General features: G+C 41.1%; 57 protein-coding genes and 4 pseudogenes (1 of these 61 running past the window's edge). 37 read left to right on the top strand and 24 right to left on the bottom strand.

Features of this window, described 5'->3' with window-relative positions; all coding sequences use genetic code 11:
• The 3 genes in view from HWQ23_RS24735 to HWQ23_RS24725 are tightly spaced (at most 4 nt apart) and all read right to left on the bottom strand, a layout consistent with a single transcriptional unit that may run on beyond the window.
• Positions 1-296, bottom strand: partial view of an ACP S-malonyltransferase gene (locus HWQ23_RS24735; RefSeq protein WP_292834156.1) — the 5' portion only. Its footprint begins 100 nt before the window's first position; the window shows 296 of its 396 coding nt (coding positions 1-296); it begins with the start codon at positions 294-296; its stop codon lies beyond the left edge, outside the window.
• Positions 293-664 carry a DUF433 domain-containing protein gene (locus HWQ23_RS24730; protein ID WP_292834153.1) on the bottom strand — a complete coding sequence of 124 codons (372 nt, stop codon included), beginning with the start codon at positions 662-664 and terminating at the stop codon, positions 293-295. Before HWQ23_RS24730 ends, HWQ23_RS24735 begins: the two co-directional genes overlap by 4 nt.
• 4 nt (positions 665-668) lie before the next feature.
• Positions 669-1,025 (bottom strand): hypothetical protein, encoded by a 357-nt coding sequence (locus HWQ23_RS24725; protein ID WP_292834151.1) that lies wholly within the window; start codon positions 1,023-1,025, stop codon positions 669-671.
• 97 nt (positions 1,026-1,122) lie between these two features.
• Here HWQ23_RS24725 and HWQ23_RS24720 point away from each other — a divergent pair, with 97 nt between their 5' ends.
• Positions 1,123-1,782, top strand: coding sequence for a Uma2 family endonuclease (locus tag HWQ23_RS24720; RefSeq protein ID WP_292834149.1), 660 nt, complete (start codon positions 1,123-1,125; stop codon positions 1,780-1,782).
• Between the two features lie 10 nt (positions 1,783-1,792).
• Here HWQ23_RS24720 and HWQ23_RS24715 read toward each other — a convergent pair whose 3' ends face one another.
• From HWQ23_RS24715 to HWQ23_RS24690, 6 genes and pseudogenes are all read right to left on the bottom strand, one after another.
• The gene (locus HWQ23_RS24715; RefSeq protein WP_292834147.1) at positions 1,793-3,052 is read right to left on the bottom strand and encodes an FAD-dependent hydroxylase; all 1,260 of its coding nucleotides are present in this window, start codon (positions 3,050-3,052) and stop codon (positions 1,793-1,795) included.
• Between the two features lie 235 nt (positions 3,053-3,287).
• Positions 3,288-3,452 carry a hypothetical protein gene (locus HWQ23_RS24710; protein ID WP_292834144.1) on the bottom strand — a complete coding sequence of 55 codons (165 nt, stop codon included), beginning with the start codon at positions 3,450-3,452 and terminating at the stop codon, positions 3,288-3,290.
• A gap of 696 nt (positions 3,453-4,148) precedes the next feature.
• Positions 4,149-4,430, bottom strand: coding sequence for a hypothetical protein (locus tag HWQ23_RS24705; protein WP_292834141.1), 282 nt, complete (start codon positions 4,428-4,430; stop codon positions 4,149-4,151).
• A gap of 137 nt (positions 4,431-4,567) precedes the next feature.
• Complete coding sequence (locus HWQ23_RS24700; RefSeq protein ID WP_292834138.1) at positions 4,568-5,326, bottom strand: YebC/PmpR family DNA-binding transcriptional regulator; 759 nt, start codon at positions 5,324-5,326, stop codon at positions 4,568-4,570.
• A 91-nt stretch (positions 5,327-5,417) separates the two neighbouring features.
• Positions 5,418-5,669 (bottom strand): annotated as a pseudogene (locus HWQ23_RS24695) (hypothetical protein); the annotation flags it as partial.
• A 127-nt stretch (positions 5,670-5,796) separates the two neighbouring features.
• Positions 5,797-6,258 (bottom strand): BON domain-containing protein, encoded by a 462-nt coding sequence (locus HWQ23_RS24690; protein ID WP_292834135.1) that lies wholly within the window; start codon positions 6,256-6,258, stop codon positions 5,797-5,799.
• A gap of 472 nt (positions 6,259-6,730) precedes the next feature.
• On the opposite strand from HWQ23_RS24690, the gene HWQ23_RS24685 reads away from it, so the two are divergent.
• From HWQ23_RS24685 to HWQ23_RS24670, 4 genes are all read left to right on the top strand, one after another.
• Entirely contained in the window at positions 6,731-7,651 is a 921-nt protein-coding gene (locus HWQ23_RS24685) for a ribonuclease D (protein WP_292834132.1), read from the top strand.
• A gap of 226 nt (positions 7,652-7,877) precedes the next feature.
• Entirely contained in the window at positions 7,878-8,720 is an 843-nt protein-coding gene (locus HWQ23_RS24680; protein WP_292834129.1) for a tetratricopeptide repeat protein, read from the top strand.
• A 434-nt stretch (positions 8,721-9,154) separates the two neighbouring features.
• Positions 9,155-9,388 carry a hypothetical protein gene (locus HWQ23_RS24675; protein WP_292834126.1) on the top strand — a complete coding sequence of 78 codons (234 nt, stop codon included), beginning with the start codon at positions 9,155-9,157 and terminating at the stop codon, positions 9,386-9,388.
• A gap of 260 nt (positions 9,389-9,648) precedes the next feature.
• Entirely contained in the window at positions 9,649-10,434 is a 786-nt protein-coding gene (locus tag HWQ23_RS24670; protein WP_292834123.1) for a hypothetical protein, read from the top strand.
• A 90-nt stretch (positions 10,435-10,524) separates the two neighbouring features.
• Here the strand turns inward: HWQ23_RS24670 and HWQ23_RS24665 are convergent, their stop codons facing one another.
• From HWQ23_RS24665 to HWQ23_RS24640, 6 genes are all read right to left on the bottom strand, one after another.
• Entirely contained in the window at positions 10,525-12,093 is a 1,569-nt protein-coding gene (locus HWQ23_RS24665) for a sodium:solute symporter family transporter (protein ID WP_292834120.1), read from the bottom strand.
• A gap of 54 nt (positions 12,094-12,147) precedes the next feature.
• A complete protein-coding gene (locus HWQ23_RS24660) occupies positions 12,148-12,423 on the bottom strand; it encodes a DUF485 domain-containing protein (protein WP_292834117.1) in 276 nt (91 codons plus the stop codon).
• A 369-nt stretch (positions 12,424-12,792) separates the two neighbouring features.
• A complete protein-coding gene (locus HWQ23_RS24655) occupies positions 12,793-14,184 on the bottom strand; it encodes a hypothetical protein (RefSeq protein WP_292834114.1) in 1,392 nt (463 codons plus the stop codon).
• 478 nt (positions 14,185-14,662) lie between these two features.
• On the bottom strand, positions 14,663-16,333 hold the full coding sequence (locus tag HWQ23_RS24650; protein ID WP_292834111.1) for a phosphatidylglycerol lysyltransferase domain-containing protein: 1,671 nt from the start codon (positions 16,331-16,333) through the stop codon (positions 14,663-14,665).
• 132 nt (positions 16,334-16,465) lie between these two features.
• A complete protein-coding gene (locus HWQ23_RS24645) occupies positions 16,466-17,368 on the bottom strand; it encodes an alpha/beta hydrolase (RefSeq protein ID WP_292834108.1) in 903 nt (300 codons plus the stop codon).
• A gap of 106 nt (positions 17,369-17,474) precedes the next feature.
• Positions 17,475-18,446 carry an alpha/beta hydrolase gene (locus HWQ23_RS24640; protein WP_292834105.1) on the bottom strand — a complete coding sequence of 324 codons (972 nt, stop codon included), beginning with the start codon at positions 18,444-18,446 and terminating at the stop codon, positions 17,475-17,477.
• A 164-nt stretch (positions 18,447-18,610) separates the two neighbouring features.
• Here HWQ23_RS24640 and HWQ23_RS24635 point away from each other — a divergent pair, with 164 nt between their 5' ends.
• From HWQ23_RS24635 to HWQ23_RS24610, 6 genes are all read left to right on the top strand, one after another.
• Positions 18,611-19,543 carry a lysylphosphatidylglycerol synthase domain-containing protein gene (locus tag HWQ23_RS24635; protein WP_292834102.1) on the top strand — a complete coding sequence of 311 codons (933 nt, stop codon included), beginning with the start codon at positions 18,611-18,613 and terminating at the stop codon, positions 19,541-19,543.
• Positions 19,544-19,786: 243 nt separating this feature from the next.
• Complete coding sequence (locus HWQ23_RS24630) at positions 19,787-20,227, top strand: hypothetical protein (protein WP_292834099.1); 441 nt, start codon at positions 19,787-19,789, stop codon at positions 20,225-20,227.
• Between the two features lie 66 nt (positions 20,228-20,293).
• Positions 20,294-22,375: a tetratricopeptide repeat protein gene (locus HWQ23_RS24625; RefSeq protein ID WP_292834096.1), complete on the top strand. Its 2,082-nt coding sequence runs from the start codon at positions 20,294-20,296 to the stop codon at positions 22,373-22,375.
• Positions 22,376-22,828: 453 nt separating this feature from the next.
• Positions 22,829-23,122, top strand: coding sequence for a type II toxin-antitoxin system HicB family antitoxin (locus HWQ23_RS33485; RefSeq protein WP_334885839.1), 294 nt, complete (start codon positions 22,829-22,831; stop codon positions 23,120-23,122).
• A gap of 2 nt (positions 23,123-23,124) precedes the next feature.
• A complete protein-coding gene (locus tag HWQ23_RS24615) occupies positions 23,125-23,313 on the top strand; it encodes a type II toxin-antitoxin system HicA family toxin (protein ID WP_292750017.1) in 189 nt (62 codons plus the stop codon).
• On the top strand, positions 23,273-23,473 hold the full coding sequence (locus HWQ23_RS24610) for a hypothetical protein (RefSeq protein WP_292834090.1): 201 nt from the start codon (positions 23,273-23,275) through the stop codon (positions 23,471-23,473). The genes HWQ23_RS24615 and HWQ23_RS24610 overlap by 41 nt, the downstream gene beginning before the upstream one ends.
• Before the next feature lie 166 nt (positions 23,474-23,639).
• Here the strand turns inward: HWQ23_RS24610 and HWQ23_RS24605 are convergent.
• Together HWQ23_RS24605 and HWQ23_RS24600 are read right to left on the bottom strand one after the other, a co-directional pair.
• Positions 23,640-24,050 (bottom strand): annotated as a pseudogene (locus tag HWQ23_RS24605) (PIN domain-containing protein).
• On the bottom strand, positions 24,037-24,282 hold the full coding sequence (locus HWQ23_RS24600; RefSeq protein WP_289794873.1) for an AbrB/MazE/SpoVT family DNA-binding domain-containing protein: 246 nt from the start codon (positions 24,280-24,282) through the stop codon (positions 24,037-24,039). The pseudogene HWQ23_RS24605 and the gene HWQ23_RS24600 overlap by 14 nt, the downstream one beginning before the upstream one ends.
• Positions 24,283-24,380: 98 nt before the next feature.
• Here HWQ23_RS24600 and HWQ23_RS24595 point away from each other — a divergent pair, with 98 nt between their 5' ends.
• The 6 genes and pseudogenes from HWQ23_RS24595 (at position 24,381) to HWQ23_RS24575 (ending at position 31,074) form a co-directional block, all read left to right on the top strand.
• The gene (locus HWQ23_RS24595; RefSeq protein ID WP_292834087.1) at positions 24,381-24,950 is read left to right on the top strand and encodes a Uma2 family endonuclease; all 570 of its coding nucleotides are present in this window, start codon (positions 24,381-24,383) and stop codon (positions 24,948-24,950) included.
• A gap of 120 nt (positions 24,951-25,070) precedes the next feature.
• On the top strand, positions 25,071-26,948 hold the full coding sequence (locus HWQ23_RS24590) for an aspartate kinase (RefSeq protein ID WP_292834084.1): 1,878 nt from the start codon (positions 25,071-25,073) through the stop codon (positions 26,946-26,948).
• Between the two features lie 348 nt (positions 26,949-27,296).
• Positions 27,297-29,348 (top strand): serine/threonine-protein kinase, encoded by a 2,052-nt coding sequence (locus HWQ23_RS24585; RefSeq protein WP_292834082.1) that lies wholly within the window; start codon positions 27,297-27,299, stop codon positions 29,346-29,348.
• A 152-nt stretch (positions 29,349-29,500) separates the two neighbouring features.
• Entirely contained in the window at positions 29,501-30,481 is a 981-nt protein-coding gene (locus HWQ23_RS24580) for a magnesium transporter CorA family protein (RefSeq protein ID WP_292834079.1), read from the top strand.
• Positions 30,482-30,547: 66 nt separating this feature from the next.
• Positions 30,548-30,880, top strand: a pseudogene (locus tag HWQ23_RS33735) (type II toxin-antitoxin system VapC family toxin); the annotation flags it as partial.
• A gap of 2 nt (positions 30,881-30,882) precedes the next feature.
• Positions 30,883-31,074 (top strand): hypothetical protein, encoded by a 192-nt coding sequence (locus tag HWQ23_RS24575; protein ID WP_292834076.1) that lies wholly within the window; start codon positions 30,883-30,885, stop codon positions 31,072-31,074.
• A 127-nt stretch (positions 31,075-31,201) separates the two neighbouring features.
• Here the strand turns inward: HWQ23_RS24575 and acsF are convergent, their stop codons facing one another.
• Positions 31,202-32,278: a magnesium-protoporphyrin IX monomethyl ester (oxidative) cyclase gene (gene acsF, locus HWQ23_RS24570; RefSeq protein WP_292834073.1), complete on the bottom strand. Its 1,077-nt coding sequence runs from the start codon at positions 32,276-32,278 to the stop codon at positions 31,202-31,204.
• A gap of 150 nt (positions 32,279-32,428) precedes the next feature.
• Between acsF and HWQ23_RS24565 the strand changes: the two genes are divergently transcribed.
• The 8 genes and pseudogenes from HWQ23_RS24565 (at position 32,429) to HWQ23_RS24530 (ending at position 38,937) form a co-directional block, all read left to right on the top strand.
• Positions 32,429-32,704, top strand: coding sequence for a DUF433 domain-containing protein (locus tag HWQ23_RS24565; protein ID WP_472850463.1), 276 nt, complete (start codon positions 32,429-32,431; stop codon positions 32,702-32,704).
• Positions 32,688-33,056, top strand: coding sequence for a DUF5615 family PIN-like protein (locus HWQ23_RS24560; protein WP_292834070.1), 369 nt, complete (start codon positions 32,688-32,690; stop codon positions 33,054-33,056). Before HWQ23_RS24565 ends, HWQ23_RS24560 begins: the two co-directional genes overlap by 17 nt.
• A 262-nt stretch (positions 33,057-33,318) precedes the next feature.
• The gene (locus tag HWQ23_RS24555; RefSeq protein ID WP_292834067.1) at positions 33,319-34,035 is read left to right on the top strand and encodes a biliverdin-producing heme oxygenase; all 717 of its coding nucleotides are present in this window, start codon (positions 33,319-33,321) and stop codon (positions 34,033-34,035) included.
• Positions 34,036-34,114: 79 nt separating this feature from the next.
• Entirely contained in the window at positions 34,115-35,497 is a 1,383-nt protein-coding gene (gene hemN / locus HWQ23_RS24550) for an oxygen-independent coproporphyrinogen III oxidase (protein ID WP_292834064.1), read from the top strand.
• A gap of 589 nt (positions 35,498-36,086) precedes the next feature.
• Positions 36,087-36,386, top strand: a pseudogene (locus HWQ23_RS24545) (GlsB/YeaQ/YmgE family stress response membrane protein).
• A gap of 172 nt (positions 36,387-36,558) precedes the next feature.
• Positions 36,559-37,251 carry a manganese catalase family protein gene (locus HWQ23_RS24540; protein WP_292834061.1) on the top strand — a complete coding sequence of 231 codons (693 nt, stop codon included), beginning with the start codon at positions 36,559-36,561 and terminating at the stop codon, positions 37,249-37,251.
• Positions 37,252-37,573: 322 nt separating this feature from the next.
• A complete protein-coding gene (locus HWQ23_RS24535) occupies positions 37,574-38,314 on the top strand; it encodes a DUF3891 family protein (protein ID WP_292834059.1) in 741 nt (246 codons plus the stop codon).
• A gap of 347 nt (positions 38,315-38,661) precedes the next feature.
• Positions 38,662-38,937 carry a hypothetical protein gene (locus tag HWQ23_RS24530; protein ID WP_292834056.1) on the top strand — a complete coding sequence of 92 codons (276 nt, stop codon included), beginning with the start codon at positions 38,662-38,664 and terminating at the stop codon, positions 38,935-38,937.
• Between the two features lie 217 nt (positions 38,938-39,154).
• On the opposite strand, the gene psaK is transcribed toward HWQ23_RS24530, so the two are convergent.
• Entirely contained in the window at positions 39,155-39,415 is a 261-nt protein-coding gene (psaK, locus tag HWQ23_RS24525) for a photosystem I reaction center subunit PsaK (protein WP_292834053.1), read from the bottom strand.
• A gap of 611 nt (positions 39,416-40,026) precedes the next feature.
• On the opposite strand from psaK, the gene HWQ23_RS24520 reads away from it, so the two are divergent.
• On the top strand, positions 40,027-41,304 hold the full coding sequence (locus tag HWQ23_RS24520; RefSeq protein WP_292834050.1) for a glycosyltransferase family 4 protein: 1,278 nt from the start codon (positions 40,027-40,029) through the stop codon (positions 41,302-41,304).
• Between the two features lie 83 nt (positions 41,305-41,387).
• On the opposite strand, the gene HWQ23_RS24515 is transcribed toward HWQ23_RS24520, so the two are convergent.
• Entirely contained in the window at positions 41,388-42,545 is a 1,158-nt protein-coding gene (locus HWQ23_RS24515) for an FAD-dependent oxidoreductase (protein ID WP_292834048.1), read from the bottom strand.
• 65 nt (positions 42,546-42,610) lie between these two features.
• The gene (locus HWQ23_RS33730; protein WP_472850461.1) at positions 42,611-42,799 is read right to left on the bottom strand and encodes a hypothetical protein; all 189 of its coding nucleotides are present in this window, start codon (positions 42,797-42,799) and stop codon (positions 42,611-42,613) included.
• 595 nt (positions 42,800-43,394) lie between these two features.
• Between HWQ23_RS33730 and HWQ23_RS24505 the strand changes: the two genes are divergently transcribed.
• A complete protein-coding gene (locus tag HWQ23_RS24505; RefSeq protein WP_292834046.1) occupies positions 43,395-43,889 on the top strand; it encodes a hypothetical protein in 495 nt (164 codons plus the stop codon).
• A 521-nt stretch (positions 43,890-44,410) separates the two neighbouring features.
• Positions 44,411-44,908 (top strand): hypothetical protein, encoded by a 498-nt coding sequence (locus HWQ23_RS24500; RefSeq protein WP_292834043.1) that lies wholly within the window; start codon positions 44,411-44,413, stop codon positions 44,906-44,908.
• A gap of 93 nt (positions 44,909-45,001) precedes the next feature.
• Here the strand turns inward: HWQ23_RS24500 and HWQ23_RS24495 are convergent, their stop codons facing one another.
• The gene (locus HWQ23_RS24495) at positions 45,002-45,493 is read right to left on the bottom strand and encodes a DUF1499 domain-containing protein (RefSeq protein WP_292834040.1); all 492 of its coding nucleotides are present in this window, start codon (positions 45,491-45,493) and stop codon (positions 45,002-45,004) included.
• Positions 45,494-45,628: 135 nt separating this feature from the next.
• On the opposite strand from HWQ23_RS24495, the gene HWQ23_RS24490 reads away from it, so the two are divergent.
• The 7 genes from HWQ23_RS24490 (at position 45,629) to HWQ23_RS24460 (ending at position 53,745) form a co-directional block, all read left to right on the top strand.
• Complete coding sequence (locus tag HWQ23_RS24490) at positions 45,629-47,356, top strand: Rqc2 family fibronectin-binding protein (RefSeq protein WP_292834234.1); 1,728 nt, start codon at positions 45,629-45,631, stop codon at positions 47,354-47,356.
• Positions 47,357-47,881: 525 nt separating this feature from the next.
• Positions 47,882-48,661, top strand: a complete 780-nt coding sequence (locus HWQ23_RS24485) for a class II glutamine amidotransferase (RefSeq protein WP_292834037.1) — start codon at positions 47,882-47,884, stop codon at positions 48,659-48,661.
• Positions 48,662-49,275: 614 nt separating this feature from the next.
• A complete protein-coding gene (locus HWQ23_RS24480; protein WP_292834034.1) occupies positions 49,276-50,040 on the top strand; it encodes a sulfite exporter TauE/SafE family protein in 765 nt (254 codons plus the stop codon).
• 294 nt (positions 50,041-50,334) lie between these two features.
• Complete coding sequence (locus HWQ23_RS24475; RefSeq protein ID WP_292834032.1) at positions 50,335-51,516, top strand: sulfate ABC transporter substrate-binding protein; 1,182 nt, start codon at positions 50,335-50,337, stop codon at positions 51,514-51,516.
• 93 nt (positions 51,517-51,609) lie between these two features.
• Positions 51,610-52,470, top strand: coding sequence for a sulfate ABC transporter permease subunit CysT (cysT, locus tag HWQ23_RS24470; protein WP_292834029.1), 861 nt, complete (start codon positions 51,610-51,612; stop codon positions 52,468-52,470).
• On the top strand, positions 52,457-53,332 hold the full coding sequence (cysW, locus tag HWQ23_RS24465; RefSeq protein ID WP_292834026.1) for a sulfate ABC transporter permease subunit CysW: 876 nt from the start codon (positions 52,457-52,459) through the stop codon (positions 53,330-53,332). Before cysT ends, cysW begins: the two co-directional genes overlap by 14 nt.
• A gap of 146 nt (positions 53,333-53,478) precedes the next feature.
• A complete protein-coding gene (locus HWQ23_RS24460; RefSeq protein WP_118168346.1) occupies positions 53,479-53,745 on the top strand; it encodes an NIL domain-containing protein in 267 nt (88 codons plus the stop codon).
• Positions 53,746-53,901: 156 nt separating this feature from the next.
• Here the strand turns inward: HWQ23_RS24460 and HWQ23_RS24455 are convergent, their stop codons facing one another.
• Entirely contained in the window at positions 53,902-55,413 is a 1,512-nt protein-coding gene (locus tag HWQ23_RS24455) for a hypothetical protein (RefSeq protein ID WP_292834023.1), read from the bottom strand.
• A 613-nt stretch (positions 55,414-56,026) separates the two neighbouring features.
• Here HWQ23_RS24455 and HWQ23_RS24450 point away from each other — a divergent pair.
• Together HWQ23_RS24450 and HWQ23_RS24445 are read left to right on the top strand one after the other, a co-directional pair.
• On the top strand, positions 56,027-56,185 hold the full coding sequence (locus tag HWQ23_RS24450) for a hypothetical protein (protein WP_292834020.1): 159 nt from the start codon (positions 56,027-56,029) through the stop codon (positions 56,183-56,185).
• Positions 56,185-56,829, top strand: a complete 645-nt coding sequence (locus HWQ23_RS24445) for an NIL domain-containing protein (protein ID WP_292834018.1) — start codon at positions 56,185-56,187, stop codon at positions 56,827-56,829. Before HWQ23_RS24450 ends, HWQ23_RS24445 begins: the two co-directional genes overlap by 1 nt.
• A 113-nt stretch (positions 56,830-56,942) precedes the next feature.
• Here the strand turns inward: HWQ23_RS24445 and HWQ23_RS24440 are convergent, their stop codons facing one another.
• Positions 56,943-57,533: a Crp/Fnr family transcriptional regulator gene (locus HWQ23_RS24440; protein WP_292834015.1), complete on the bottom strand. Its 591-nt coding sequence runs from the start codon at positions 57,531-57,533 to the stop codon at positions 56,943-56,945.
• Between the last annotated feature and the right edge of the window lie 138 nt (positions 57,534-57,671).

Raw genomic sequence — 57,671 nt, 5'->3', positions numbered from 1 at the left:
CTGAAACGGTCAAGATTTCCAATTGTGATGACTGGCAATGAATCAGGTGTATTGTCTTCGCGAATAACTTGCTCTAATGAATCCTCTCCTTTCATGTTGCGATTCGCAGTCAGCAAAATCACTCGGTTTTGTTGAGCGAGTTGCCATACAACTCGATCATTGCTATCCGTTGGCAACTCAATGTCTTGAAAAAAGATAAAAGACAGAGGTATCAGATCAAGCCAACCATCATTTGCAATTTTTCCCAGAAGAATAGCAGCGTATTTCTGAAGATTGTAATCAACCAGAAAATTCATGACTCCACTGCATGTTTAGCTTTCTGCGCTTGGAGTTTTTTCCATAGAGATTCTTGACCGGGCTTAGGCGGCATCGTGGCAATCTGAGTAAGGCGATCTTGGTTCCGTTCTTCCCAATACTGCTGGATTTCTTCTGCTGTTTTCAAAACTTCTTGGTACTCAGCTTCAACCTCAGTACGATTCGTCTCAATGTAGGATAAAGCCGACTCAAGTTGGTTTTTTGTCAGTGGAAGCCAATTCAAGACTAATTCTGGTGGTCGTCTAGCTGCGAGATGATCCATCACGTCATAAATAGTAATACGAGTGCCTGCGATCGTTAATCCCCGCTCTGTACGGATGATGGCTGTTTGTTCACTTGATCCTATCATACCCTCAGATCCTTGAAAATTGATCGTATATTATCCTAGCAAAAAGTAGGGTGGGCATTTGCTTACCACATCTGAGTGAAGCGATCGCTTCCAAAATGCTACTATGCGTCGCCGAAATAGCAAATGCGTAGGCGTAGCCAGCCGTAGGCATCGACGATATAACAAATGCGGTTCCCGATATCACAAATGCGGTTCTCAATATAACAAATGCGTAGGCGTAGCCAGCCGTAGGCATCGCCGATATAGCAAATGCGGTTCCCGATATAGCAAATGCGGTTCCCGATATAGCAAATGCGGTTCCCGATATCACAAATGCGGTTCCCGATATCACAAATGCGTAGGCGTAGCCAGCCGTAGGCATCGCCGATATAAGCGCGTTTTTAACCGTGGTGAAAAAGCTGTCCGCATTCGCCTAGATTAGAGATAATATTTCTATCATCAGTAATTCTCTATCATCTATGACTCAAGCCATACCCAAGCTAGTAACCTTTGAGGAATTTGTCGATTGGCTACCCGAAAATCGACGAGTACGCTACGAACTACACAACGGACAAATTGTTGAAATAGCGCAACCAGTAGGGAAACACGAAGAAGTTAAAGGATTTCTAGGTATTGAAATTGCTGTTGAAATCGAACGTCTAGGATTGCCCTACTTCATACCCAACCAAGCTATAGTTAGACCTGCTGAAAAAGATTCTGGTTACATCCCAGATGTGTTGGTGCTAAACCGTGCAAATTTGGCAAACGAAAAATTATGGAAAAAAGAATCTATCGTTAGTTTAGGTGGATCAATACCTTTGGCAATTGAGGTTGTATCAACCAACTGGCGAGACGATTACTATATAAAATATGCTGACTATGTTCGCGTAGCGTCTCGAAGAGAAGAGATGGGTATCCCCGAATATTGGATTGTCGATTATGCTGCCTTGGGTGGACGTAATTTTATCGGCAACCCCAAACAACCGACAATCTCTGTTTGTAACTTAATTGATGGCGAATATCAGATAAGTAAGTTTCGAGATAGCGATGCCTGCGGCGGTAAACTACGCATTATTTCCCAAACTTTTCCCGAATTGAATCTCACCCCAAATCAAATTTTTCAAGCTGGTGTGGTGTAGCATTTAACCCTTATCGTTTTGCCAATTCTGGAGTACGCCCCTTCAAACCGATCATCAACTTCAGCATAAACACCTTTAATACAGGTACTCGCTGCAAAAACCATAAACCCAGCCGACGCACCACCACCACAGGTAAGAAATTATTAGAAAACATCCGATCTAACAAATCGGTGAAACCTAAAATCGTCAGGTTTTCCAGCTTGCGCCAGCGTTCATAACCTTTCAGAATCTGAATATCGCCGATATCTTTACCCGCCTTGTGCGCTGCTTGGATTACTTGCGCCAAAGCCGCCGCATCCCGAATACCCAGATTTAAACCTTGTCCGCCGACAGGATGGCAATTGTGCGCTGCATCACCAATTAATGCCAGTCGGGGGAGAACATAGCGATCGCTTTGCATGAGTTGTACCTGAAATACAAAGCGATCGCCCAGTAATTCCAATTTCCCCATCTGATTCCCATAGCGACGGGTGAGTTCTCTTAAAAATTGCTCGTCATCTAAAGCACATAAAGCTTTTGCTTCTTCATGTGGGGCTGTCCAGACAATGCGGCAACGGTTCCCCGGTAAAGGTAAAATTGCAAAAGGCCCGCTAGACCAAAATCTTTCGTAAGCGGTGTTGTTGTGGGGTTTTTCTGGTTTGACAAATGCCACGATGCAAGATTGCCAATATTTCCAGCCAGAGGTTTTGATCCCAGCAGCTTGACGAATTGGCGATCGCGCCCCATCTGCTGCTATCAGTAATTTGCTCTTGAGAGTCCGTAACTGATCGGCAACTTTAATATCTATCGCTACTATATCCGAATGGTATTGCGTATTTACCACTTCCGCCGGACATAGATAAGTCACATTTGCACAATCTTGGACAAACTCTTGCAAAGGCTGCAACAACGCTTGGTGTTCCGCCACATAACCCAACTCTGCTGTACCTATATCATCTGTGGTGAATTCCACCACATTGGGATAATCGGCATCAGAAAGACGAACTCGGCAATATTTGGCGATTTGAGGCAACATTTTGTCCCAAACTCCAATTCCTTGGTAAATTAACGACGAAAGCTGATGAACTGCATAGGCTTGCCCTTTAGCCACAGATGCTGATGCCACTTTCGCTTCAATCAACAACACACTCAAGCCAGAATCTTTTAAAGCAGAGGCTAGAGTTAACCCAATAATCCCACCGCCGACTATTACCAAATCATATTCATATCCCCGCTCATTTGGCGGTGTTGGTTGAGGGGAAATACTTTGCTCAAGCTGCGTTAGGGTCATTGTTAAGTTAGGTTACAGCATCTTACCTCTTATTTTTACGCGATCGCGCCCCTGAGAGCAAGTTAATAGAAGCAAACATTGAAAAACCTCGCTGATGACTGAGGACAACAGCGAGGTTACAAAGCTTTATTTATTTTGCAGATAAATAAACTAGAAATTTTGTTACACAGCTACGACAAACTATTACTACTAACAGTAACTTCTGATTAAATATGCTGTGTTTGACGGCAGAAGATTATAGATGATGTCTGCGAACGTAATGGTGACGTATTGGTTTGTGATGATGTCTATGATATCTAACAGCAGCTGAAGCCGGTGTAGCTTGGAAGATTGGTGCAGCAATGGCTATGGGGGTAGCAAGTGCTAGAGCTAGAACTAAACCTTTAGCAAATTTGTTCATCTGATTTATTTGATTCTATTTATTCAGCGAATCTCTGAATTAAATATGACAAATAGATATGTCGATATCTTGTTATTTATATGAAGTTTTTGTGGAGATTTTTACCAATATTCGCATCTATATACAGCTTAAACTTTATTAGTCTACAGAGAAAAATTACGGAGTTTTTCGGCAAGTAGCCAGAATTAATTCTGGGACTAACTAAGGGTGATTCTATTGTTTTAAAGAAATTTACCAACTTCAAAAAAAACCTGCTGTGGATCACGGCAGGTCTAAATGGTATGGTATGTAGTTTGAGAATAGTAGAAAATAAGCTTGGCAGACTATGACTACAAAATATAGGACTAATATTTGATTTCTGAAAAAGCTCGGTACAACTCGAAAAGCCTTATTCCTTATTCCCTACTCCCTACTCCCCACTCCCCGCCTACGTAGATAATTTCAAAAATCAAATACGATTCCTATATGAAAGTTAATAGCAACTAAGTAGCTAGGCGTAATTAAACATAAGATCAAACCTCACCCTCAATCCCTCTCCTTATTAAGGAGAGGGAAGCCGGAGGCAGGGTGAGGTTTTATATTTAATTTGACCCACTTACTTATAAGAACCATATTTGAGCAACAAGACACTCATAAATAACCGTCTCTAGTCTGCGATCGCTGCCAGCTTAACCATTATTAAAACAGAATCAAAAATTAGTTATTTGGGGTGGTTGGTGTAGCTGCGGGTGACGTAGTTGCACCTGTTGGAGTAACGTGTTTTTTAACTAGGGATTTACTTCTAACAGCTTGGCTGGAGTTGTGGTGTTTATGTTTATGATGATGCTTCCGTTTTGCAGTCTTGGATTTGGCAACTTTAGCAGTTGCTTGCGTTGCTGTCGGGGTAGAAGTAGTTTTGGCTTGAACAGTAGATGCAGAAAGGGCTACAGGGGCAGCAAACATTAGAGTTAAAAGTAAGGCTTTAGCGAACTTATTCATTTGAGATTCCTGATCAAATAACCAATTGCCTAACTATCTACTAGCCGTATGTCATTAGTTTGTAATTTGTGTGAATCTTACGTGTGATTTTTTAATTATCTCTATTCAAAGATAGATGACTTGAAGTGAAGACCTTGCTATATAATACTGAGAGCGATCAATTCTTCTGCCATTTCAAAGTTAGCTGTGACATTTTGCACGTCATCCAGGCTTTCTAGAGTATCGATTAACTTGAAAAGCGATCGCGCCTGATCGGGATCAGTAACTTCTGCACTAATACTGGGAATCCAGCGCAATTCGGCTTCAGTAACTTTAATGCCTTGATCTTTAAGTGTCTGGCTAAGGGTTTCTAAATTTCCAATATCAGTAAATACCTCAGCCATCTCATCTTCAGTCATCTCATAAGATTCGGCACCGCCTTCGAGGGATGCTTCTAAAAGCTGTTCTTCGTCAACGACACTCTGCACGACACAAACGCCTTTTTGCTCAAACATCCAGCTAACGCAACCTGTTTCACCAAGATTGCCACCATTTTTACTAAAAGCTACACGCAAGTCAGCAGCAGTGCGATTGCGATTATCTGTAAAGGCTTCGATTAAAATCGCTACACCACTAGGGCCGTATCCTTCGTAGCGAATCGCTTCAAAAGTAGCATTATCCCCGCCATTCGTGCCAGCACCTTTAGCGATCGCTCGTTCAATATTATCATTGGGGATACTCGCTGCCTTTGCCTTGTCAATTGCCGTGCGAAGTTGAAAATTCAGCGCCGGATCTGGTACGCCGCTTCTAGCCGCAACGATAATCGCCCGCGATAACTGAGTGAAGGTTTTTCCCCTTTTTGCATCTACTACGGCTTTTTGGCGCTTAATATTTGCCCATTTACTGTGTCCTGCCATAATCTGAAATTATCAAAACTCTATTCAACATTAGGATATATTCGCTGGCAATAACCATAACTTTAGATAATTGTGCAAAGCTAGATCAGGGCCGATATACTAAACTCACAACGATGCCTGCGGCGGTTCGCAAAGCGACCATCGCCATCATCACTGGTAAGGTGAATATTCTGTCTCGGAATTTTTTCTTTTCTTCGTTTTTATACAACTTTAGTGGTTTAAAGTTGCGGGGAGAGAGTAATGAAAATATTTCTTGTTCGATTTCCTCTATTGGCGGCGCTGGTACATGCTTTTGCTGCCGCAAATCTGGGTTTCCTGTTCTCGCTGGACGTTTTCTACTCATGATGTATCACTAAGAACATCGAAATTGATGTTCTTAGTGATACATTTTATGCTGACTTTTTGCTTAAGTTGGCACCAATGAGCTTTTTCTGTGCCCCTACAACATATGTGGTTCTTCAGTTATTCTTTTATGGCTTTTTCACAGCTTCAACTTTTGCTTCCAGCTTCACTGTCTTCACACCTTGAACTTCTTTAGCCAAGGTTTCAGCTTTTTGAAGTTCTTCAACAGAAGCTGCTGTGCCTTTGAGGATAATTTCACCCTCTTTGTTTTCAACTTGTAACTTATTGCCTGGTAAGCCTTTGTTCAGCTTTTTGCTAACTTCGGTTTTTAAGTCGCCCTTGGCTTTGGTTGCTGCCGTTTTTTCAGCATCGGTTTTAACTTTAGTGTCTGTGCTAGCTGCTAAAGGAGTCGTTTCTGTTCCTGGAATTTTGGCAGTAGTTTGATTTATCTGCGAAGCTGGTGTTGCTGCTGGTTGAGCGGCTTCATTAGTAGTGCTAGGAGTTTCCGAAGCAGTTTTAGGAGCCTCTTGGCAGCCAAAAGTACCAATTAACAAAATGCTACTAACTAGTAATGGAATTAGCTTTTTCATTATCTATCTCCGAATTGAGTACTTGAAGTGTGTGTCATGGTGAGGAGCAGATGTTAAAAAATAATCAAATGTGAAGCAGTAAATGTACCCAAAGCTTGCACTCAGGTTACTGAAAATTGAAGCTTGGACGATTTCTTGAAGCTAAGATTTTTCGGCCAGTTTTGAGAAATGCAAATTCAATTTTCATGGCGGCTGCTAACCAGGATGGCTCTGCATACAGCCTATAGCTCTCGATGAATTTAACGCGTAGATGCTGAGGAGCTTTCTCAATGGTAGACTATGCCATCCCACAGTGGTGACTCGATGTTATCAGATTTGAGTCAGTTTGGCGATGTTTACGACGGCCGTAGCTGCGGCAACTCAAAAGTAAGAAAGTTTTTGCAATACTGTGCCAGCAAAATTACCAACAAAATGTTACTTTAGAAAACTATGGCTTGCTTACAATGCCCTAAATATCAGGAAATATTAGCCAATGCCGTACCTTACTTCCGCCCACGAAATTCGTGCCATTGTTGCTGAATATACCAACGCTAAAACGCTGTGGATAGATACAGAAGTGGCTGACTATAAAAGTCGTAATCCGCGACTATCGCTGATTCAGGTATTAGATAATCCTAAAGATATGAGTGGCGATCGCGTCTACCTTTTAGATGTCCTAGATCAGCCTAACATTATATCTGAATTTATTGATGAAATTATGATAAATTCTGCAATTGAAAAAGTTTTTCATAACGCCAGTTATGATCTAAAGCTTCTCGGTAACAAGAAAGCCAAAAATATTACTTGCACTTTGGAAATAGCAAAAAAAATTCCCTACTATCTTTTACCATTACCCAATTACCAACTCAAGACCATAGCTACAGCACTTTGTAGCTTTAACAATATCGACAAACAAGAACAAAAAAGCGATTGGGGAAAACGTCCCCTGACTGAAGAACAGATAGAGTATGCTTACCTAGACTGCATTTATCTTGCTCAAATCCACTTAAATTTGTTAGGATTACAAGCCCAAGCCTACCCGGACTCTGCAACGGAAGACTTAATATCACTAAGTACCAGATACTCGGAACTTGAGCAGCAATGGAAGTTGTTGAGTTCAGAATTTGAGCATTTAGAAGAACGCATGAAAAAAGCCATGCAAGCTCAGAATATATTGGAAACTTCTAATTACAAGCTGACTAGTTATGAGCGTACTACAGTCAAAGCTGCATTTACAGAATTGGCAAGGCTAGCACAAAGTGAAGGTATTAATTTAGATTTTCCGATCACACTAACTCAGAAACTTCAAAAAGATTTAGGGCCAAATCTGGAACATCTGTCTGTAGATATTGACAAAACTACCTCTTGGCGGCTAAATCCCAAAACTCAAGAGAGTGAAACTGAGGATGAGTAAATTGTTAATCTGGCTACAAATGCCAGAATTTATATAGCAAGTTTTATACTTGATAGTTAATAATTGCTTTTAGAAATAACCATTAAATAAAGCTATTGAATATCAGAGAATTTTGTAAATTGATTTTAGACTTATATCAAAAGTAAAATAATTATTGGGTTCAAGAATTAAAATCTAGATTTTGGTAGTAATTTTGTTCAGGTGTTATGGCAGTTTATATTAACTTATGAGACGGCGTTTATTTGGGCAAAAGCGAACAAGGGTAAATACTTTATTTACCATAGCTATTTTTACTACATTGACTGCAATTAGCAGTGTTTCTTGTAGTAAGAATGACAATGTATTGGTGACAGAAATAGGAGTCACTCCACCTAGCCGTCGTTCAGCGACAACAGCCATTGGTGGGGAATTCTATATTCAGGGAAAGAATCAGCATTTAAACGGCGACTTGCAAGCTGCGATCGCTTCCTATAGTAAGGCAATTGCTGAAAATTCTCAATATGGCGCTGCCTACAACGGCCGAGGATTAGCCTACTTTGATTTGGGAGACAAGGAAAAAGCGATCGCAGATTACAATCAAGCACTTCGGATCAATCCTAACGATGCCGAAGCCTACAATAACCTGGGGAATGCCCGCGCCTCACTAGGAGGTAACAGAGAAGCAGTTAAAGATTACAGTGAAGCGATTCGTCTGAATCCCAACTATGCCGAAGCCTACAATAACCGGGCAAATGCCTACGCCGCCTTGGGAGAAAAAAGAGGGGCGTTAGATGATTTTGACCAAGCGGTTCTCCTCAACCCCAAATATGCGATCGCCTACAATAACCGGGGAAATGCCCGTGCTGCCAATGGAGATCCACAGGGGGCGATCGAAGATTACAATCAAGCTATTCGCCTCAATCCTAACTTTGCCCCTGCTTACAATAACCGGGGAAATGCCCGCGCCACCAATGGAGACAAACAAGGGGCACTCAAGGACTTACAACAAGCAGCAAACATTTTTCAAAGTCAGGGTAACAATGACTTATACCAACAAGTGACGAATAACATCAAAGAACTTGGACAGTAGGCAAAAGCAGGGCTGCTTCACCGCTTTGCATCTACGGCAAAAGCCGCAGCTCCGACTTTTCACTGCGGCGGGCTGCGCTATCCGTTGACGCAGCCTCTTGGAGTCATTGAGCCTCGAAAAAAGCGCTACTGGCATTGAAAGGCTGCAATCCTTTTTTTCTTTCATAGCTTTCAGCTTTTCAAGCGTGCCATTTGCCTTCGACCTAGCTACTATTAATATTCGAGTAAAAATAAATTACTTATGTCTCTTTTACATAATGTAATAATTGCCAAACGGTGCAGTAATAATGCTAGTTTGTAAAAGAATGGCGAATCTTCAAAATAAATTAAGCAACGAATTCTTGAAAAGCGTTGTTTAAGTTTTTGAACTCAGAAATAAGCTTGTGTATTTAGAGATCATTTCCAGTTGGTACTAATTAAATTGAGGTTAAAAAAATGGAAAATATAAACCTAGAGAATTTAGATAACGAACTAATTAGTTTTGATTTAAGTCCAGAAGACATGGAGGCAATCAAAGGTGGTACAAGCGTGCCAGTAGATACCTCGAATAGTAGTAAGTGTCCATCCCTTCCGAAGCGCCCTTTTGGAATTCTAATCGTTGCAGTAACACCCAAGCACCCTTTTCCAATTAGAATCGTTGCAGTACCACCCAAATCCAAGCACGATTAATCATTAAATTAGGACTTACGCAAAATATCTCTCAAACTCCTATTTCTCCGTGTCCTCTGCGCCTGGAGTGGTAGCCTGCGGCAAGCCCTTCGGGTTCAGCAGTCGCTCATGGGGGAAACCCCCAAGACCGCGCTGCTTCACCGCTCCGCGTCTACGTTATTCCGTAACTCTTGCGTAAGTCCTAATAGCGAATTATATTCGCCCAATACTTTTAAAATATCCTCTAAGGAATGCTATATAGTTTTTTTTAGATAAAATATATGAACAATGTTAGTGAGTTGGCGCTCAATTATTTACAACGTTATAACTGCCAGATTCTTGAAGATTATCAAAGTGTTTTGAGACAGGCTTGCGAAATTCATCCACCACCACACGGTATGGCATGGTACGGTAATTCCTATCGTCAGTTTGCTCGTAATGCTGAGTGGTTCTCTAATTCCCTGATTACTAACGTCGCTGAAGAAGGAACTGGTTCTAAACAAGTTTGGCAATTCTCCGAACAGATAGAAAATCAGGAGTTTGCCCAGTTGGTGAGAAATCACTCGATTGATGAGTCGCGCCACTCACTAATGTTTGTGGCACTGTTGAATATTATTTTTCCGACGAAAATAGAAGCAGATTTCCGCACACAGTTGAAAGCCTTTTCTCCGCAATACTATCACCATAAGCATCCGCCCCTAGTACCCATTTCTTCGGCTCAGATAATGGATGAAAAGTTGGTGATGGATGAGATTATCCAAATCAATCTCTTAGAAATTCGGGCATTGATCCTACAATTATTGTTGCGTCCAGTACTGCAAGCATATGCTACACCTAATAACTTAGCAAAAGTAACTCGCATGTCTGATTTGTTAATTTTCGATGAAACTAAGCATATTGAGTACTCTGGTTACTGTATTGGTAAGTACATGGAGCAAGGTCATGGCTCTTGGGTGCGGGAAATGATGATTTACCGTCAAAGGACTGTTAATGAAATGTTTTTAGAAGATATGGAATTAGCAGATTCTGTGGGCACTACTGTTTTACGGACACAAGATCGCTCGTAACTGTTTAGGTTTACCTAGTGCAACAAATCAGTTTCCACGCTAGTTCTGAGCGGCTTTCGCCGCTTAGACTTGTTTATGCTTTGACATTCATCACATCCCAGAACCAATGTGGATGCGATCCTCAACTTCCGCAAATTTGTCTAGTGCCTGCTGTTCAGTACTTAATAGTGAAACGACGATCGCCACAATAAACGCTAGGGGAATAGTAACTAATCCCGGATTTTTCAACGGAAAGGGTGCAGAAGCGTGCTTGAGAATCGTTACTTGAATGGTGGGTGACAAATAAATTAGCACTAAAGAGGAGAGAGTACCTACTAACATACTCGCAACCGCCCCGTTGGTGGTGAAGCGTCGCCAAAGCATTGATAAGAGCAACGCTGGGAAGTTTGCACTAGCTGCGATCGCAAATGCTAAACCTACCATATAAGCGACGTTTTGCCCTTTAAACAAGATGCCCAGGAATATCGCCACTAACCCCAAAAGCATTGTTGCACCGCGAGCCACTTTCAGCTGTTCTGACTCGTCAGCATGACCCGATCGCACCACGTTCACCCACAAATCGTGGGATAATGCAGCTGCACCTGAAAGTGTCAACCCAGCGACAACTGCCAAAATCGTCGCAAAGGAAACAGCAGCAATAAAGCCTAAGAAAGCATCACCACCGAGAAATTCTGCTAACATCGGCGCAGCCATATTACCACCAGTACCAATTTGCTTGATGGCATCTTGACCGACTAACACCATCGCTCCAAAGCCCAGGATGAAGGTAAGGAGATAAAAAACGCCAATAATAGCTGTGGCATAAGTAACTGAGAGCCGCGCTGCTTTGGCATCGGGTACTGTGTAAAAACGCATCAGGATGTGGGGTAGTCCAGCAGTGCCGAACATCAACGACATCCCCAAGGAGATGGCATCCAAGGGATCAGAAACTAGTTTGCCCGGAGCTAATACACCTGTATACTTTTGGGATGCAGCGGCGAAAAGAGCGATCGGGTTAAAGCCAAATCGTGCCAGTACCAAGATAGCTAGTAAGATGGTTCCGCCGAGCAACAGAACTGCTTTGATAATTTGTACCCAAGTGGTGGCAATCATTCCGCCAAAAATCACGTAAGCCATCATCACGCAACCGACGATGACCACAGCTAATTCATAATCAAAGCCAAACAATAGTTTGATTAATTCACCAGCGCCTACCATCTGGGCAATTAAGTAAAAGCTAATCACTACCAGCGTTCCGATCGCAGAGGCGATACGTACAGGTTTTTGCTGCAAGCGAAAAGCCACTACATCGGCAAAGGTGTATTTACCTAAGTTACGTAGTGGTTCGGCAATTAGGAACATGACAATCGGCCAGCCCACCAAGAAGCCGATAGAATAAATTAAGCCGTCAAAGCCATTGAGTGCCACCAGTCCAGCGATACCTAAAAAGCTAGCTGCACTCATGAAGTCTCCCGCTAGGGCCAGCCCATTTTGGAAACCGCTAATTTTACCACCAGCTGTATAGAATTGTGCCGTATTTTTGGTGAGCTTTGCCGCCCAAAAAGTAATGCCTAAAGAACTGGCAACAAACAGAAAAAAGAAAGCGATCGCCAACGGGTTAAACTTACCAAGACTGGTAATATCCGCCGCTAGTGGCAGATCGAACCACACACTATTCATGCTTTTTTTGGTTTAGTATTTTGGATTTGGGATTAGAAATTGCTAATAGCTAATTTACTTGCGTGTCAACCTGGCGATTTGGTCGTCGTAACTGCTATTTGCCCAGCGCACGTAGATAAAAATTAATACCCATGCTGAGACAATTACCAGCGCCCCTAGTAAAATTCCCAGGCTGAGGCCAGGAACTATTAATGACCCCAGCAGGGGCTTATTGAATGCAATTAGCAAGATAAAGCCAAAGTAAATAAACATCATGGCTCCAGTGAGAATCAGGGATACCCGCCAACGTTCAGCCGCGAGAGCCTGGAGAGCCTTTGTGCGATCGCTCATGTCTTCCTTTGGGTTGAGAAGATTAGGCCAGATTGTCTCATTGAAGTTGATTTCTGCGTAATTTTCTTAAAGATTATTAGTAAATCTATTGCTATTTCAGGTAATAAAATTAACTTATGCTTAGTGATATCCCAAATTGACAAGACAATAGCGGCTCTGTTTTGAGTCAGAGAAACATGAAACTATACATACAGTTAGGCTGATCTATTTATGATTTGTGATTTTTTAATTTCAAGTACTTAATTATACTAAAATACTCTGCTGCATCTAAGATAATTCAATTTTTATATACTAAAAATTAAAATATTATTTGTGATAATTGAAAGCCACAAATCCCCGACTTATCAAAAAAGCCGGGGATCTTGTTGTTCACGAATGATTTAGGATAGCCACCTTTTTACTGTAGTATTCAGTCTTGGCATAGATGCTGATAATACTATCACCAACTGCAAAAAAAGTACCTTCTTGCTCATTTTTAGAAAATTGCAAATTTGGGTATTTTGCGCCAACTTCCTCAGCAGTCATAGCTTTTGCTTCCATTTGATCTGGCAATAGTCCCGTAGAACCAATGTAAAATACCAAGGGAGATATTTTCTCTTGGTAGATATTTTCTGCATATTGTTCTAGCTTCTTATTTGCCATAGTTAAAGCTGCAACCATTTCCTCTTTGCCGATCTGCTTACCAGCTTGCTTTTCCTGCAATAACTGCGCCAAACTATCAGCACCAACTTTCTTAAGAATACCTACAACTATGCCATTTTGCTCAAGCCCAAGAAAATCATCAAAAATTGGTTTCATCAATTCGTCAACTTTTGTAATCTTGGTGCGCGATGACAGAAATCTGTGCCTAACAGCGAGATTCTGATTAAATGCGATCGCCAAACTCGGCTTAATGATAATTTCTCCAGTTCCTTTGTCATAAAAACGATACATTCTATCTAAAAACTTGTTAGCAGAATGTAACTTACTCAGGTTCAGAATATCTTGACTGCCGATATCGATTTTATAGCTCAATCTTGAGTCAAGAGTACCATTAACTAAAGCTTCATGGATGTCTGTGTATTCGTTAGTTGTAGGAAAGTTGATGTAAATATTCTTAGAGAGATAGTGCTTTTTAAATTCATCTAACTGCGCCTCTATAAATACATCTGACTCCTTTTTCAAGTGAGCGCAAATAATACTAGTCAGCACTTTAATTTCTGCTAGTTCATTGAATAGTCCATCAATACTGCTGTAACGACTATTAGCAGCTACAAGCGGTAAATTATCTAAGTAAATGGTATGTTCAGCACGAAAGTTAAATTCTTCTGCATTCAGTATGCCTTTTTCTTTTAGTAAGTTAAAGGCTTTTTTACTACTGATTTTGACTTGTAATGACTTTACATTTATTTTGCCGTCACTCACAATCGTGTAATTATTAAAGGTATTGAGGTCATTGACTAGCAAACCTGCTACCTCAATAGTAGGGGTTTGGTCTTCAAATTTGGCAAGTTTGACTTGACGTTTGATAAGCATATTGATAGTAGCAGTATTGCGATTAAACTGAAACTCGCCCATACCAACATACTCAGCATTATCGATATATTCTGTTCTCAACCAAGGTTGGAGCAGTTCTCCATTTTCGTTTCTCACACCTTTAACCCGCTTGATACCTGTTCTTTGATAATGTTCTTGCAGGTGCTTTATATTGACGATAATATTGTTGCGATATTCTGCAAAAATTTGGATTAGTTCTACCAAGGAAATTTTATTATTCGTCATATTGCTACCTTCCATATAAAGGTCAAGAATCTTTTAAAGCCTGTTAAACCGTGGAAAATTGAAGGGCAAACACACAATAAATTGATGCCAAAATGCTAAATTTGGCATATACCACACAACTATTGTGTGTTCATGATTGCATTCACGAACTAGCTAATATCGCGTTTATTTACTACAAACTTTGGGCCTCGCCTGGTAATACCAATTCAATTAATGATTGCAACACATCCTTGGGTAAAGACGCGATGAATCGCGTCTCTACAAATGGTCTATTTGTCGCATTCTTTTTTCCAATTGGTGTAAACTTTGCGTTGCATACTCACCGGATATTCTTTTATAGTACAATTGTATCATAAAAATGCTCAGTTGTGTAGGCGTAGCCCGTGATAGACATCGCCCTGCAATGAGTTGTTATGGTATTGCTGAACGCCAGAATAGATGCTTTCTAACCTTTGCGCCGATTATTTTTTTCCCACATTTAAGCTCCGGGTTTGAAATAATCGAAGAGGCGATCGCCTGAATCTGCGCGAATTAATGCTACAACGATATCGGGTAAGGCAGCTAAACTGGGGTAAACCAAATAACGTGGTTCCCAACGGGGGCGGAACTTCTCTCTGTAGGCGTGCAGTCCCTTGAAATTGTAGAAGCGATTCAAATGCCCGTATAGATAGTGCAATACTTTCTCTAAGCGGCGTGATTCTGGGTTCTCTCCAACTCCCGCAAGGGCAGAAAGACCGAAATTAAAGCTGTCGTAGCCACCTTCTTTAAAATGTTGAAGTAGGGAAATAAATAGAAAGTCCATTGTGCCATTTTCGAGGGACGCACGATGTCGCATCATGTCAATAGTGGCTTCGTTAAGTTGGTACTCCCGGAGAATGTTGGCAAAGGCGCTGATTTGACCTTCAGGATTATGCACCACAGCAATCTCGCACTCTCGCAGGTAAGCTTCCTCAAACCAACCCAAAGAAAAGTGTTTTTCCGAACCTTGTACCATTTTCAGCCATTCATCACTTACAGATTTGAGCTGGTGCAATAAATCATTGGCGATCGGTGGTTGGTAAAACTCGATTTGGTATCCTAGCTTGGTTAAACGACTGATTGATGGTCTAAAGTTTTTACCGGCTTTACCTTGTAACGTAAAACTTTTTAGGTCAACGATCGCTTCTTCTCCAATTTTGAGTACCTTAAACCCCAATGACTTGTAAAGTTCAACATCATCGGGCAAAGTTTGGTAAAAACCAGGATACCAGTCATTGCGTTGGCAAAACTGCTGAAAAGCAACAATTGTCTCTTTCCGGTCTTCAATGGGGCCAATGGGATCTCCTAAAGCGATCGCGCCTCGTCCCTTGGGAACATAAGCAATTAAACTATTACCCGAAGGACTGAAATAATAACTTTTATCATTTAAGAGTGTGAACGCTGCTAAAGAAGAACGTCCATATTGCTCGACAATTTCTTTAGCTTTTTGTCGCTCATTTGTAGTTGCGAGATTCCGCCAAAACACAGGTTGCAACAGCATTACCATTGCATAAGTAATAGTAACTGCGGCAATAATATAGATAGAATTAGCAAAAAAATCTCCAAATCGGCTTTTTGGTTGCAGTCCCCAATTATCCTCGGTGAAGAACATCGCCAAAGTCTGAACTATCGCTTCCCGCCAATTAAAATTCTCGGAAAACTTGCCGTCTAACAAGTAAAATCCAATAGTTCCGTATGCCAGGGTAAATAATAAAGCGCCGATCAGCGCTCGAACTCCCCGTGCAATCGAAGGACGGTCTGATTGTGCGGTGAAAAAATGGCGCATCAAAATTAATTGCACCAGCAAAACTCCAGAGAGTAGACTTTCTTCATAGTCCAATCCCTTCAGCAAGTGGCTGAAAATGGAAATCACTAGTAAACCAATCGTCAGTAACCAGGCTATTCTTTTTCGGCGTAATAAGTTAGTAGCAAGTGCTAGTAAAACAAACCCAGTCAACGCTGCAAATATATGACCACTGGCACGAATTTCAAATGGTAAAAATCCCTTCAACCAGTGATTTCGCCCGTATAGGGTAGGTGTCACTGCTGACAACAAATTTACTACTCCGACTAAACCTGTAAGGAAAGCTGCACTCCAAAGTCCAATCTGAGTTTTTAAATTATTAGTCATTAGTCTAAAAGTATTAATTAGGAGTTAGAAGTTAGGAGTCAGAAGTTAGGAGACTTCAAAATTAAAAAACATCCAAAAATATCATATCTCTTCTTCATGTCTCCGTGCCCTTGAGTTTTCAAATTTTAACTCTTAACTCTTAACTTTTTTAAACTGTTCACCTACATACGAGAGCGAATCTTTGAGATGTTTGTGAAAGTAGTTCCAGCCTATATCTGCACCAGACAAACCATGACCCCCAGGAAATGCATAAAATACGTGAGCAATGCCTAATTTATTTAAGGTTTCGTTGAAGGCTTTGGTAGAAGCTAGTAAACTAGTATCATTCAGACCCGCATCCAGGTAAACACGCAATCGCTTCCTATCTTCAACTGGTAGCTGTTGCACAATTTGTTGGGGACTATTTTGTGAACCGCTATTATCGGTAAAATAACCGCTATGGCTAAACAAAATCTGGAAGTTGTTGAGATAGTGTAACCCAATATTAAATGCCCCCCATCCCCCAGAAGACAAACCTCCCAGCGCCCAAAACTGGGGTTGTTCCAAAGTGCGGTAGCGCGATTTGACAACTTGTACTAATTCTGAACCAATCAAAGTCCCCACTTTGCCATTCGGCCCATCAAAATAATCAGGATCATACAAAGGACTGGAACCGCGATTATCATTACCATCAGGTGTAATCACAATCGATGGCGGTAATTTTCCACTTTGATAAAGTTCATGCAGTACGTCTAAGAGTGCGTATTTATCAGCGTAAGCACGAGCATCATCATGACCACCGTGCAATAAGAATATCACGGGGTAGCGCTTTTGCTGATTTTTGTTATAGCCAGGGGGCAAAATCACACCGTAGTTACGGACTGCACCCATTGCTTGGGAGTTGAAGGTTGCTAATTGAAACTTTAGCCCAGTATCTGCCTCTTCTGGGGGCGGGTCTAGTTGTGGCGCACCTAAGATGAATACATAATAATAGCCAGCGCCCGTGAGGAGTGCGATCGCTCCTACTAAACTAATTAAAAATTTAGAAATCTTCATATTGTTTTAGGATTGAAAAATCACCTCCATTAAAACTTACTATAGTGAATATGCTGACAAATTGCACCAACTTTTTGGCAAAATCGCCTTTTTTAGATTAAAATTTCTAATAACTTCGAGTATTTTTACTCCGATTAAAACCTAAATTTTCATCTCTATGAGCTATCTGAGAATATCTAAATTGTTTTCCCACAAATGTCAAAGAATCCGCTAAGTGTTCACGCCAGTATTGCCAAGTGTGACTCCCAGGAAACTGACGAAACGAATTAGAAATTTTGAGTTCGTTTAATACTTTAGTAAATCGTTCGGCTTCGTCGATTTCTTCAATATCTGATTTACCTGAATCAAGGTATATCCGTAACCTTTTTTGAGCTTGCAAAGGAATAGTTTTGATATAAGAGATTGGGCTATTTATCGGGCCGCTTTTATCCTCAAAATAACCACTATGACTAAATAAAATTGAGAAATGATCCAGGTTGTGTAATCCCACATTAATTGCTCCCCAACCACCTGAAGATAAACCACCTATCGCCCAAAAATCTGGATTAGTTAGTGTACGATAACGGCTTTGGACAACTTTTACTAACTCATCCCCCACGGCTGTAGATACTTTACCGTTAGGGCCATCGATATATGCAGGATCTCGGAAGCGACTAGAGCCACGTTTGTCGTTGCCATCTGGTGTGATGATGATGCTGGGTGGCAACTTACCTGTAGTATAAAGTTGTTGCACAGTCTTGAGAGCTTGTCCCTTGTTCTGAATAAACCAATCACTGGGATAACCATGTCCACCGTGGAGGAGAAAGATTACAGGATAGCTTTTTTTTGGGTTTCGCTGATAGCCGGGGGGTAAAGAAACGCCGTAGGTACGACTTGCGCCCATTACTCGACTATTGTAGGTTTCAATCTTGTAAGTTAGAGAAGTAGCTTCGCTAGTATTGGGCTGGGTTGGAACAGAGGAAGGCGTTGTTTGTAAATCCTGCTGTTGAGATATTGCTGTTACGCTTTGACAGGAATTACAGCCAACTAGAGTTAATACTGAAACTAGCAAGAGAATTTTAGATTGTTTATAGTTCATTTATAATTTATCAGTTGTCACTAGAAAAACAATGGTATCTGGTGTTTGTCTTCAAAAGTTTATGCAAATGATATGTCAATGCTGTGTCAACCTGATGGAAACTTTGCGACTGCTATTGAAGAAGAATTCAGAATTCAGGAGTCAGAATTCAGGAGTCATTTAAAATGCTTAAAAAGTTGCGACTCAAATTCAGCACACTGTTCGGTTTATCGCTGCTGGTGCTTTCTCTGTGGGCGATCGCTAACGAATTGCATGAGTATAATTATCGTGATATCCTCAATTCTCTAGTCGCTATCCCCAAAAGTCGCTTAAGCTGGGCAATTTGGCTGACAGCATTCGGCTATCTAGTGATGATTGGGTACGATATCTTAGGTTTTAGCTACATTAATCGTTCCCTAAGTTGGAATAAGATTGCTCTAACCAGCTTTATTAGCTCTGCATTTAGTAATACCATAGGTTTTGCCTTGCTGACTGGCAGTGCTATCCGTTATCGATTTTACTCTAGTTGGGGACTGTCAAAACTTGCGATCGCTCAAGTAATTGCTTTCGCCAATTTTACCTTTTGGTTGGGGATGTTTGCTGTTGCAGGTTGCTTGTTTATCATCAACCCCCTGAAAATTCCCACTCAATTACATTTACCTTTTGCCACTGTGCGTCCCATCGGCGTGATTTTTTTGCTATTGGTTGCTATCTATTTACTTGGAAGTATTTTTATTAAACAACCGTTAGTAATTCGGGGACAAGAGTTTCGATTTCCTTCTTTGAAAATATCCCTGGCTCAAATCGCAATTTCTAGTTTTGACTGGATTCTGGCGGCGGCGGTTCTTTATGTTGTGCTTCCTACTAATATATCTTTGTCCTATCTAGACTTTTTGGGAACCTATTTACTAGCGATGTTTGCAGGTGTTGTTAGTAATGTCCCCGGTGGTTTGGGAGTATTTGAAACTATAATTTTGCTGATTCTCTCCTCAAAAGTTTCGGCTGCGGCAGTTTTGGGTTCAATGCTAGTTTATCGGGGAGTTTACTATTATTTACCTTTGCTATTAGCCGCAGGTTTGCTAGGACTTTATGAAATTAGATTTAAACGGGGAACTTAAAACATAGACCTCTTGCATAAATCAAAAATAAGAACCCCACCCCGCCAAAGCTACGCTTTGTCTCCCCTCCCCGCAAGCGAGGAGGGGATTATGATGTACTTTGTATGATTAGGAAAGGCTATAACCTGTGAGGTTCAGCCCTTAAATTGTTTTATGATTATTCTGCTATTTGCTCTCCATTACGTGTTTAGAGGCTGTTAAACTGAGAACCATAAATAAAATCTCGTGTATTTTGGCAAACTTATGGAGCCAGTATCACTTACAGCAGCTGCGATCGCAACCTTGGTAATCACCAAAGCTATAGAAAAAACCGTAGAGAAGATAACAGAAGGTACACTGGACAAGCTAAAACTGCTGCGTCAAAAAATTTGGGATAAGTTCCAGGGTAAGCCGAATGTACAACAAGCTTTAATAAAGGCCGAACAAGGTTCTAAGGAAGATTTAAATTTTGTTGCTGCGTACCTACAGGTCGAAATGGACACCGACACCCAATTTGGCGAAGAAGTTCAAAGTCTTGCCCAACAGATTCACCAAGAAATTAATATTGGTAAAGTTCAAGGTAAAAATGTCCAGAATGTTTACGGTGGCCAAGGTTTTCAAAGCAATGATAGTAAAGCCCCCACCTTTCAAGGCGTAGACAATAGCCCAATTACTATCAATTACAATAATCATCCCCCTGATTGACTACAGTCGCCTGAAGGGGAACGGGCAAAGTCAAATCCCTCTACTGAAATACCGCAAAATTTACCCTTGAGTGGGGTAGAGAAGTTTGTCGGGCGTGAAGAGGAATTGGAAAATCTTCATCAACTTTTGCAGAATAATGACCGTGTAGCCATTGCTGCTATTGCCGGGATGGGTGGAGTTGGTAAAACAGAACTCGCCCTGCAATATGCCATCCAGCGCCGCGAAACATACAACGGTGGGCTTTGCTGGTTGCTACCAAAAACTGGGGATGTGGGCATTCAAGTTGTGCAGTTTGCGAGAACGCAGCTTGATTTAAAGCCGCCAGAAGATTTTGATTTACTCGCCCAAGTGCAATATTGCTGGCGGCGTTGGCGTGACGGTGATGTGCTGCTAGTGTTGGATGATGTCAGCAACTACGAAGAAGTTAAGCCTTACTTACAGTCGCTACCTTCTCGGTTTAAAGTGCTGATGACTACGCGCCAGAAGTTGGGACGCATCGCACAGTTATCTTTAGATGTGCTGCAACCAGAGACGGCGCTGGAGTTATTAAAGTTTTTACTCAAAGAAACACCGGGGCGAATTGAAAAAGAATTAGCTTTAGCAAATCAGTTGTGTGAGTGGCTGGGATATTTACCTTTGGGTGTGGAATTAGTGGGGCGCTATCTGGCGCGGAAACAGGATTTATCTCTAGCAGAAATGTTGCGGCGGTTGAAGAACAAGCGATTAGATGAGCGTTCCCTCTCTAAATCTAAGTCGGAAGCTGATATGACAGCACAACGGGGAGTGTTAGCAGCCTTTGAGTTGAGTTGGCAGGAATTAGAGGACAGCGATAAAGAATTGGGCTGTTTATTGAGTTTATTTGCAGCCGCACCTATACCTTGGAAGTTGGTGGAACAGTGTTTACCAGAAGAAGATGCAGAAGATTTAGAGGAAATTAGAGACGATCGCTTGTTGAACCTGCATTTTCTCCAGCGCAAAGGTGAGGGAATCTATCAATTGCATCCACTGCTGAGAGAATTTTTCCAATATAAGTGTACAGGTTTAGAACAGGCAGAGGAATTAAAGCGATCGCTTTGTCGGGTAATGGTAGCAGTTGCCCAAGATATTCCTTACTCGTCCACCCTTGAGCAAATCACCGCCGTTTCTCCTGCCATACCTCATATAGCTGAAGTAGCGAATCATCTCATTCAATACGTTAACGACAATGATTTAACTGGAGCATTCATAGGTAACGCTCGATTTTACGAAGGTCAAGGGTTCTATAACCAAGCTTTACCTTGGTATAACCAGTGTCTAGAAGTTACCAAAGAGCGCTTAGGAGAGGAACACCCATTTGTTGCAGAAAGCCTCAATAACCTAGCGTTACTCTACTATTCCCAAGGCAGATACAGCGAAGCCGAACCCCTTTACATCCAAGATTTGGCACTCACACGTAAGCTGCTGGGCGAAGAACATCTAGATGTCGCCACTAGCCTCAACAACCTAGCGTTACTCTACTATTCCCAAGGCAGATACAGCGAAGCTGAACCCCTTTACATCCAAGCTTTGGCACTCACACGTCAGCTGGGCGAAGAACATCTAGATTTCGCCCAAAGCCTCAACAACCTAGCTGTACTCTACGATTCCCAAGGCAGATACAGCGAAGCCGAACCCCTTCACATCCAAGCTTTAGCACTCAGGCGCAAGCTGCTGGGAGAAGAACATCCACATGTCGCCTCTAGCCTTAACAACCTAGCGGGACTCTACCGTTCCCAAGGCAGAGACAGCGAAGCCGAACCCCTTTACATTCAAGCTTTGGCACTCAGGCGCAAGCTACTGCCAGAAGATCATCCAGATGTCGCACTTACTCTCAACAACCTAGCGACACTCTACCGTGATCAAGGTAAATACAACGAAGCCGAACACTTTTGCATCCAAGCTTTGGAACTTAGGCGCAGACTGCTGGGAGAAGAACATCCATTTTTTGCCCTTAGTCTTAACAATTTGGCAAAAATTTACCACTTACAAGGACGTTATACCGAAGCGGAACCATTGTATCTGCAAGCATTAGAGATTTTTGAGCAACAATTAGGGGTGAACCATCCTTGGACTGTTAAGTGTCGTGAAAATCTGGCAAATCTTTGCGATCGCCTCCCCCCACCACAGTAAAATTTGACTTCTGGGCAAAGCATACCGTAATAAAACTGAAAAGAGCGTTAGCATTCGCGGAGCGTCTCGTAGAGAAGGTATCGCCTAGACTAAAATTCATATTCAATTAAGTAAAAATGCCTGATTACTTATTCAAAAGCAGCTTTTACTTTATCAAAAGCAGCTTTTAATCTCGCATTTTAGTGTTTTCCGCAAACAAAAGCAGCTTTTACTTCCTCAAAAGCAGCTTTTAATCTCGCATTTTAGTGTTTTCCGCAAACAAAAGCAGCTTTTAATCTCGCATTTTAGTGTTTTCCACAAACAAAAGCAGCTTTTAATCTCACATTTTAGTGTTTTCCGCAAGCAAAAGCAGCTTTTTCTTTCTCAAACCCCAGTTTGCTTACTCATTTGAGTAATTCATGCATTCATTTTGGTATATCATTGAGCGGAAAGCTATTATGCAGTTATGAATGAATGATCAAGAGCAATGTCTCCCACAACAAAAAATCAGCTACGATAAATCATATAATTATCTTCACAAACACAGAAATGTTAATTACATACACTGCAAAATATACAAAAACTAATAGCGGATATATGGGACAACTCATTGAATGGCAAGAAGTCATCACAGAAGGAGAAACCATAGAAGAATGCAGGGCGATGTTGCAAGACGCAACAAAAGAAATGATTCTTGCCTATCGTCAACAAAATAAAGAAATTCCCACAGGTGGTTATTTGCTCGAACAAATTCCTATAGAGGTTTGAGTGTGTCCGTCAAACGAAAAGAGCTAATTAAATACTTAGAACAAAATGGCTTTTATTTATTAAGGGAAGGAGGAAATCATTCTATTTATACTAATGATATCAAAACTCTTCCGGTAAAACGGCATCGTACCATTGATCGTATTACTGCTAATGAAATTTGTAAACAAGCGGGTTTATCACCTAATTTTTAACTGCCACTTAGAACCGTCGAAGGTAATGAAATTTTGTGCGGCTTGTAAACTTAGTGAAGGCGACTATTTGCAAGTTAAAGAAAAACTATTTGCTAAAGAAACGGTTGCCAGCTTATATGCCAAAATCAAACAATTTCAAGATGATGAGACTATACTTTAAAGTATAAATCTACAAGAGATGTCTCCGACGGGCTACGCCTACGCTATTATGTGGTTGTGAATGATGGAGAGCAATATCTCCCGCAACAAAAAATCAGCTACGATAAATCATATAATTATCTTCACAAACACAGCAATGTTAATTACAAGTTAATTAAAATTTAGGATTACTCAAATAAATCAAATCCCTTTTCATTTCTCAACTTTCTGTCAAAAGTCACTGTTGAACTACAACCAGAATGTTGACCGATGCCTGCGGCGGGCTGCGCCAACGCCCCAATTAAATAATCAGAAAAATCTGCACTTCCCTGCTTAAATCTTTGTAATGCTTGATAAACTAAAGAACGATTTTCTAGCTCAAATACCGAACATTGCAGCATTAATTCTATAGTGTTACTAATTTCTTCTCTACTAAATTGATAAGGTTTACCTCCTAGAACCTAAACCAATTCACAAAGAACTATATTAGCAACAAAACATTGCTCTCCCCTTTCGATAATTTCAGCAGCTTGCTCCCACTGCTTTTCATCATCTTTTGTCAAGTACCGCACTAAAATATTTGTATCAAGTCCAATCACTTGAGCCTTCTTTAATTGCAGCTTCCATTTCTTCTAAAGTTGCGCTTTTCATTCCCGGACGGTGTAAAATCCCTGATAAACTTTGGATAGAGATATTCAAGGGAATTAATTTAACTATTCCATTTTCATCAATGACAAAATCAACTTTACTACCTGTATCAAGGTTAAGATAATCCCTAATTTCTTTAGGAATAGTTACTTGCCCTTTAGTGGTGATGGTCGCACTAGCCATTATCCAGGTTCCTTACATAACTTCCTTACCTGATTATAAAGTCTACTGCGTCTAATGCACCGCCACACGTAAAATCGGCACAATAAAACCTTTAAAATATGATAGCCTCACCCCAACAAAACTATCTTACTGCTGAAGAATACCTCCAAATGGAGGAACAGAGCAATATCAAGCATGAATATATAGACGGCTACATCTACGCAATGGCTGGGGCGCTTGACCCACACGTTACTATTGCTGGAAACCTGTTTGCTCTCCTCCGTAATCATGTGCGCGGTTCTGGTTGTCGTGTTTACATCGCTGAGATGAAAGCCCGAATCGAATCTCTGAATCGCTTTTATTATCCCGATGTTATGGTTACTTGCGACCAACGAGATCAAGAAACGCCAGCTTATAAAAGATTTCCCTGTTTAATTGTCGAAGTTTTATCTAATTCTACTGAAGCCTTTGACCGAGGCGATAAATTCGCCGATTATCAAACACTGGAAACTTTGCAAGAGTATGTTTTAATTAATACAAAACGTCAGCGAGTCGAGTGTTTTCGACGCAATGAACAAGGGTTCTGGGTTTTACAATCTTACACATCAGAGCATCAATCATTTCGACTCAATAGCGTGGATTTTGAGGAAACAATGGCAGCACTCTATGAAGATATAGTTTTTGAATAATCAATTATGATTGAGTATGCTACACAATATTTAGTAAACTATATAACTGATAAGCCTTCAAAGCTTCGTGACCCGGCGGGGCATTGAGCAAAACAGGCACAATTGATTAAAAAAAAAGTTATGGCGCTCATAGTTCAGAAATACGGTGGTACATCTGTCGGTTCAGTCGAACGTATTCAAGCTGTTGCACAGCGTGTTTATAAAACTGTTAAAGCTGGAAACTCTCTAGTCGTAGTGGTTTCGGCAATGGGCAAAACCACCGATGGACTCGTCAAACTAGCTAAGGAAATTTCTCCAAATCCGAACCGCCGGGAAATGGATATGCTGCTTTCCACTGGCGAACAAGTAACGATCGCCTTACTCAGTATGGCATTGCAGGAACTCGGACAACCCGCAATCTCGATGACTGGCGCTCAAGTCGGAATTGTTACCGAAGCCGAACACAGCCGCGCTCGGATTTTGCATATTGAAACTACTCGCCTGACTCGTCACATAAATGAAGGGAAAGTAGTTGTAGTAGCTGGTTTCCAAGGCACATCTAGCACTGGAGAGATGGAAATTACGACTTTGGGTCGTGGTGGTTCCGACACGTCAGCAGTGGCGATCGCAGCCGCACTTAGAGCAAATTTTTGTGAAATTTATACAGACGTTCCAGGGATTTTAACTACAGATCCCCGCTTAGTCGCCGAAGCCCAGTTGATGGATGCCATCAGCTGCGATGAAATGTTGGAATTAGCTAGCTTGGGAGCAAAAGTGTTGCATCCCCGTGCTGTGGAAATTGCCCGTAACTATGGTGTTCCCCTTGTAGTTAGGTCTAGTTGGACGGATCAACCAGGTACTTGGGTGACATCAGCCAAACCCCAAGGGCGATCGCTGCTCAATCTAGAAATTGCCCGTCCGGTGGATAATGTAGAATTTGATACTGACCAAGCAAAGGTGGCTTTGTTGCGCGTACCTGATAAACCAGGTGTGGCAGCAAGGTTATTTGGGGAAATTTCTCGGCAAAAAGTAGACGTAGATTTGATTATTCAGTCAATTCATGAAGGTAATAGTAATGACATTGCCTTTACTGTGACAACACCAATATTAAAACGCGCAGAAGCAGTAACAGCAGCGATCGCCCCAGCACTGAGGAGTCAATCTAACCCCAAATTGGACGAAGCCGAGGTAATGGTAGAACATAACATTGCCAAAGTCAGTATCGCCGGCGCAGGAATGATTGGCCGTCCGGGTGTAGCTGCAAAAATGTTCGCCACCTTAGCAGCAGCAGACGTAAACATCCAGATGATTTCCACCAGCGAAGTGAAAGTAAGTTGTGTAGTCGATGCAGCCGAATGCGATCGCGCCGTAGCCGCACTCCGTACCGCCTTTGAGATCGAAGCAGGAAGCAGGGCAGAACTCCTAACTCCTAACTCCTCCCCCCTAACTCCTAACTCCTCACTCCTAACTCCTAACTCCTCCCCCCTAACTCCCCACTCCCCACTCCCCACTCCCCCCGTTCGCGGCGTTGCCCTTGATTTGAACCAAGCGCGTCTTGCTATTCGCCAATTGCCAGATCGGCCGGGGATGGCGGCAAAATTGTTTGGACTATTAGCGCAGCATAATATTAGCGTTGATATGATTATCCAATCTCAGCGCTGTCGGGTGATTGATGGTGTTCCCAGGCGAGATATTGCTTTTACAGTCTCGCGGATAGACGGGGAAAGTGCAAAAGAAATGCTTACCCAAGTAGCAGCAGAATTAGGATGGGGTGAAGTTGTTTTAGATAGTGCGATCGCTAAGGTGAGTATTGTCGGTGCAGGTATGTTGGGACAACCAGGTGTTGCCGCTAAAATGTTTGAAGCGCTAGCCCAACAACAAATCAATATTCAAATGATTGCCACCTCAGAAATAAAAATTAGCTGTGTTGTGCCGCAAGAGCAAGGTGTTAAAGCTTTGCAAGCCATTCATACTGCTTTTGGGCTTGCTGGTAGCGAGAAATTTGTAGTGCCAGCCTAAAATCTGACTCTAACCCCCTCTTTATTGTGCATACAAGAACTATTTTCTTTTTGGATTGCTAATGCATCGACTTGCAAAAATTAGCCCACGCTTTCCTTAACCTGTTCTGGTAAGTATATTGTAGAGACAGGGAGCATCCCACTTTTTTGCATGTCATTGCGAACGCATTGACAGTTATTCTCTCATAGGAAAATAAAAACTGGGATGCACCCGTAGAGATAGTTCGTAGTAGTCTACGCATTTATCTTATTTTTAATTGCTTAATAAATAAATATTTATATTTTAAAATCACCATTAATAATACGTAAGCTATAATCAAACAATTTATCAGACTATATTTATATATTGATGAATAGTCATTTCCTAGATGGACATTATCGAATACTAAAAGTTCTCAATGATGGTGAAAAAGGGAAAACCTATCTAGTTGAAGATGCTAATCTTGCTGGTAGCCAATTTATAGTAAAGCAGTTAAGTCCTCGTAGCAGCAATCCTCAAAGTTTAACAATCCTACGCAGCTTGTTTGCGAGTCTTGCAGCAAGTTTAGATAAACTAGGACAGGAACACGATAAAATTCAAAAGCTAATTGCTTATTTTGAAGAAAATGAACAATTCTATATAGTTCAAGAATTCATATCCGGTAATCCTTTAACTGAGGAAATTATCCAGGGACAACCTCTGAGAGAAGATCAAGTTATTACTCTTTTATCAGAGATATTAGAAATTTTGGTGATTGTACATAGCTATGGTGCGATTCATCGGGATATTAAACCAGCAAATATTATTCGCCGGGAGTCAGATAAAAAGTTAGTTTTGGTTAATTTTGGTACTTTTAATGAAGCCATCACTAATATCGGTGACAATATCGAATATATGCCTAGAGAACAAGTTAATGGCAACCTGAAATACAACAGTGATATATATGCTTTAGGTATGGTTGCGATCGCAGCACTTAGAGGCTTACCTGCAAACGAAATATCTCATTTGCGAAGTCAGAAAAATAAGCTGACAGGTGAAATAGTTTGGCGGGAAAAGAATATAAAAGTTAACAAAAAATTAGCGAAAATTATTAATAGAATGGTGCGTTTGGACTATCGTAAGCGCTACCAGTATGCAACTGAAGTTTTAGACGATCTGAAAAAGCTAACAAATGTTGAGCAGGATCAGCAAAAACAGGATCAGAAAAAATTATTACTAATTCTGGCGGGGGTAGTTGGCTGTATTACACTTGGTGTTGGAGCGTGGCAATTGAGGTTGCCAAAACCTGTAAGTGATGCTCAACAAAAATTATATCAAGAAGGAGTAAATAAATATCAGGCAGGAAACTATGAAGGAGCAGTTGAAGATTTCAATCAGGTTATTAAATTAGATCCGCAAAACGCTCTGGCTTATAATAGCCGAGGCGATGCTTATTATCGATTAGGAGACTACGAGCAAGCACAAGCAGATTCTAGCCAAGCCATTTTGCTCAATCCTCAAGATGCTAATGCCTATTTTGACAGAGGATTTGCTTTTTCGGAATTAGGTAAGTACAAAGAAGCGATCGCTGATTATACCCAAGCAATTAAGTTAAATTCTAAAAATGCTTATGCATACTATGGACGGGGTTTAGCCCTTGCTCAACTGAAGGATAATAAAGCAGCAATGGGAGATTTTAGCAAAGCGATCGCTCTCAAACCTCAGTCTACCGAAGCCTACTTGCAGCGAGGGATTCTCCGCCGTCGCCTCAGACAAAGACTTGAAGCAATCCAAGATTTTGATACAGTAATTAAGATTAATCCTAGTGATGCTAGAGCTTATTACCAAAGGGGTTTAACTCAATCTATTAATAAACAAAAATATGTAGCACTTAAAGATTACACGGACGCAATTAACATCAATCCCAAGTACATAGAAGCCTATCTTAATCGTGGTGATGTTTACAGTGATTTGGGAAATCAAGTCGAAGCTACTGAAGATTACAACACTATTTTAAAAATTGATCCTAAATTTATTGCAGCTTATATTCACAGAGGAATTCACCGCTTTTCTTTCGGAGATTATAAAGGCGCTATTGAAGATTACACTGAAGCATTGAAACTAGATACTAATAATGTAGTAGCTTACAACAACCGTGGTAACGCCTATCTCGAACTGGGAAATAAAAAAGCTGCAAATCAAGATTATTCACGAGCGATCGCAATTAATGCTAACAATGCCTTAGCCTACTATAATCGGGGTGTGATTCGCACCAAACAGAAAAATAAACAGGGTGCGATCGCAGATTTCCAAAAAGCTGCAAAACTATTTAAACAGCAAGGGGAACAAGATAGTTATCAAGATGCACAGAGAGAAATTGCAATTCTGCAAAATAATTCAGTACTAGCACCAACTACTCGCCCTAAGTCGAATAATTACTAATTATGAATAATTAAAGAATGGGTATACTAATTCATAATCTCTAATTAATGTACTATTAATTAATTTGACATTTGATGCGTCATTGTAGTCAAATAAATTATCGCTCAATATGAGTCACCGGGTTTTATCACGACTCAATTAGGATTCCTAATATGCTAATTCTCCTTACTTTTTCTCAAAATAACCTGGAAATATTCACCAGTAGGGATGTTGATACGGTACTGAAAAAGATTGATGGTTCTCAGAATATTTGGTTGCGCTGTATTCACTTCCGCGATCGCACTGGAACGGCTAGAATTATTAAGCACTTTGGACTCAATCCATCTCGCGTTAACATGATTTTCAACCATTCCCCTCTAGGAATTGATGAAGACGTAGAAGATTGTTTATTTGATAGCTATGAAATTCTAACTCCTCAAATAAAAAATCACGAGTTTGAGGTTGCGCGTGGCAATATTCTGGTTGGAAATAATTTTATCATTACTTTTGAAATCACTGAACTAAAAGTTTTAAGTATTCTAGCTAATAATCTGCAAAAGCGAACTATAGATATTCCCAAGTTGGGAATTGATTATCTTTTTTATCTCATTTTTAAAGATATTTTGAATAATTACGAAACTGTATTTGACTATATTTCTAGAAAGCTTGATGATTTAGAAGATGAAGTTTTAGAGAATTCCGGTGATGAATCTACCTACCAAAAAATTGCCACGATGAGGCAATCTACTCGTTCGGGACGCCGTAATTTTCAAAGTATCAAGTCACTTATGGCTATTATGGATCACGAAGATTTCCAATGGATCACCCAGTCGGTGAAGGAACTATTCAATCAAGAATTGGTTCATCAGGTTGATAAACTCTGGCAAGAATATCAAGCTCTCAGAGGCTGGATGTCAGAATTAATGGAAATTCAACGCGATAATATTGCTAGCAAAACCGGTGAACGAATTAATCGTTTGACTATCCTCTCGACGATATTCTTACCAATCACTTTCATGTCTGGTTTTTATGGTATGAACTTCAAATATATGCCGGAATTAGAGCAACCTTGGGCTTATCCTGCGGTGATCTGTATGATGGCATTAATTGTCATTGGTAGTATTGTCTATGCTAAAAAACAACGCTGGTTGTAGCATCTATTAATCTAATTCATAATTAATAATTCATAATTCATAATTAAAAAGAGTTTAATTACCCTTTCTCAACTGGTTTTAGATGAAGTAGCACGAGGCGATACAGAGATAGCAACGAAGCGACTTGAAATAGTGCGTGATTTTCCTTTACTTGAAGTCAGTGAAGCTGTTTAAAATCTAGCAGCACAATTTCTCGCAAAAAGTAGCCTTCCACCGAAAGCTGCTGACGATGCGCTTCATATTGCGGCGGCTACAGTTTACGAATTGGACTATCTGTTAACGTGGAACTGTAAGCATATTGCCAATGCTCAAATCCACAAGAAGCTAGCCCAAATCAGTCTTGATGCCGGATACGAGTTGCCAACCCTTTGTACACCCTACGAACTAATGGGAGAGTAGATATGTGGAAAGATGAAATTCTTGAAGAGATTTATAGAATTCGAGAAGAACAGGCAAAGGCTTTCAACTACGACTTACAAGCAATTTGTGATGATTTGCGACAAAAGCAAGCTGTAAGTAGTCGGCAGATCATTTCACAGCCACTCAAACAACCCAGTCGGCAGCATGGCAAACCGCTGCACCCAACTAGCTAAAAGTTATCTCTTGGGTGTTGCATTCCTGTGTGGACGAAAAGCACTTTGGAAATTAAATATGCGTAATTCAAAACCCTTGTAGAGACGTAGCACTGCTACGTCTCTACATTCTTGTTCACGCCTATGTCTAATGAACTGTCCCTCTCAATGATTCAGCATCAACGGGTTTGATTAGGTAAGTCTGCAATAGATGCCCAACGATGGAGGCTATCAAGGGTAATTTTTGGCAGAATTTGACAACTGGTGAGCGATCGCTGTTGTTAATCTCTGCTATTTTCAGATTAAGGTCAGAACACTTTTCCAACCGCCGGAAAAACTCTGGGTGATTTGTATTTAAAATCAGGGGAAATGCGCGGGCGGCAGTGTTATTCGTCTCTTCAATGACTTTAGTATTATATTCGCGCGGATCTATCCCAATGGATTGATAAAACGTGGCGCGTTCAAATACTGTCAAGGTGTGAGTCGCAAAAACAGTCAGCAAAAAGAAACGCACCCACAATCTAGCTCTCCAATTGTTCCATAATTGAGGTTGCGATCGCAGCAGCGCTTTGAAAAAATCTCCATGTCGATTTTCATCCTGACACCAACTCTCAAACTTGCGGAACAGAGGATAAATTTGATGTTCTGGATGTTTTTCCATGTGCCGATACACCAAAATATAGCGCCAGTAGCCAATTTTCTCAGATAGGTAGACTGTGTAAATAATCCACTCTGGCGGAAAGAAGGTATAAGTGCGATTTTTGGTTAAATAACTTAAGTCAAGGGAAAGATTAAAATCTGCCATTGACTTATTCAAAAATCCCGCATGGCGTGCTTCATCGCGTGCCATAAAATTAAATGCTTCTGCCAGAATGGGATTGCGGTTTTTCAGACGACGCGATAATTCTTTGAACAGCAGAAATCCCGAAAACTCGGAAGTGCAGGAACGTTCCAAAAAGTCAATAAAGGCAACGCGTGTTTCCCCATCAATGTGATCCCAACACTGCTTAAATTCTTCATCACGTACAAAATGATCGCGGTTATAGTCTGCTCGTAACTCCTCTACAATCGCCAGTAACTCCGCTTCCTGCGTCGAAATATCCAACTGCGCCGCAGCTTCAAAGTCAGTGGTGTAAAACCGGGGTGTTAATAATGTTTCCTGAACAGGTGCTTTTACACCTGGTTTCAGCAACTCAGATTGGGAGGTTTCCAGAGACTTAACCATAAGAATCCTTTTATTTATTTATGCCTCAAAAGTTATATAACCATAAATAGACTATTGAGGACATCAGTTAAATTATTGAAAGTAAATTGTGAGAAATAAGCTTACTGCCTAAGCTAAACTTTGTGCATAACTAATGACACATCATTACTTTTGCTAGATGCAAATACCTTGACGATGGATATTCAAAAGATTTTACGTGACCGACGAATTATTCACTCTGATCCAGAGATAATGAGCGGAACTCCAGTCTTTGTCGGAACGAGAGTTCCATTGCAAACCTTTTTCGACTATCTCGAAGGTGAAGCAGGCTTGGCCGAATTCTTAGAAGATTTCCCACATTTGCAGGCTCAGGTATTGCTAGTTTTGGAAGTGATTGCAAAAGCAATGCTGGTTCAGGAGCGAACTGCTGGTGCTGATTCTACTTGATGAGAATCTGTTGAGCAAGAAACTCAAGAAACCACTTGTGGATGCAGGACACTTGGTGCAAAATGTGGAGGATATGGGCTGGCGCGGTGTGAAAGACCGAGAGCTTTTAGCATTGGCAGAGGCGCATCCTTTTGATATTTTCGTTACAGCAGATAAGAACTTGCCATATCAACAAAATTTGAAGTGTCTTACGTTACAGGTTGTAGTGCTGGATGCAAAGAGTACGCGCCCAGATTACCTACTACCATTAATTATTCACATTAACGGTTTACTGCAATCTTTAGTTCCTGGCTCTGTGACGTTAATTAACGATGCAGGCGAAGTTACAGCTTTGAACCTTGGTACTGGTTAGAAATAGAAATTGTGTATTCAGACTCATGGCTCGTCAAACAATAAATAAATATTAATAACTTAATCGTTATACAAATATAAATAGTTAAATAATCTTAGGAGAAATAAAAATAGCTGGGATTTGCATCGGCAGTGGTACTTGTTGGATAAAGTGATGCAGATCCTCTCTAAACCTAGAATAACAATCTTTGAGCTGGCCCTGGCAGACACCCTGAGTCGGTGACTGCCCAGAAACCTTGCGCTTGAACATGAAGGAAGTAACAATGAGTAGCAATCTCGCCATCAAACTGCGCTCTGGAACTCAACAAGCCCACACATCAGCAGAAAATGTGGCATTCATGAAATGTTTTCTCAAAGGAGTTGTGGATAGAGACTGCTTTGCCAAGTTCTTAAGCAACTTATATTACGTGTACAGCGAACTAGAAGCAGCATTAGAGAGCCATATAGACCATCCTGTGATTAGTGCAGTTTACTTTCTGGAACTTAATCGCCAATCCTCGCTCGAAAAAGACATGGTGTTCTATTATGGGGATAATTGGAGAGAGCAAGTTACACCCTCATCTGCTGCCCAAAAGTACATTGACCGCATTCGGGAAATTTCTGCTAGTGAACCAGCCTTATTGCTAGGTCATGCCTACACTCGCTACATGGGCGATCTTTCTGGGGGTCAAATGCTACAAAAAGTTGCTCAGTCAGCCCTGAAGCTTTCTGGCTACGAAGGCACGTCCTTTTACAATTTTGAGCAAATTCCTGACAAAAAGGCATTTAAGGATAAGTATCGTCAGGCATTAAATGCATTACCCATTGATGATATAACAGCAGAACGGATTGTTGTAGAAGCTAATAATGCCTTTGGGTTCAATTTACAGATGGCTCAGGAGTTAGAGGGAAGTTTAATTAAAGCACTCGGTCAAGTTCTCTTTAATAGCCTAACTCGTTCTCAAAATTCAGGTAGTACTGAAGTAGCAGTGGCTGATTAATTTTGTCATTTGTCATCTCCCTCATCCCCCTCACTCCCCACTCCCCACTCCCCCCATAAATTCATTGGAAAGCAACTCAATGGTTTTTCTATTACCTGGCGTCAAGTTTGATCTGGATCTGATTCAAAAGTACGACACTCGCGCACCCAGATACACCAGTTACCCGCCCGCTACAGAGTTAAGCGAAACATTCACCGAAACTGATTTTAAGGATGCGATCGCAGCCTCAAATCAACGCAAAACTCCTATGAGTTTATATTTCCACATCCCCTTTTGTCAAAGTGCTTGCTACTTCTGCGGCTGTAATACGGTAATTTCTAACAACAAGAATATTGCTAAACCTTACGTGGAGTCTTTGGTTCAAGACATCAAAAACACCGCAGCTTTAATCGATCCAGACAGAAAAGTGCTGCAAATCCACTGGGGAGGTGGTACTCCTAATTACTTGGAACTTGACCAAGTAGAAGTTTTATGGAAAAACATCAATCGCTATTTCAACATCGATCCACAAGCAGAAATCTCAATTGAGATTAATCCCCGCTATATCGATAAAAACTACATTTTCTTTCTCAGAGAGATAGGATTTAACCGTATTAGTTTTGGCATTCAAGATTTTAATCGCCAAGTTCAAGTAGCTATTAATCGTGTTCAGCCAGAAGAAATGCTATTTGATGTCATGAGTTGGGTTAAAGAAGCTAAGTTTGAAAGTGTGAATGTAGACCTGATTTATGGTTTACCCTATCAAACCCGCGAGACATTTCGGGAAACGTTGAAAAAGACTGTTGAGTTAGACCCTGACCGAATTGTTGTCTTTAACTTTGCCTATATACCGTGGCTCAAACCGACACAAAAAAATATTCCTCAAGAGGCGCTACCCTCAGCAGAGGAAAAGTTAGAGATTTTGAAAATGACCATTGAAGAATTGACGAATAACCAATATCTATTTATTGGGATGGATCATTTTGCTAAAACTAATGATGAACTAGCGATCGCTCAACGCAATGGCACTCTTAAACGCAATTTCCAGGGCTACACTACCCACGCTGAGGCAGAACTATTTGGTTTTGGTGCTACATCCATCAGTATGCTAGAAGATGCTTATGCTCAAAACCACAAGGAATTAAAGGATTATTATCAGACACTTGCAGCAGGTGCATTACCTGTTAGTAAAGGTATCAAACTTACTCAAAATGACATCATCAGACGGGATGTGATCATGGGTATTATGTCTCACTTTCAGCTTCACAAACAAGACATTGAAAACAAATATCATATCAATTTTGATGAATATTTTTCTGAGGAACTAGAGGCGTTAAAACCACTAGAAGCCGATGGTCTAGTCAGTTTATCAAAAAATCAGATCCAGATTACAGACATCGGTAGATTACTAGTCAGAAATATTGCCGTTATATTTGATAGTCATACAAGAACACGAGAGACAAAATTCTCTCGCGCCATTTGATACCACTTTTGCAAATAGTTGCTAGATAGATAAGCTGAAAAACGCCTAAATTGCATAATCGGGTTAAATCAAACTCTTGTGGGGTGGGCCGGAAAGCCCGCCATAATTATGCAAGTTAAATGTGGAACAGTTTATTATCCCCTTAATCTACCTTGAAAATAACGGTTGAGGAGATTTAAATAATTACGAATTACGTTAGCGATTATTCGTACTCCTGCAAAAAAGCAAGCTACACGTTGGCGGAGCCTCTCCTAGAGAGCATCATTAGGAATTGCGAATTACTTTAACGCATCTCCAAAAAGTTAGATCATATTTTTCCATCTTAAGATAGATATAAAAAACATAGATTGATTAATTTATTAGTATCTATCTCTATAGCAAAGAATATCCAGACTTATGTATTCAATAATTCCTGATTTATCTGGCAAAACTTTTGGTTAACATATTTATGCTAGAAATGCCAATTTTAATCCCATCTTGATGTAAAGTTTTTTGTCTAACTTTTGGATTTAGCATTTATCCCATCTGGTAGAAACAATTTGGAATCAGAGTTGATAACTTAGATACAAGTGAGATTGTTGAGGGAGTTATGAGTATTATTGCTTGGGTAGTTTTAGGACTTTTGGCAGGTGCGATACCTACGGCGGGCTTACGCCTACGCTAAAGCTATTTATACTGGCTATCAAGGCGGTGAAATTCTCTCCACAATGATTTTAGGTATCATTGGTGCTTTGGTCGGTGAAAGTCTGTTTACCTTTCTACAACAGCAACTCTGGAAATTACTGCGGCTGGCGCTGGTTTAACTCTTCCAGGTATTTTAGTGGCTGTGCTTGGCGCAATTGTTGCTATTTCTCTGTGGGGATTAATCAGAAGAAACAGCAATGCCTAATCGCTAATTGGCAGTTATCAACGCTGACATAACTACTGTATTTTATTAGTCTTCTAGTTCACCAGATTAAGAAGCTATCAAATATCAAATTAGCTCTGTCTGGAAAAATACTGGGAGACAATAAAATAGCTGATACTTTCTGTAACATCACAATTTTTGGAAGTGTAAATCTATGTTTTTTCACAAGAAAGAGCTTATTCATACAGTTAAGGTTACTGAACCAAACCCTCGTTTTGCTCAGTTACTTTTAGAGCAGTTTGGCGGTGCGACTGGAGAACTTAGTGCAGCACTTCAATATTGGGTTCAATCATTCCATGTGGAAAATGCTGGCATTAGAGACATGCTGCAAGACATTGCGATCGAGGAATTCAGCCATTTAGAAATGGTTGGTAAACTCATCGAAGCTCATACTAAAAATGTGGATCAAACAGAGGCTTATAAGAGTACCCTGTTTGCAGTCCGAGGGATTGGGCCTCATTTTCTAGATAGTCAAGGTCAGGCTTGGACTGCTGCTTACTTGAATGAGGGTGGAGATGTAGTGCGTGATTTAAGAGCTAACGTTGCAGCAGAAGCTGGCGCTCGTCAGACTTACGAAGAATTGATTAAGTTGGCAACTGACAAAGGAACCCAAGAGACTTTAGTCCATCTGTTAACACGAGAAATTTCTCATACCCAGATGTTTATGAAAGCTCTAGATTCACTAGGTAAGTTGACTGATCCATTCTTTGGTAATGTTAAGCCAGATGAAACTGTTGCTCTTTACTACAACCTATCTACAAACGGTGATGGTAAAGATGAGCGTGGCCCTTGGAATTCTGAGCCAACATTCAAATATATTGCTGATCCGCTACAAAGTCACTCCTAATTCCATAGGTTGATTTGAAGCAAAGAGATTTTTGGGAGATTCTTGAAAACTCCCAATTATCCGGTGGGTAAATAGCCCACCTTGTTTAGCAATTGTTGGATTGTTTAGCTACATCTAGTGAACAAAAAGATTCCCGACTTATGACAAAAGTCGGGAATTTCAGCTAAGTATTTGAGTATTACACTCAAATGAGAATGGCTATAAATATTCAGCCACACTCAAAAATTCAGAGCGATCGCCCCTTCATTATCTACCCCGACGTTTCTGAATTCAGCAATTAATTCGACTCAAAATCAAAACTCAGAATCAGGAGATTTTTTTTGTGATTGTCAACGCTACGCCAAATGGTTGGGAAGTCATTTATCATCGTGCCCATGCTTTATTAGCAGCTCAACTGGCTGGACAATGGCGACGTAAAGATGCTCCAGCAAGGTTATATGAAACGATAGCTGCAATTTCCCATCACGATGACCTAGAAAAAGAGTGGGAAGAAGATATTCTGACCCAAGCGGGTGCGCCAAAGGACTTCACCCTCAGTTCAGATGCCGATATAGATGCCGGTGTCGATAAATTGGCTGAACTGGCAAAGAATGCCCTTTACCGTGGACGATGGGTGGCTCTATTAATTTCCATGCACATCAGCCGTTTAAATGAGTCCAGCCGGGGTAAGTCTTCCAAACTAGACAAACTTTTGGATGAACAACTTCAAAATCAGCAACGTTGGCGCAAAGAACTGGGCATCAAAAAGGAGGAAGTTGATCCAGCCTATGCATTTATGCAATGGTGCGATCGCCTTTCTCTGATTCTCTGTCAGCAGGAATTACCTGACGATGAGCGGTTTTTAGAAATTAGCAAAGGCCCTGAAGGTCAGCGCTATGATATCATGCAGCGCAGTGATAACTTGGTTGTTGTCAAACCCTGGCCCTTCGAGGAGGATAAATTCACAGTCAACGTCGAAGCCTGCGATATCTCCCAGGTAAAATTTGAGAGCAGCGCCGAATTAACTCAAGCACTACAAGAAGCCCCCATCAAGGTATTAGAGTGGACATTCGTTAAGAGTTAGATTACACACAGCTGCAAAAAAGACAAAGGTTAGGACTAGGGCGTGTTTTAAAACTACGACCATAAAAGAATGGATGCGCCAACTTTTTCTGGTGCGATCGCTAGCATAGCTGTATAATTTGCTGCAATTTTTTCATATCAGCTAGCAATACCCCAAAATTGCTTGAGTCGATTGTTCGCAAGCTTTTCAGGATATAACAAGTTTGAGAACACGCCCTAGTTGCCCTCTCCTAACCGCTACATACTTAGTTTATTAAGGTATAATTACAGATGTTTTTATATAAATACTGAAGCTATAAATAAATGAGATGTTTAACAAAATCTCAAAAATAAGTTTTTTGTGCATTTATGAAATTAATCCAGATCCTAAAAGTAGCTGTAATTCCTGTTTTAACTGTATTTAGCTTTCTGTCTACATCAAATACAGCACTAGCTGACTACTTAACAAGCAATGGGATAGAAGGTAAATACCATTATGAATTATGGTCTAGCGATGATAACAAGGATTACTACTTGAAAATTTGGCCAAATGATCAAGGAAGTCCAGAAAGTGCCCCATCATACTCCATAACTCGACATTTCTCCTCTAGTAGGGAAGCTCTAAGTTATGTAGGGAACCTCTAAGTTAGGGAGGTAGTCCAGTAAAAGATAAAGAGAGTTTCAGACTCTTATTTAAACCCCAACTGAAACTGAAGCTACGTGTAGACGAACGCGAGTGCGTCTCCAAGAGTTGAGGGCTTAAACCCTTTAATTTACGATAAAAAAGAGCCAGAGAACTAACTTTCTGGCTCAAAGTTGGAGACAAAAGAATCATCAAATAAAGGCTAACTTGGGTAAGAAGCTAAATTCTTCCCAGGTTATGCAGCCCTAAGACAGCGCCCACACCTAAGATATGACCAAAGGCGGCACTTGCTAAAAAGGCTGGTAAACCAAAATCACCTAAGAAATTGCCTAAGGGTAGTTTTGGTTCTGCATTGGGATACTTGATGGTAGATTTACCAAAGGCAATGGCAAGGATATTAGCGAGAATTATAATCAGCCCAACTGTCGGACTCCATTGCAGAGGTGTGGTTGCAGCAGCGAGTAAGGTTGAAGTAAACACCTGATTTGCTCCTGAAATTGATTAATGTATTGAAAACATAATCTGAAACTTTCCGAAGCAAATTCCAGAAAGTACCCAATTTTGCATCAATATTTAACACTTATTCTTACTACTTAATACAACGTGAATTCAACGCGATGAGTTGACTGTGGTAACTGCTTTGAACTTAAATCTAGGAACCAAGCGGTTTTTTAGTTTTAAATTATACTTTAACTCCAACTCTAACTTCGTCGAATTCACGTCAATGCATCTACAGTAATCCGTGCAGGAGTTACCAACAAAAAGATCCCCGGCTTCTTCAATAAGTCGGGAATCTGAGCCTCTCGGTGAGAGTAAATCAAATAAAGAATTATATTTGTATCAATTAGATTAAAATATAATTTTCATCTATCAAAAGTATGAAATATTATAAATAGAAGAATTTTTTATATCTAAAGAAATTAAATACAAATACTTAATTTAAAAGCATACTTCTAGCAGAAGATATAAAAATATTAGACATATTAAATTAAAATAAATATTAATCAAAGTTTTTAAACAATTCCGGGAAGTGTGCTAGATACGAACTTGGAACAGCCTAAAACTTTGTTAAAATCAGCAACACACAAACTATGAACTCTACCACCGAAAAACGTATCGCCTTGATTTCCGTCCACGGAGACCCAGCGATTGAAATAGGGAAAGAAGAAGCTGGGGGACAAAATGTTTATGTGCGCCAGGTAGGTGAAGCACTAGCGCAGCTAGGATGGCAAGTTGATATGTTCACCCGCAAGGTAAGTCTAGAGCAAGACTTGATTGTTCAACACAGGGACAATTGTCGAACTATTCGTTTAAAAGCTGGCCCCCTTGAATTTGTGCCACGAGATGAGATTTTTGAATATCTGCCAGAATTTGTGGATAATTTGCTCAAATTTCAAGTAAAAAATGACATTACATATCAGTTAGTTCATACTAACTACTGGCTCTCTAGTTGGGTGGGGATGCAGTTGAAGAAAATCCAAGAGAGTAAACAGGTTCACACATACCACTCATTAGGAACAGTCAAGTACAACACCATAGAAAAAGAAAATATTCCCCTGATTGCAAGTGTGCGATTAGCAGTGGAAAAAGATGTGTTGGAAATAGCAGAGCGAATTGTGGCGACAAGTCCGCAAGAAAAGGAACATATGCGATCGCTCGTTTCCACTAAAGGCAATATCGACATCATTCCCTGCGGTGCTGATATTCAGCGCTTTGGTTCGATTGCACGAGAAGCAGCCAGACATGAATTGGGTATTGACAAAGAAGCGAAAGTTGTATTATATGTAGGACGTTTTGACCCACGCAAAGGTATAGAAACCTTGGTGCGTGCAGTAAACGAGTCTGCGCTAGGCGACTCCAACAATCTCCAGCTAATTATTGGTGGTGGTAGTACTCCAGGTAACAGCGACGGCATAGAACGCGATCGCATTGAGCAAATCGTCAACGAATTGGGGATGAGCGACTTTACCATCTTTGCTGGTCGTCTGAGTCAAGATATTCTGCCAACTTATTACGCAGCTGCTGATGTTTGCGTTGTTCCCAGTCACTACGAACCCTTTGGACTCGTAGCGATCGAAGCGATGGCAAGCCGTACACCAGTTGTAGCTAGTGATGTCGGCGGACTTCAGTTTACTGTGGTTCACGAAGAAACTGGTTTATTAGCAGCAGCACAAGATGTAGATGCTTTTGCGTCTGCCATTGACAGAATTATCTTAAATCCAGAGTGGCGAGATGAATTGGCTAAAGCTGGCAGAAAGCGTGTCGAAAGCAAGTTTAGTTGGCATGGCGTAGCAATTCAGTTGAGTGAACTTTATACTCAACTGTTGGAGCAACCAGCCGAAGAACCCTCATTATTACTTGCTAAATAATCTTCCAAGTAACCGAATACGGTTCGGATAACGATCATCTACATACCGATAACTTCTGTAGAGACGCAAAATTTGCGTCTCTTTTAGTGCTTCTGGGATGCCCGCCTGCGTACTGCCAGCGCGGCTGAAAATCCTTCTTTGAGCCGCTCTGCCTGATCTTCAGCGTGGGAATCAGCACCTGACTGTCGGGCTTGGCGCTGTAACGGAGCCGAGATGGCAATCCTCTCCTGCTCGTAAGTACGTAGAGCAACGCCGAGTTGTTCCTCATCACCTAGATCAATACCGGCTAGAACCTTAGCCAAGGCTACCACATCCTGTATGGCCATAGTTGTGCCCAATCCTAACGATGGCCGCATCGGGTGGGCCGCATCACCCAGCAGGGTAACGCGTCTCAAGTCCCCCCACTGCGGCACTGGTTCCCTGTCGAAGACACCAGTTTCGATGATCGCCTCAGGCTCAGTGGCTCGAATCACAGTTTCAACCAGAGGGGGCCATTGCTCAAATATTTGGAGTACTGTCTCTAGCGGTGATGAACTTTTCGAGTGATTCAAACGTAGGGCTGTGCCACCCCAGGCAAGCAATTCCGTACCAGCATCCATTATCCAGAAGTTCTTTTTTTCTCCAACCACAAGTTGAAATCCAGCAGATTCAACGAAGGGAGCGGCAAGTGGGGGCAAGTTTTTCCGCTTCACAATCCCCCTCCAGGTCATGGTTCCTGTATAAAGAGGGGCACCATCTGCAACGGTAATAGTTCTCACCGCAGAGTTATAACCGTCGGCACCAATTAGAAGTCGGGCACAGACATCTTCCTGTTGACGGAACTTCAAACGCAATTGCTCTTGCCCCTGGACTGAATTCCGAGTGAAACCGATGAGGGTATGGTTGAGATGAAGTGATACCGTCGCGGGCAGTGCTTTATAAAGACAGGTCTGTAGGTTATACCAGCATAGCCAGGTGAAGCTTGTCCCGGCAAGCGGGGATTCATCAGCGAAAAGAACCTCGCCATTTGGCCGCATCAACATCTGCTGTTTGGGATTCACCCCCAACACCCGCACCTGCTGCGCCAGTTCGGCATCGATCTCTGCTAGGGCAGCATAGCCGGTATCACCCATCCCCAGCGCAGCACCAATTGGTCGCAACAGGCGGGCTTGCTCAAAAACCCCGATCGAGAAGCCAAGTCGTGCTAAAGCATGAGCGGCACAGAGTCCACCTGGCCCGGCTCCAATGATAGCGACATCCAAAACATTATCGGTCGAATTGACTTCAATCATCCCGTGAACCTTGTTCCAAAGCATGACTTTAGTGATTAATTTGAACGAGGAGCATTATCACATACGATACCAAAAAGTGGGTTCCGACTCAGGAAAAATGGGGCAATGCAGTGATTAATGTGAATAAAGTTTTGCTCAATTACCCGCAGTGGTATGCCAGCGTTACTCATCTGGGTTAAGGCAGTACGCCGAAAGCTGTGGGATGGCGGTGCGATCGCTATCACGTTTTTATTCTTAATAGTGGGAAGTGCTTTGAGAAAATTCCTGATAATTAGTGCGTAAAACCTGTGTAAGTTTTTTGAAAAACGAAAAAACTAACCATAAATATAGCGGTTCTCGTTTACGTGAGATACACCCGTAGGGGCACGGCACTGCCGTGCCCCTACACCTCGGAATATAATCTTGTACCGCATCTGAGTCGGAACCGCTATATCTCAAAACTTTATTCTCTTGTAGAAACTAGCCTGACTACTAGACTGGCGTAGGCATCGCACCCCATAAGTTAGTCACAAAGATACTTATACAGTTTTCAGAGATGTCTATTGAGCAACGTATCTAAACTAATCACGAAAAATAGAGAGTGGGATGGTAAATTAGAAAACTTATATATCCCTAATTTGATTAATATTTGAAATTTCTACTTACAAAATCCCAAAATCTAAATGACTGACAAACCCCCCCTAATTGAGTCAAATAATTCGTCGATCTACAGAGAATGCGGTTCATCAGAAACTTGACATCAGTAAATTTGACTTCCAATCAACCGCCTTGACTGATGGTAAATTTTAATTATATGTTCAACATAGTTAGGGGTGGGCTATGTGGTTGTGGGAAAAGGAATCGGTTGAGTACGAGGTATTTAATAAATATGAAGGAGCGCTGATAACTATTGGCGTTAATTTTGCAGATGCCGAAGTCCAAGATGCACTTGAAGATTGTTCGTATGATTTAGAGAATGCCTTGCGAAGTGCAATTGAATATACCCTGTGGTTGAGTGAACACGAGAAAGAAATTTTCCCCAATGCCTTATTAATCCGTGCGTTACAAGATAATTGGAAGCCTAAAGCATGGCGTGATGAATATTTAGAAAGGGAGATGTTCTATAAGCCTGGGCAACGGTGGTGGAATGCCTCAGAAAAAATGTGGGGACGCGATGTGCGGAATCAATTGGTTGTTGATGTATTTTGTGAGGACGGTAGAGAATTTATCAAATTCAGCAACGGTAAAGAGATCCTAGTAAAAACTGCATGGGTCTGGGGATGGGAACGATTGCTTGAATATGCCAGCCCAATACCTGTTTCATCGATATGGTAATTTAATTGACATAAGTATTTACTTGTGTGCGATTTCTGAAGCTGAATTTATCGCAGAATTCCTTGGAACAAGGGCAGACCAAAATGACTTATAGCGGTTTTCGTTTGGATGCAATACACTTTGACCTCACTTCCATTCCTCTCTCCTAAAAGGAGAGAGGCTTTGAATCTTACTCCCCAACGCTAGTAGGGAAGGGGCTGTTCTTGTTAGGTCTGTATTCCACTCAACTGAGAACTGCTATATGCAGTGTGCCCTTTGGGGCTAATCCTTTATCTAGGCTGGTGCATCAAGCCAGCGGCAGTTATGTGTTAACGACGACAAATAATTAATTTTTTATTTGACACAAAGGGTGTCCTCTGCGAAAAACTTATGAGCCGGAACTGTCAAATTATCAGGCAGGATTTTTTTATTAACTTTTATAAAAAATTGGCTGGTTCTGCATAAAACTTGTGCGTCCAACGTAAAGTAAGCAGGTACTAGCTTGACGAACATTAATAAATAGTCGTTTACTTGATCTGGTATTGCCTAACCATTGTTTAAAAACTACTGCTTATAAACTATTATTCGCCACAATTAGTCAAGGCACAGGTATTCTTAATACTAATGGCATTATTGATGGAGGGGAAGGATCTGATATCCTTACTGGCTATGGCACCAGCATTGGTATTCAAGGCGGTACGATTGATGGCGGAAACAGTAACGATTACTTCAAAGCCCGTCGAATTGATGATAGCGGTAATTCCGTTTCAGACCAAGGGGGCGCTATTGCCGATGTCTTGATTAAAGGTGGATATGGAGACGACATATTTGATGTTGGTTACGGTAATGCCACGATCGATGGTGGATTGGGATCGGACAAGCTAATTCTGGCTGATCTCAAAAGTGATTACATTATTACAGGCACCTCCAACAATTACACCTTTAAGCGTGATCAGTTCACATTGAATGTATTGAATGTTGAGGAAATTGCCTTTCTTGGCGTTCCTCTACAGGACAGTATGCTTGGGATTTCTCTTTAGGTATTTCCAACAAATAAATTATCCAATCTTGTGGAGTGGGCACGATGCCCACCCATAAGAAGTAGTTGGATGTTTTTTATCAACTGGTATTAATCAAATATTTAAATCGCGTAGAGCCAAACGAATTTGTTCTACACGCCTGCGATTAACACCAAGATCCGACTCTCCCACGCGAGATGCCGAACGCAGATGAATTACTGACTCATTGGGAGGTAAATAAAACTCTACATCATCAACAAATTTGAAGATGCGGCTTAAAGATAGAGCATGGATGTAATTAGCAGTCTGTTCTACAATTTCTGTGCGGGGAACAACAGTGAGAACTTTTAGTAAGATTTCTCTGGCTGCATTGTGGTCTACATGATAGGGAATCGGGTCGATAGCGTGTTTGTCATCAGCATTTTGACTGACAACACAGTTGTTTGAAGCGGGACAAGAACTCAGATGGCCATTATCAACTCCCAAACCAGAAGAGGCAGCCCAAGTAGCCCCAGTCAGTATGAAACTACTAATCAAACTTAGGAGTATTGCAAAAGTGATACTCAGTAGGAGTCGTTGTGCGATCGCACTTAGCAGACGGGACATGATAAATTTACGCCTCTTCTTTTAAATAGCACTTCCTTTATACATCCTCTTAAATCCAATTTCACAAACGTCTGACTATACTTGACTATGTGATTTGGAACTATACTGAGCATCGACCTTTGAACGCGAATGGCTATGCAACCAGTTGACTTCACCACACTTACAGCTACTTGTAGCGAAATCCGCGCTAACTGGCTGCCCTCGCGGACAGAACAGGTTTATCAGCGCGATCGCTACACTATTGCCATAGCATTACGCACCCTGAAACAACGGGATTGGCTACAGATTTCTTGGCATCCCCAAGCTGCACATATTTGTATCGGCGATCCACCACCGCGATCGCCAGATACCTTCACCTTTAGCCAACAACTGATACACCAATTGGGTGGTTTGGCACTAGTAGGAATTGAAGCGATCGCCCCTTGGGAGCGTGTTATTGATTTGCAATTTGCCCGTCGTCCCGGAGAAATCGCCCTGTATCATGTCTATGCAGAAATCATGGGCAAATATAGCAACGTCATCCTCACCGACGCGAGCAATATAATTATCACCGCAGCCCATCAAGTCAGTCAGCAACAATCTAGTGTCCGCCCCATCCAAACCGGACAACCTTATGAAACACCACCGAAACTGACTGGAACTGTCCCCAGTTTCAGCGAATCCCAAGAACGTTGGCAAGAACGAGTAAGTTTAGTGCCAGGAGCAATCAAGCGGCAATTGCTGAAAAGTTATAGTGGTTTGAGTGCAGCGCTGCTGGAGTTAATGCTGCTAGAAGCAAATATCGCACCAGAAACATCCACCGATAGCCTTAACCCTAACGATTGGCAACGGCTATTTGAGCGTTGGCAAGAATGGCTGCAAGCCTTGGATTCCAGTAAATTTCAACCCGCTTGGACAAAAGATGGCTACACCGTAATCGGTTGGGGTGCAGTTGAAAACGTCAAAAATATCCAGGAGTTGCTTAACCGCTACTACAGTAACCAGATCAACGAACAGTTATTTTCCCAATTGCGCCATCAGTTGAGTCAGAAATTGCATAATATTCTGGTGAAATTACGTAATAAAGCTCAAACCTTTAAGACGCGCTTGCAGCAATCAGATCAAGCTGATGAGTATCGACAAAAAGCTGATTTATTGATGGCTCACCTGCAAAATTGGGAACCGGGGATGAAGGAAATTATCCTTGCTGATTTTGATACAAATTTGCCAGTTGCGATCGCTCTCCAACCAGATAAAAATGCCGTCCAAAATGCCCAAAGTCTTTACAAACAGCACCAAAAGCTCAAACGCGCTCGTGCTGCCGTGGAACCGCTATTGTTGTCAGTGCAGACAGAAATTGAGTATTTAGAGCAAGTAGAAGCTACGATCATTCAGATAGACAATTATCAAACAGCAGAAGATTTGCGAGCTTTAGAAGAAATCCGCGAAGAGTTGATTGGGCAAAAGTATCTAGAAGATCCAGAATACCGCAAGAGCAGCGCCAATGAAGCCCCCAGCACCAACTTTCATCGTTATCTTACCCCCGGTGGCTTTGAAGTATTAATCGGTCGCAACAATCGCCAGAATGACCAATTGACCTTTCGTGTAGCTGGCGATTATCACCTCTGGTTCCACGCTCAAGAAATTCCAGGCAGCCATGTGCTACTACGTCTAGAACCGGGTGCTGTTGCAGAAGAAGCTGATTTGCAATTTGTAGCCAATCTTGCCGCTTACTACAGTCGTGCCCGTCAAAGTGATCAAGTACCAGTAGTTTACACTCAGCTAAAACATGTCTACAAACCCAAAGGAGCAAAACCGGGAATTGCCATTTACAAGCAGGAGAGCATCCTCTGGGGAAAACCACAAATGGTCATTAGTCATTAGTCATTAGTCATTGAGCATGGTTATTCTTCTTGTCCCCTCATCCCGCTCATCCCGCTCATCCCCCCTGCTCCTCTACTCTCCCCCTTTTCTACCCTGCGATTTGCTGAATTATCCTGATGGATAGAAGCTTTTAAGCTTTGTTCGGATATTTTTTGATGAAGTTTCACGAAAAATCTGTGTTGACTGTTACAATATTGTTAAGAAAAGTTGCCCGTTGCATTTTGGGAACGCGCAATTGGGTTTTAACTCTCTTGAGAAGACAACGCAAAAAAAGATTTTCCAGACCAGCTGTGGGAGGCTGGTCTTTTTGTATTTAAATTCCTATATAGTCAAAGTTGTTGGACTATCCGTTAGAGAACTTTTGCTGTAAAGATGGGATGTATGCCCTTGGTACATCAATAGTAATTTTGAGCTAAGGAAAAATGTAAGGTTAAATACGTTTTTAACTTACAAAAAGCTCTAAGATAGTATGCTAATAGTATGAATAATCTTCTTAATAGCTGACACTATTGTTATGGCCTAATTATGTGCCAATTGCTCGGAATGAACTGCAATGTTCCAACGGATATTTGCTTTTCTTTTGAAGGGTTTTCTGCACGCGGAGGAAAAACGGATGATCATAGCGACGGTTGGGGCATTGCTTTCTTTGAAGGAAAGGGATGTCGAATGTTTTTAGATGCCCAACCTTCTGTTGCTTCTCCAGTAGCGGAGTTCGTGCGGAGTTATCCCATCCACTCAACCCATGTCATAGCTCATATCCGCAAAGCGACTCAGGGTGAAGTTGCCCTACACAACTGCCATCCTTTCCGCAGAGAATTATGGGGTCAGTATTGGGTGTTTGCCCATAATGGTAATTTGCCAAATTTTGAACCGGAGAATTTGGGCTTTTATCAAGCCGTAGGTGACACCGATAGCGAAAAAGCATTCTGTATGATGCTAGAAACATTGCGATCGCGCTTTCCTGAGGGTAAGCCTGACATAAAAGAACTGTACCATGTGCTGCAAGAAATTACTGATATAATTGCGAAGTTAGGTATATTTAATTACTTATTATCAGATGGAAAACACTTTTTTGCTTATTGCTCAACTAAACTCAGCTACATAGTTCGTCAAGCGCCGTTTGCAGCTGCCCATTTAATTGATCAAGACATGACCGTAGATTTTCGGGAAGTGACTACTGAACGCGATCGCGTCGCTGTGATTGCTACCACTCCCCTCACTGACAACGAAATTTGGACACAAATCCAACCGGGAGAATTACTAGTTTTTCAGGACGGATTGCCTCTGAAATATGCATTCACTTAAGAATCTGATTCTGTTAGCGAATTCAAAAATTAACCAGATATTTTTCCCATTTAGATACTTTCTAGATGGGTTTTGTTTTTCATGCTTTTCATATTCAGTAATTTACAGTCAATTTTCAGGTAAATAGACACGCTATTTAGGGACACAGTAATACTCATACGTGTCAACTTCAGGTAAAAGCTAGTAAGCAAAAAAGTTTTAATATATTGCCTCGTTCCTAGTCTCTGACTAGGAATGCCCTCTGTAAGGCTCTGCCTTACTTCCTCGCGGCAGAACCGCAAAAACAAGCATTTCCTTCTTAGACCTGGAAACGAGGTTTGAAAAGGGTTTCAGCTTCAGTTAACACGCATGAGGAATATTCTCTATAACAGATGTATTTCACTGTTGTAATTTACCAATTTATACAACTCTCTCCCAACTTAGTTGTTACCAATTTATATAAAAAATACCGCTTTTCTTGGTATAAAATCTATAGCTTTACACTGAATTATATCTAGATTAATATAGTTTAAAAATGCTGTAGCTCTTGTTTTACAAGAGCTACAGTATTTTTTAGCTATTGTAAGCATACTTGCAAAAAATGTATTACTAACAACATAAAGATAAAATATCTAATGACTACTACTCAATTAGTATTCCTCATTGCAATTTTCTTTATAACAAGTGTCATAAGTGTCATTACAGGCAGCACTTCTTTAATTACCGTTCCTGTAATGTTGCAATTGAGTATTGAACCGCGTACTGCTCTTGCGACCAATATGCTGGCATTAACCTTTATGAGTGTTGGTGGTACATTGCCTTTTATTGGTAAAAAAGCAATTGACCACAGTCGCTTACCAATAATGATTTTCTTAACGCTTTTAGGCTCAATTATCGGTGCATTTCTTGTTTTAGTTGTACCTTCAAAATCGATGCCTTTGATTATCTCGATTTTGATGATTGTGGTTGCCGTGTTTTCAATCAGCAATCGGAATGCTGGAATCGTTTCCAGAATAAAGAGTCGATCACGAATAGCAGAAATTGGTGGATATGTGGCAACTTTTGTGCTTGGTATTTATGGTGGTTTCTTTAGTGGTGGCTATGTCACCATGCTCACAGCAGCTTATGTCAGTCTATTTAAGATGACGTTTGTTCAGGCGGTAGCAAACACAAAGTTTATCAATATTTTTTCTTCGCTGATTGCCACCATTATTTTCTTTATACAGGGAATAGTTGATTACAAACTAGGTATTATTCTGAGTATTACTATGTTTATCGGTGGAATCGTCGGCTCGCGGGTTGCCCTTAGACTAAGCAACATCTGGTTGCGGCGTATATTCCTCACAACAGTAATTGCCCTTGCACTCAAGACGTTACTTGATTTTGTTGCACTGCATTGAGCGAAGCCCATCGCTAGAATAAACTATCCTCAAAAAATTAGCTATTCCCTAGCAATTTGCTTGATACATAAGCTAGCTGATTGCGATGCCTACGGCGAGCTGCGCCTACGCAACTTGATAGTTGGAAGTAAAGTATTTCTAATTTCTCACAGAACTGGTAGAATCACCATATTCTTGATAAAGAATGTGAGGTTTTTTGGTGTTTGCAACTAGATAGATGGAATCATCCAGTATGATAAACACTATATAACTGTATTCCCATCAATTATTTGTAGATTTAGTGGAGAAAATAGAATGAATTTGTGGCAACTCCTACTGAAAAGGTTACAAGCGATGCCGTTCGCGGAGCGTCTCCAAGAGTTGGCGGGCTACGCCTTCAATAGAACGTATCGGTTCAGACTAAGTTCGCTCAAAGGCTTTGTATCACTCTTTTTAGTCGGTACAGTATTGAGTGTAGCGCTTGCCGCCTGCTCTGGTGGAAGTCAGAATAATTCTTCCACACAAACGCCTACTGCTAATCCTGTTTCTGCAACCAAGGAAAATGTTGAATTAACTCTTGTGTCGTTTGCAGTTACCAAAGCGGCTCACGAAGCGATCATTCCTAAGTTTGTAGAACAGTGGAAGAAAGATCATAATCAAACTGTCGTCTTCAAGCAAAGCTATGGCGGATCTGGTTCCCAAACTCGCGCCGTTATCGATGGTTTGGAAGCAGATGTTGTTCACTTGGCATTGTCTGGAGACACTTCTAAGATTGAGAAAGCTGGATTGATTCAGTCAGGATGGGAGAAAGAAGTTCCCAATAATGGTATTGTCTCTAAAACTGTGGCAGCATTAGTAACTCGTCCAGGTAATCCTAAAGGAATCAAGACTTGGGAAGATTTGGCAAAAGGTGGTATAAAACTGATTACTGCTGACCCCAAGACATCAGGTATTGCTAGGTGGAATTTCCTGGCGCTTTGGAACTCCGTGATTAAAACTGGTGGAGATGAGGCTAAAGCTACTGAATTTGTGACCAAGGTTTACAATAATGTGCCAATCCTGACCAAGGATGCGCGGGAAGCCACAGACACATTTGCCAAGCAGGGTCAGGGGGATGCCTTGATCAACTATGAAAATGAAATTATCTTGGCACAACAAAAAGGCCAAAAGGTTGAGTATGTCGTTCCCGATGTGAATATATCCATCGACAATCCGATCGCTGTGGTAGATAAAAACGTTGACAAGCACGGAACCCGCGAAGTTGCTGAAGGTTTTGTCAAATACCTCTATAGCCCCTCAGCACAGCAAGAGTTTGTCAAATTCGGATTTCGACCTGTGGATGAAACTTTAGCTCAAACTAAAGAAGTCACAGACAAATTTCCCAAGGTGAAAAGTTTGGGTACAGTTGCAGACTTCGGCGGTTGGGAAGCAATTGATAAAAAGTTCTTCGCAGATGGGGGACTGTTTGATAAGATTCAAGCCCAAAAGAAACGGTAATTAGTCATTAATCAATGGTCGGTAGCTAGTAGAAAAAACAATCGACCATTGATAAAAAACTTTTTTTGAATTTTAAATTTTGAATTTTTGACTATGACGACTGTATCTCCTTCTGTGCAAGTGGAACGTAAAACACCGTTCTGGAAGAAATTGGGGCGCGTTCCCTGGACTTGGCGAATCACCATAGGATACCTGACGGTGATGTTATTTATACCCATAATTGCCATGTTCCTGAAAGCGAGTACGGAAACTCCGGCGAGATTTTGGGCGATCGCAACCAGTGATATTGCATTAGCTACATATAACGTCACTTTTTTTACAGCCATATTTGCTGCCTTACTCAATGGCGTATTTGGCACTCTGATTGCTTGGGTTCTGGTTCGCTACGACTTTCCCTTAAAACGCTTGATTGATGCCACAGTAGATTTACCCTTTGCACTGCCAACTTCGGTAGCCGGGTTAACCCTGGCAACAGTTTACAGCGATAATGGCTGGATAGGTTCGCTACTAGCACCACTGGGAATTAAGGTAGCTTTTACACGCACGGGAGTAGCGGTGGCAATGATATTTATCTCACTACCTTTTATCGTGAGGACTGTGCAACCTGTGCTTCAGGAAATGGAACGTGAAATTGAAGAAGCCGCCTGGTGTCTAGGTGCTTCTCAATGGCAGACCTTCTGGAAAGTGATTTTGCCGCCTTTATTTCCGACAATTTTAACTGGTGTTGCTTTGGGTTTCTCCCGTGCAGTTGGAGAGTATGGTTCGACTGTGATTATTTCTTCCAATACGCCATTCCAAGATTTGATTGCACCTGTGCTGATTTTCCAGCGCTTAGAGCAGTATGACTATTCTGGTGCAACAGTAATTGGTATAGTTTTACTATCAATTTCCTTGGTACTGCTGTTGGCAATTAATTTCTTACAAGCATGGGCAAGGCGATATGACAGTAGATAAGCCAAGTTTTCACTCATCTGCATCTGATACAGATACAGCCAAGCCTAAAGAGCAGAAGAGTTGGGTGCCAATAGTTTTAATTGGTATAGCGATCGCCTATTTAGCTCTGGTTCAATACATCCCTGCAATCAACGTTTTTGTCCAAGCCTTCAGCAAAGGAGTTGGGCCATTTCTATCCAACCTGACGCGGCCAGCTTTTCTCCATGCAGCTTGGCTGACGCTATGGTTAGCTTTGATTTCTCTGCCTGTAAATACAGTATTTGGGCTATGTGCAGCTTGGGCGATCGCTCGCCACAAATTTCCCGGACGCGCCGTAGTTTTGAGCATAATTGACCTACCCTTTTCGATTTCGCCCGTAGTCGCAGGATTGATGATTGTACTCCTGTACGGTCGAAATGGCTGGTTTGGCCCTTGGCTCCAAGCCCATGATATCAAGATTGTCTTTGCCTTTCCAGGTATGGTGCTAGCTACAGCATTTGTAAGTATGCCGTTTGTGGCACGAGAAGTGATTCCTGTTTTAGAGGAATTTGGTAAGGATCAAGAAGAAGCTGCTAGAACTCTAGGTGCGAAAGATTGGCAGATATTTTTGCGCGTCACCCTGCCCAGTATCCGTTGGGGCTTACTGTACGGTTTAATTTTGACCAATGCCAGAGCAATGGGTGAATTCGGCGCAGTTTCGGTGGTGTCTGGCAACATTGCTGACCAAACCCAGAGCCTACCACTGTTTGTAGAAGATGCTTACAAACAGTATGAAACCGAGGCTGCTTTTTCTGCGGCTGTACTGTTGGCGCTGCTAGCAGTAGTAACCTTAGTGCTGAAGGAGATTGTGGAACGTAAAACCAGCATTAAAGATGTTGAATAGAATCAAGCGATTATAGTTATCCTTTGAATAGGATACAAGCAAATCATGGGACATGGTACGATCTACCTAGTACCTATCAGGAAATTACCATTAGGGTTAAGGACAGTTCTGTACCAATCCCGATCAGGGATTGAAATAATTCAGATATGGCTACTGACAATACACTTACCAATAAACGGATTCGCCTCAGAATTCCCAAGGATTATCACCAGGAACCTGTGATTTCTCGCCTGGTGTCTGACTATGGACTGACTGTAAATATCACCGCAGCAATTTTGGGAGCCAATGCTGTCGGTGATGGTTGGTTTGACCTTGAACTACAAGGAACAGATGCACAAATTCAGAGCGGGTTAACCTATCTTCGCGACTTGGAGTTGGAAGTCTGGGATGACACTAAAGCAAGCGATTGGTAAAGGTTATAGCAACACATTCTAGTGGCGCACAGCTAGCTGTGCGCCACTATTGAAGATTTTGGTTCAAATGTCTGAAACCCTTGCCAACAGGTAATTACGTTAGCGTAGCGGGGCGTAGCCCATTACGAATTCCGCCTTGCGGTACTAGTGGGTCGTCTACAAAAGGATATACCAAATACCGTTATTATTTTGATGTAAAATACGGTATCTTTGCTCAATAAATTCCAGCATTTTGGGAAACTTTTCTTTAATGGTAGGCTGCTGAATATAATCAATAAAGATATAAGGAGGCTTTGATGAATCTAACTGCTGTAGAAGTTCTGTCCATTGCTCAGGTAGAAAATATTCAAGTGCCCAACCACGCAGTGATGTTGCCTGAGTCCGACCAGAGAAGTAGTAAATAGATGGATCACCAGCTACATAAATCTCACCAGGAAGACTTCCTGGTTGAGAGATAAAGTTAGCCTCTGAACGAAGAGATGGATATTTTGGTCTAAAAATAGTCTGATATTTCAATCGTGTATTTTCAGCTAAAGCAAAATTGTTATTAACCAGAAAAACACTCTTTTTTGTAATAGTGTACGAGAAAGGGAACATAAATAAAAATATGAGCAAAATTGTAGTAAGCGGAGAACTCAATTCTTTTAAAGGCTGCCATAATACATCTAATCCTTTAGTTGCTAAAATACCTACAGGTACAAATAATAGTAAATAATGGTACTCCCAGAATGCCCCACGTTGTAGAACAATAACACCCCAACCAAAAATACACCAAACAACAAGTAGCAAAGTCAATATATTCTTCGACTTCCGCAATGATACATCTACCCCAACAATAGCCACTAAAAGTAGAGGGTAAAAACTATTTAAGAACCATTTGATTCCGAAAAAAAACTCATTTGGATCAAATCGTGAGTTCGCAAGAATCCGAGGTGGATCTAAAAAGAATGTCTGATACAAAATTGATAAACTATTAAACCAGGCAAAGTAGCTAACAACAAATAGAATAGGAAATATAATACCTATAAAAATTGGAAGACAGATTTCTACAAAAAGTTTTTGAATTGTCTGCCGTTTTATTACTAGAGAATATATCAGGAGAGTTAGCCAAAAAGAAAGTAATATTAGCAACAATATTAATTTAAATATGATGAGAATTCCACCAATAAAGCCTGACAGTAAAATTAGAAAAAATCTTTGCTTCCCTTCATATTTAAAAGATTGATAAGTCAGCCAAAGACAAATGAATAAAGGAAAACCAACCAGTGCTTCCACTTGAGTAAGATGCCAAGCCCCTGAAACAGTATAGTAAACGCCAACCGTTAACAAAGGTACTAGACTTGCGATTATCTGATGCCGAAAATAGCTTTTGAGAGTCAGCAACAATATTATCGAAAAAAACACCATGTAAATAAGTTCAAAAACATGGATGCCAATCTCATTAAAACCAAATAAAGTTCCCGCCAAAAAATAAAAGTAAAAAATCCCTGGTTGCTTCACATCCCAAAAATCACGATAGAGTACCTTTCCTTGTTGCATTTCCAAAGCACCTAGCCTAAAAAATGCTTGATCTCCGTCAAATGGAAAAGGTAAATGTATAAGACCAATTATCACAATCACAATCAAAATTAGAAAGTCAATTCTATTTAATTTAGTAATACTAATCATTAAATTTTATAATCCAAACTTAAGCCATTATTTTATACTGAATATTATTCTAACACAGTAAACCTAAACTCGATTTTGTGATATGAGTGGGCTTCGTCGGCTATAAATCAAACCCAGCAATGGTTATGAAGGATTAATCGCAGGGTTTTAAACCCTGATAACTACCGTATAGCGCGATATAATTATGGTGTACTTTTATGCTTTAAGGCTTGCTTGCAGTTATTTCACGTATCAAGGTGCTAGACAGTTCTTAATAAGCGATAGAAATTAGTTTTTCAAAATCTTGTCAACATACTCTTTTCCCTATTTCAATGCTATTTACTTGATACTTGCAGTATGCCCACTAGCAATACGGTTCGGTTAAGGCAAGAGACGCGATAAATCGCCGTCTCTACAAAGGACTGATTATTGTAAAGACGGCGATTTATCGCGTCTTTGCGATTAGCGGCGTATCATCAAAAAACCTTATCCGAACCGTATTAGGCGATCGCCTAAGCATAATTTAGGTTAATTTGCCAATTGTTTTTTTGCAGCCTTTGTGGTAATTTGCTTTACATAACAACTAAGTCCATTAAATCGATATAGTTACCGTAGTTTAATAAGAGCCAAAAAGATGAAAATCTCTATGAGGCTGATATCCAACCAGGTACAGTTGAGTTCTGGAGGCACGGGATCAGCAAGATTCTCTGCCGAACTCAAAAATTGCGTAGGCGCAGCCCGCCAACTCTTGGAGACGCTCCGCGAACGGCATCGCTATTGGGAATTAATCTGATGTCTGCCACAAAATCTGTAGAACCTGCTTCAGTCCACAGCCGAATTCTCGTGCCTCAGAGGTATCACGGGCAACCTGTAATTTCCCGACTGGTGTCTCGTTATGGTTTAACCGTCAATATCAAAGCTGCATCCCTGACATCAGACAGTGACAGCGACGGCTGGTTTGATTTGCAACTTTCAGGAAATCCCGAAAAACTGACAAATAGCCTATCTTACTTGCAAGGATTGGGAGTGAATTTGCTGCAACTAGCGATCGCTAACCACATTCAACCCAACCAGCACTCTCTAACTTTCCCAAATCCAGCTAGCAAACTGAGTTCCAAAGGCTCTGCATCGCTGACAAATCAATGGCAAGAAGAATTCCAGCAATGGGTTTCTCTCGGTCAAACCAATCGATTGCGCTTGCAACTGTGCATCTTAAAAACTTATTATGAAGAACCGGTGATTTCGGAGTTAGTTTCTCGTTATGGACTAACAGTCAATATCACCAGTGCTAGGCTTCAACCCGATACGCAAGATGACGGCTGGTTTGACTTGGATTTGTGGGGGAGAACAAAGCAACTCTACTCTAGCCTGAGTTATTTAGAAAAACTGGGGCTACCGATTTGGCTGGATTTGTTTAGCGTTTATAGCGATCGCTAGCCAAATAATTCATAATTCATAATTCATAATTCATAATTTTTTGAGCCATCAAAGTTATTAGTAGGGTAATTATGAATTATGCTGAGGGCGATCGCTAGTTTTGCTGAAATAATTTAAATTTCGTAGTACCAAATTTCTTCTTCTCGCAGCACAATTCGATGCAGGGAGAGACGATTAATCAAGCCCTCTTGCTCAAACTGCCCAAGAACACGAGTGATAGTCACACGAGTTGAACCGAGCATTTCCGCCAAGTCTTCATGAGTCAGACGCATATCTATTAAACGTCCCTTCTCAACTTCCGAACCAAACTTTTTGGATAACCATGCCAACAGCTTGATAAGCATAGTATCCACTTTTTTATGGCTACGAATAATCATCAATTCTTGAGCCTGTTGGATATGGGCAAGTAGAGTTTCTGTTAGTTGAGTCCATTCCTCTAAGGGTAAGACTGTCGCTTCCACTTTAGTTAGGCATTCCATCTGATAAGGTTCTAATTTTGACAAAGCCTTACCAACGATATCTCCAGGGCCCCACAATCCCAGAGCGACGGTTGTACCATCTTCCAGATAGGTAAAAGTCCTGACAAAACCCGTTTCAATCTTCCAAAGACCGTTTTTATGCTCTGGCAAAAATGACCTACGGGCAAAAATTTGCTTAGTATTATTACTGATTGAGCTAGATAAGCTTGTGTACAAAGACACCATATTATATAACACTATTCTCCGATAAATTAACCGTAGTATTATATTTATATCAGGTTCTAAGAGGCTATGGGTATTTTAAAGAGGGGAGTGGGGAGTGGGGAGTGGGGAGTGGGGAGTGGGGAGTGGGGAGTGGGGAGT

Origin of the sequence: Nostoc sp. JL33, from assembly GCF_017114985.1 — a bacterium.
Lineage (GTDB): Bacteria > Cyanobacteriota > Cyanobacteriia > Cyanobacteriales > Nostocaceae > Nostoc.
The sequence above is the reverse complement of the archived record's forward strand: the minus strand, read 5'-3'. Positions and strand labels throughout refer to the sequence as shown.

What these genes read in the sequence shown, in the direction of transcription:
- cysT (WP_292834029.1), top strand. Translation starts at nt 51,610, where the DNA reads ATGACGACTGTATCTCCTTCTGTGCAAGTGGAACGTAAAACACCGTTC.
- HWQ23_RS24675 (WP_292834126.1), top strand. Translation starts at nt 9,155, where the DNA reads ATGGAAAATATAAACCTAGAGAATTTAGATAACGAACTAATTAGTTTT.
- HWQ23_RS24655 (WP_292834114.1), bottom strand. Translation starts at nt 14,184, where the DNA reads ATGACGAATAATAAAATTTCCTTGGTAGAACTAATCCAAATTTTTGCA.
- HWQ23_RS24445 (WP_292834018.1), top strand. Translation starts at nt 56,185, where the DNA reads ATGTCTGCCACAAAATCTGTAGAACCTGCTTCAGTCCACAGCCGAATT.
- HWQ23_RS24490 (WP_292834234.1), top strand. Translation starts at nt 45,629, where the DNA reads ATGCAACCAGTTGACTTCACCACACTTACAGCTACTTGTAGCGAAATC.
- HWQ23_RS24440 (WP_292834015.1), bottom strand. Translation starts at nt 57,533, where the DNA reads ATGGTGTCTTTGTACACAAGCTTATCTAGCTCAATCAGTAATAATACT.
- HWQ23_RS24585 (WP_292834082.1), top strand. Translation starts at nt 27,297, where the DNA reads ATGAATAGTCATTTCCTAGATGGACATTATCGAATACTAAAAGTTCTC.
- HWQ23_RS24520 (WP_292834050.1), top strand. Translation starts at nt 40,027, where the DNA reads ATGAACTCTACCACCGAAAAACGTATCGCCTTGATTTCCGTCCACGGA.
- HWQ23_RS24665 (WP_292834120.1), bottom strand. Translation starts at nt 12,093, where the DNA reads ATGAATAGTGTGTGGTTCGATCTGCCACTAGCGGCGGATATTACCAGT.
- HWQ23_RS24680 (WP_292834129.1), top strand. Translation starts at nt 7,878, where the DNA reads ATGAGACGGCGTTTATTTGGGCAAAAGCGAACAAGGGTAAATACTTTA.
- HWQ23_RS24540 (WP_292834061.1), top strand. Translation starts at nt 36,559, where the DNA reads ATGTTTTTTCACAAGAAAGAGCTTATTCATACAGTTAAGGTTACTGAA.
- HWQ23_RS24635 (WP_292834102.1), top strand. Translation starts at nt 18,611, where the DNA reads ATGCTTAAAAAGTTGCGACTCAAATTCAGCACACTGTTCGGTTTATCG.
- HWQ23_RS24495 (WP_292834040.1), bottom strand. Translation starts at nt 45,493, where the DNA reads ATGTCCCGTCTGCTAAGTGCGATCGCACAACGACTCCTACTGAGTATC.
- acsF (WP_292834073.1), bottom strand. Translation starts at nt 32,278, where the DNA reads ATGGTTAAGTCTCTGGAAACCTCCCAATCTGAGTTGCTGAAACCAGGT.
- HWQ23_RS24480 (WP_292834034.1), top strand. Translation starts at nt 49,276, where the DNA reads ATGACTACTACTCAATTAGTATTCCTCATTGCAATTTTCTTTATAACA.
- HWQ23_RS24575 (WP_292834076.1), top strand. Translation starts at nt 30,883, where the DNA reads ATGTGGAAAGATGAAATTCTTGAAGAGATTTATAGAATTCGAGAAGAA.
- HWQ23_RS24660 (WP_292834117.1), bottom strand. Translation starts at nt 12,423, where the DNA reads ATGAGCGATCGCACAAAGGCTCTCCAGGCTCTCGCGGCTGAACGTTGG.
- hemN (WP_292834064.1), top strand. Translation starts at nt 34,115, where the DNA reads ATGGTTTTTCTATTACCTGGCGTCAAGTTTGATCTGGATCTGATTCAA.
- HWQ23_RS24650 (WP_292834111.1), bottom strand. Translation starts at nt 16,333, where the DNA reads ATGACTAATAATTTAAAAACTCAGATTGGACTTTGGAGTGCAGCTTTC.
- HWQ23_RS24580 (WP_292834079.1), top strand. Translation starts at nt 29,501, where the DNA reads ATGCTAATTCTCCTTACTTTTTCTCAAAATAACCTGGAAATATTCACC.
- HWQ23_RS24455 (WP_292834023.1), bottom strand. Translation starts at nt 55,413, where the DNA reads ATGATTAGTATTACTAAATTAAATAGAATTGACTTTCTAATTTTGATT.
- HWQ23_RS24710 (WP_292834144.1), bottom strand. Translation starts at nt 3,452, where the DNA reads ATGAACAAATTTGCTAAAGGTTTAGTTCTAGCTCTAGCACTTGCTACC.
- HWQ23_RS24705 (WP_292834141.1), bottom strand. Translation starts at nt 4,430, where the DNA reads ATGAATAAGTTCGCTAAAGCCTTACTTTTAACTCTAATGTTTGCTGCC.
- HWQ23_RS24530 (WP_292834056.1), top strand. Translation starts at nt 38,662, where the DNA reads ATGAAATTAATCCAGATCCTAAAAGTAGCTGTAATTCCTGTTTTAACT.
- HWQ23_RS24505 (WP_292834046.1), top strand. Translation starts at nt 43,395, where the DNA reads ATGTGGTTGTGGGAAAAGGAATCGGTTGAGTACGAGGTATTTAATAAA.
- HWQ23_RS24640 (WP_292834105.1), bottom strand. Translation starts at nt 18,446, where the DNA reads ATGAACTATAAACAATCTAAAATTCTCTTGCTAGTTTCAGTATTAACT.
- HWQ23_RS24685 (WP_292834132.1), top strand. Translation starts at nt 6,731, where the DNA reads ATGCCGTACCTTACTTCCGCCCACGAAATTCGTGCCATTGTTGCTGAA.
- HWQ23_RS24610 (WP_292834090.1), top strand. Translation starts at nt 23,273, where the DNA reads ATGAAATTTGTAAACAAGCGGGTTTATCACCTAATTTTTAACTGCCAC.
- HWQ23_RS24555 (WP_292834067.1), top strand. Translation starts at nt 33,319, where the DNA reads ATGAGTAGCAATCTCGCCATCAAACTGCGCTCTGGAACTCAACAAGCC.
- HWQ23_RS24715 (WP_292834147.1), bottom strand. Translation starts at nt 3,052, where the DNA reads ATGACCCTAACGCAGCTTGAGCAAAGTATTTCCCCTCAACCAACACCG.
- HWQ23_RS33485 (WP_334885839.1), top strand. Translation starts at nt 22,829, where the DNA reads ATGATCAAGAGCAATGTCTCCCACAACAAAAAATCAGCTACGATAAAT.
- HWQ23_RS24590 (WP_292834084.1), top strand. Translation starts at nt 25,071, where the DNA reads ATGGCGCTCATAGTTCAGAAATACGGTGGTACATCTGTCGGTTCAGTC.
- HWQ23_RS24725 (WP_292834151.1), bottom strand. Translation starts at nt 1,025, where the DNA reads ATGCCTACGGCTGGCTACGCCTACGCATTTGTGATATCGGGAACCGCA.
- HWQ23_RS24600 (WP_289794873.1), bottom strand. Translation starts at nt 24,282, where the DNA reads ATGGCTAGTGCGACCATCACCACTAAAGGGCAAGTAACTATTCCTAAA.
- cysW (WP_292834026.1), top strand. Translation starts at nt 52,457, where the DNA reads ATGACAGTAGATAAGCCAAGTTTTCACTCATCTGCATCTGATACAGAT.
- HWQ23_RS24450 (WP_292834020.1), top strand. Translation starts at nt 56,027, where the DNA reads ATGAAAATCTCTATGAGGCTGATATCCAACCAGGTACAGTTGAGTTCT.
- HWQ23_RS24460 (WP_118168346.1), top strand. Translation starts at nt 53,479, where the DNA reads ATGGCTACTGACAATACACTTACCAATAAACGGATTCGCCTCAGAATT.
- HWQ23_RS24700 (WP_292834138.1), bottom strand. Translation starts at nt 5,326, where the DNA reads ATGGCAGGACACAGTAAATGGGCAAATATTAAGCGCCAAAAAGCCGTA.
- HWQ23_RS24475 (WP_292834032.1), top strand. Translation starts at nt 50,335, where the DNA reads ATGAATTTGTGGCAACTCCTACTGAAAAGGTTACAAGCGATGCCGTTC.
- HWQ23_RS24595 (WP_292834087.1), top strand. Translation starts at nt 24,381, where the DNA reads ATGATAGCCTCACCCCAACAAAACTATCTTACTGCTGAAGAATACCTC.
- HWQ23_RS24720 (WP_292834149.1), top strand. Translation starts at nt 1,123, where the DNA reads ATGACTCAAGCCATACCCAAGCTAGTAACCTTTGAGGAATTTGTCGAT.
- HWQ23_RS24670 (WP_292834123.1), top strand. Translation starts at nt 9,649, where the DNA reads ATGAACAATGTTAGTGAGTTGGCGCTCAATTATTTACAACGTTATAAC.
- HWQ23_RS24645 (WP_292834108.1), bottom strand. Translation starts at nt 17,368, where the DNA reads ATGAAGATTTCTAAATTTTTAATTAGTTTAGTAGGAGCGATCGCACTC.
- HWQ23_RS24690 (WP_292834135.1), bottom strand. Translation starts at nt 6,258, where the DNA reads ATGAAAAAGCTAATTCCATTACTAGTTAGTAGCATTTTGTTAATTGGT.
- HWQ23_RS24730 (WP_292834153.1), bottom strand. Translation starts at nt 664, where the DNA reads ATGATAGGATCAAGTGAACAAACAGCCATCATCCGTACAGAGCGGGGA.
- HWQ23_RS24630 (WP_292834099.1), top strand. Translation starts at nt 19,787, where the DNA reads ATGGAGCCAGTATCACTTACAGCAGCTGCGATCGCAACCTTGGTAATC.
- HWQ23_RS24485 (WP_292834037.1), top strand. Translation starts at nt 47,882, where the DNA reads ATGTGCCAATTGCTCGGAATGAACTGCAATGTTCCAACGGATATTTGC.